The following is a 57,671-nucleotide window of genomic DNA, read 5'->3' as shown; positions in this document are numbered from 1 at the left end:
CCGCGGGTCGCCGTCGACCACAACGGCATCGGCGCGGTCCGCTTCCGCTGGCTGATCATGAGCGATCAGCTCGCCGAGGCGCGCACCACGGTGATGACGCTGCTGCGCGAGGTGCGGCGGCGCGGCATCGCCGAGAGCGAGGTGCACTACGTGCGGTTCCTCGCCGAGACCGAGCTGCGCTCCGGGCACTGCGGACGGGCCCTGGACCTGGCCCGGGAGAGCCTGCGGCTGGCGCGGGACGCCGGGATCGGCGAGGGCGCCAGCGCGATGCTCACCTCCCTCGCGGAGGCGGCGGGCGGCGACACCGAGCGGGCCCTGGCGCTGGCCCGGGAGGCGGCGGAGCGGGCGGAGGAGGACGGCGACGTCATGTACCTCTCCCGCGCCCTCGGCGCGCTCGGCCACGCCCATCTGGTGGCCGGCGACGCGGTGGAGGCCGTCCGGGCACTGCGGCGGGTACGGGAGCTGGAGATCGGTATCGGCATCACCGACCCGGCGCGGGGCCGCTGGCAGGGCGACCTCGCCGAGGCGCTGGTCCGGATCGGGGAGAGCACGGAGGCGCAGGACGTCATCGACGTGACCCGGGTGCAGGCGCTGCGGCTGGGCCGGGAGAGTGTGCTCGCCGTGCTGGACCGGGCGGAGGCGCTGGTGCGGGCGGCGCGCGGGGACCGGGAGGCGGCCCTCGCCCAGCTGACGTCGGTTCAGGACCGGCTGGCCAAGCTGGGTTACGGGCTGGAGGAGGCGCGGGCCGCGTTCGCGCTGGCCCGGCTGCGGACCGGTCGCCCCGGACCCACGTCGTACGACGAGGCGGCCCGGCTGTTCCGCCGCTGCCGGGCCCTGCCGTGGCTGCGCCAGGTGGAGGAGGCGGCGGCGACGGACCCCGCCGAGCCGCTCGCGCCGCCGGTCCTGGACGCGCTGGCGGGTCTCGCCGCGATGGAACGTCAGGTGGCGGCGCTGGTGATGGAGGGCGCGACCAACCGGGAGATCGCGGCGCGGCTGTTCATCAGCGTGAAGACGGTCGAGGCGACGCTGACCCGGGTGTACCGGAAGTTGGGGATACGGTCGCGGGTGGACATTGTGCGGCTCGCAGCGGGAGGCCGCCGGCGGTAGACCAGGGGGGTCGGTTGTTGGGTGCGGGTGAGTGGGTGGCGTTCGCGCAGTTCCCCGCGCCCCTAGGTCATGTGCGGCCCGGTGGGGATTGTTCGCGCAGTTCCCCGCGCCCCTGGGTCATGTGCGGGTCCGGTGGGGGCTGGTCGCGCAGTTCCCCGCGCCCCTAGGGGGTTGGCGCCGGCCCGAACTTCATCGCACCGGCCAACCGCAGCCCCGCACCCGACAACGAACCCGCCTGCCCCCCAAGGGGCGCGGGGAACTGCGCGAACACCCCCCACCGGACCCGCACCCAACCACCAACCGACCCACCCACCCCCCAGGGGCGCGGGGAACTGCGCGAACAACCCCCACCGGACCCGCACCCAACCAACAACCGGCACGCCCACCCCCCAAGGGGCGCGGGGAACTGCGCGAATGACCCCCACCGGGCCCGCACACAGCCGACGACCGGCACGCCCGCCTCCCAGGGGCACCGGGCCCGCGGTCGACCGGCGACCGGCACGCCCACAAGGGGCGTGGGGAACACACGACCGAGGGAAAACCCTGTTCAACTCCCTTAGGGGAGTCCCTCATTGGGGAGGGGAAAGGCGGAGCCTACGGTAGGCACCGTGCCGCTCGCCGGGCACACGGGAGCCTGTCCAAAGGCCCCGTGCTCACCCCCACCCCCCGCGCGACCCCCCACCGGCAACCTGAGGAGACCCATGTTCGGGCTCAACCGTGTCAGAAAGTCCGCCCTCGCCCTCGTGGCGTGTAGCGCCGCCGCCGCGACCGCCCTCGTCGGCGCCCCCGCGGTCGCCGCCCCCGCCCCCATCGTCGGCGGCACCACGACCACCACCACGGCGTACCCGTACGTCATGCAGATCACGGACGCCTCGCAGAGCCAGTTCTGCGGCGGCACCCTGGTCACGCCCACCAAGGTGGTCACCGCAGCGCACTGCATGGTCGGCGAGACCACCAGCAGTGTCCGGGTGGTCGGCGGACGCACCTACCTCAACGGCACGAACGGCACGGTCGCCCGGGTCAGCAAGATCTGGATCCACCCCGACTACCGCACGGTGACCAGCGGCGACGACATCGCCGTCCTGACGCTGTCGACGTCGATGCCGTACACCACGGTCCCGTACGTCTCCGCCTCGGACACCGGGGTCTACGCGACCGGCGCGACCGCGCGCGTCCTCGGCTGGGGCACCACCCGTGAGGGCGGCGCCTCCTCCAACCAGCTCCGCACGGCGACCGTCCCGACGGTCTCCGACACCAGCTGCCGTACCTCCTACGGCACCCGGTTCGTCGCCAGTGACATGGTGTGCGCCGGTCTCACCAGCGGCGGGGTGGACACCTGCCAGGGCGACAGCGGCGGGCCGTTCATCATCGGCGGGCGTCTCGCGGGCGTCACGTCCTGGGGCGACGGGTGCGCACGCCCCGGGCTCCCCGGGGTGTACACCCGGCTGACGACCTTCTCCAGCCTGGTGACGACCCAGATCAACTCCTGAGCCACGCCGGTTCCGGGCGGTGGCCCGGGTGACAGACCAGGGGGCGTTGCGGGCCTCCACGAGCGGCCCGCAGCGCCCCCTCTCCATGCCCCCCTCCATGCCCCGCGCCAGGACCTCAGCCGGGGATCACCGTGCCGAAGCGGATGTCGTACGGCGTGTCCGGGTGGACCGCCGCCAGTGTCCGCGCGGCCTCCTCCTCGACCTCCCGGCGCTGTTCCTTGGTGAGCTTCTCGAACTCCTCGACCACGACGGCGTCACCGGTCAGCGCCCAGACCCCGACGAGGAAGCCGTCCACGAGGAGCGGCGAGTAGGGCGTGTTCACCTGCCAGGTGCGGCCGTGGTGCACGGCCGGGAGGATCCGGGTCCGATCGGCGTGCGAGAGCAGCGCGTTGTCGAACTCCGGCAGGAAGCGCGGCGGCGCCGGGGTCTCGGGGTCGGGGCGGGGCCCGTCGGGCAGGTCGAACAGCTCCACCCCGTGCTGGTCGTGGAAGGTGACGAGACGGGCACGCAGGCTCTCGAACGCGTCCCGCAGCCGGGTCAGTCCGCACCAGCTCTGCATGTCCTTGACGGAGGCGGGACCGAAGGCGGCGAGATAGCGCACCACCATGTCCTGCCGGGACGCGGCGGGGAGCGCGGGCCGGTCCAGCCAGTGTTCGACGGTGGTGAGCACGACCCCCTTGCTCCGCCCCCACATCCCACGCGGAGTGATCTGCACCAGCGGCAGCAGACAGCGCGCGGCGACGGACAACGACTGCGGATCGGCGTCCGGCCAGTGCGCACCCAGCGCGTCCCGCAACTGCCGCATCGTCCGGGGCTCCGCCTCGACCAGCTCCCGGGCGACCACCGCGAGCCGCTCCAGGTCGACACCGGTCAGTCCCTTGCGGAAGATCCGCACCTCCCGGTCCAGCGCCGCCTGCGCGAACGGCCGTACGGTCAGCGCGTCGTCGGCGGTGTGCAGATGGATGGTGGAGCGCAGGGTCGCCATCCGCACCGCGGCCCGCTCACCGAGCAGCACGGACAACTGCTCCGGCGCGAACCCCTCCAGCCGGGCGGCCAGCGCGTAGTACGGCGGCTTCACCTCCTGCGCCTGGAGCCCGACGAGCCGCGTGAGCGCGTCCGACGGGGAGATCCGTGCCCGCTCCAGCAGCAACTGCCGGGCGAGGGTGGCACGGTTGAGGGCACGTGGGGTGAGGACGGGGGGCCGGGCCCGCCCCGTACCGGGTCCGCCCACAGCCTTCGGTGCCGCCGCCATGTCGTCCATCCCCGTCTCCATGCCCGTCTCCATCCCCGTCGCCATCCCCGTCGTCTGTGTCGTCCGGCGTCGCGCGCCGCCGTCCGACCAGGAAACTATCGGGCGTCGCGGACAGATACGGTCCGCGACGCCGAGGGCGTTGTCAGTGGTGGGTTCTAACGTCGTACGCATGACCACCGCCGCGAGCGTCACCGAGTCCTGGGCCCGTATCGACCGTTGGCTGGCCCGCCACGCGCCCGACACCCACGCACGGCTGCGCCCGCCCGCGTCCGACGCGGACATCGAGGAACTGGCCCGCACGATGGGCGTCACCCTCCCGGACGACCTGGTGGCCTCGCTGCGCTGCCATGACGGGGTGGAGTGGGGACAGGGGGCGCTGGAGCTGTCGTACTACGGGCCGTTGTCGAGCGTGGCGGACATGGTGCGGGCCACGAGCCGCCTGCGGCGCTTCGAGGCGGAGTTCAGCGGCCGGAACGGCGGGGAGGACGGCGAACTGACCGCCTCCTGGCAGCCGGAGTGGCTGCTGATCACCCTCGGCATCGGGGCGCAGGCGTCCGACGGCATGTTCCTGTCCTGCCGCCCGGGACCGCACTACGGGCGTCCGGGGCGCTACTTCGACGAGGACGTGCCCTCGTTCACCGAGTGGCCGACGCTCCGGGACGTGCTGGCGGAGCTGGCGGACGCGATGGAGGACCGTGGTGTGTTCCACGGCCGGGTTCCGCTGGCCGTGGAGGGGGAGTTGCTGTGGGAGGACCGTCCGACCGTCGTCGCGGACCCGGTCTCGGTGCTGGCGCTGGCGGAGCAGACGGCGGAACCGGAGGCGGGAGCGGGAGAGGACACCGGGCCGGTGGGCGTGCTGGGGGGCGGGCCGCAGCCGTCGGCCGGGTACAGTCCGGACGGCCACGGCGGTCAGTTCCGCGTCGCCTTCGTCCGTGCCGAGCCCCCGCGTCCCGATCCCCTTCCCGCCCAGCCGGACATCCTGTTCGCCGAGGGGCTCTCCCCGGACGAGCTGCTGCGCAGGCTGGGCGCGCTCCCCGCTACCGTCCGGCCGCGTACGCGCGCGACGGCCGAGCGGTCCGGGGCGTCGCTCTGGGCCGCGTACCGTCCGCTGGTCCGGGTGGGGACGGCCGGGGGCTGGGCGTACGCGGTGCAGGAGGCCGGGGAGGCGCAGTTCGGCAGGCCGGAGGTGCTGCGGACGGTGTCGGCCGGTACCCGGGCGGTGGCGCTGACCAAGGACGGCCCGCGGGTGTCGGTCACGCTCACCGAGGACGGCACGCCCCGCCCCGACGCCGGGCGGACGGTCGAGGCACCCCCCGAGAGCGGGCCCGAGCCCGCCTTCCAGACGCCTTCCCCGTATCCGCCGGTCGGCAGACCGCGGCCCCACTCCGCCGCGTACGCCCCGCTGCTGACCGGGCTGGCCGAGGAGTACGGGCTGGTCCACGATCCGGCGGCCGACGCGGACACCGAGCTGACCAGCGCACTGCTCCTCCCCCGTCCGGACGATCTCCGCAAGCCCTGGCCGCTGGACGAGGTACGCGGGTTCTACCTGGACGAACTCTTCGAGCGGACCGAGCCGGAGCGGCTGCGCGGCGCCTTCACCGCCCAGTTGGCCCGGCTCGCGGCGGAGACCGGGCTCACCGCCCATCCGGAGATCACCGCCGCCCTGGCGGGTCTCCAGGGCGGGCAGGACCTCACGATCGACCCCGACGGCCCGCTGGACCTGCGGTTGCGGACCCTCGCCGCGGAGGGCCACGCCGCTCACATGGGGCGCCGCGCGCGCCACGGTCGCACGCGTCGCCCGATCGTCCAGCCGGAAGACCAGCGGGCCTGGGCGGTGCGGGCGGCGGCCGGGCGGGCGCTGCGGGCTTTCCTGGAGCAGCCGCTGCGCATGGCCGCGGTCACGGTCCTCCAGCAGCGGATGTCGCCGTACTGGCGGGACGAGCTGGCCGCCGACCTCGACGGCCAGGGGCACGCCACGCCGGGCTGTCTGGGACTGCCGCCCGGCTTGCGCCAATACCCCTAAGGGGTATCGTCGGGCGCATGGGAGATGCCGACCTGACCTTGACGGTGACCGAGATCGACCTGTCCGACTGCTGGTGCGGGACGGAACTGGCCGAGGTGGAGCGCGATCTCGCCGCGCTGCCGGGCGTGGACTCCGCCCATCTGGACCGGACCCGCTCGGTGGCGCACGTCCGCTACGACCCGGCGCTGACCGACCGCCGCGGGATCGCCGCGACGCTGGCGGGGCGGGGGTACGGGTGTGTCTGTGTGGACTGCCCCGACTCGTGCTGCCAGCCGGGGCACCCGGCGGTGGACCCGGCGGACGCCGCCCCCGACGCCGATGGGGGTCATCAGGGTCATGAGGACCACGAAGGGCACGGCGACGCGCACGCCGGGCACGGTGCCGCCATGGTCCGGGACATGTTCCGCCGGTTCCTGGTCTGTGCCGTACTGACCGTGCCGATCGTGCTGTACTCGCCGATCGGGCACAGCGTCGGCTTCACCGCGGACCCGCCGTTCGGGCTGCCGATGGCGTGGTTCGGGCTGATCCTGGGGACGCCGGTGGTGCTCTGGGGCGGCTGGATCTTCATCTCCTCCGCCTGGCGGTCGCTGCGCCAGGGCGAGGTGACGATGATGACGCTGATCGCGACCGGCATCCTCGTCGCCTATGTCTACTCGGTGTTCGCCACCTTCGCCGGGGCCGAGGACGTGTTCTTCGAGGCCGCCGCGATGCTGACCACGCTGAGCCTGATCGGGCACTGGCTGGAGATGCGCTCGCGCTACGCCACCGGCCGGGCCGTGGAGGCGCTGCTGTCGCTGGCGCCGCCGACCGCGCGGGTGCGGCGCGACGGGACCGAGACCGAGGTGCCGCTGGAGCAGGTCGTCACCGGGGACGTGGTCGTCGTACGGCCCGGCGAGAAGGTGCCGGTGGACGGGACGGTGCTGGACGGGGCCAGCCATGTGGACGAGTCGATGATCAGCGGGGAGCCGCTGCCGGTGGCCAAGACCGCGGGCTCACCGGTGGTGGGCGGCACCATCAACACCACCGGCGCGTTCACCTTCACCGCCACCGCGGTGGGCGCGGACACCGCGCTGGCCCGGATCGTGGCGATGGTCCGCAACGCTCAGGCGTCCAAGGCCCCGGCGCAGCGGCTGGCGGACACCGCCGGGAAGTACATCGTCTATCTGGCGCTGGGCTCCGGGATCGTCACGTTCCTGGCGTGGGCGCTGATCGGTGACGAGGGTGTCGGTTTCGCGATCACGGCGGCGGTGTCGGCGGTCGTCATCGCCTGTCCGGACGCCCTCGCGCTGGCCACCCCGACCGCGATCACGGTGGGCGTCGGTCAGGGGGCGCGCGGCGGGGTGCTGTTCAAGAACGCGACGGCGCTGGAGGCGACGGCGGCCATCGACACGGTCGTCTTCGACAAGACGGGCACGCTGACCGAGGGGAAGCCGTCGGTCACGGATGTCGTGCCGGTGCCGGGGGTGGACGAGGAGACGGTGCTGCGGCTGGCGGCGCGGGCGGACCAGCCGTCGCAGCATCCGCTGGCCACGGCGATCGTGGGGGCGGCCGAGGAGCGGGGCTGGACGGTGGAGCCGCCGTCCGCGTTCGACTCCGTACCGGGCTACGGCGTGACCGCGACCGTGGACGACCGCCGGGTGCTGCTGGGCAACGCGCGCCTGCTGGAGCGGGAGGGGGTCGCGGTCCAGGCGCTGGTGGCGCAGGCCGACCGGCTGGCGGCCGACGGGAAGACCGCGATGTATGTGGCCGCCGACGGCAAGCCGCTCGGGCTGGTCGCGGTGGCGGACACGGTCCGGGCGTCCGCCCGCGCCGCCGTCGCCGAGCTGCACCACGACGGGGTCACCGCCGTGATGCTGACCGGCGACCGGGCGGCGACCGCGCGGGCGGTGGCCCGGGGCGTCGGGGTGGACGAGGTGATCTCCGACGTGCTGCCCGGGGACAAGGCGGAGCGGATCGAGACGCTCCAGCGGGGCGGCGCGAAGGTCGCGATGGTCGGCGACGGGGTCAACGACGCGCCCGCGCTGGCCCGCGCCGAGGTCGGCATCGCGATCGGGGCGGGGACGGACGTCGCCGTGGAGACCGCCGATGTGGTGCTGGTCCGCGACGACCCGGCGGACGTGGCGTACGCGCTGCGGATCGCCCGCGCGGTCCGCCGCAAGATCAAGCAGAACCTGTTCTGGGCGGCGATCTACAACCTGCTCGCCATCCCGGTCGCCGCCGGTGCCCTCTACCCGAGCCTCGGTCTGGTGCTGCGCCCGGAGTGGGCGGCGCTGCTGATGAGCGCGTCCACGATCATCGTCACGTTCAACGCGCTGCTGCTGCGCCGGATGGACCCGAGGCGGCGGGCGGCCCCGTCGGCCGCCTGACCCGGGGCGTCTTACGTCCTGGTGACATGCCCGGCAGGTCACCGGGACGGCCGCCCGCGCGGCCCTAGCGTGAGCGGTATGCGCGTACTGGTCACCGGCGGTGCCGGGTTCATCGGGTCCCATGTCGTCGACGCCCTGCGGGCGCACGGACACGATCCGGTGGTGTACGACGTCCGCCACGACCCGGCGTCCGACGTGCGGGATCCGGTGGCGCTCGCGCGGGCGCTGGCCGGGGTCGGCGCGGTGTGCCACCAGGCGGCGATGGTCGGGCTGGGCGACGGGGTCGCGGACGCCGCGGACTATGTGTCCCGCAACGACCTGGGCACCGCCGTGCTGCTCACCGCGATGGCCGAGGCGGACGTACGGCACCTGGTCCTGGCGGGCTCGATGGTGGTGTACGGCGAGGGCCGGTACGTGTGCCCGGACCATGGGGTCGTCCGGCCGGGTCCGCGGGCCGCCGCCGATCTCGCCGCGGGCCGTTTCGAGCCGCCGTGCCCGCGGTGCGGGAAGGATCTCGCGCCGGGGCTGGTCGGCGAGGACGCCCCGGCGGACCCGCGCAATGTGTACGCGGCGACCAAGCTGGCCCAGGAGCACCTGTCGGCGGCGTGGGCACGGGCGACGGGGGGTTCCGCGGTGGCGCTGCGCTACCACAACGTGTACGGGCCGCGGATGCCCCGGGACACCCCGTACGCGGGTGTGGCGTCCTTCTTCCGCTCGGCGCTCGCCCGGGGCGAGTCCCCCCGGGTCTTCGAGGACGGCGGCCAGCGGCGGGACTTCGTCCATGTCCGGGACGTGGCCGCCGCGAACGTGCTGGCCCTGGAGGGGGCGGCGGCCCCCGGCGCGCTCACCGTCTACAACACCGGCAGCGGCGAGCCGCGCACGGTCGGCGAGCTGGCCCACGCCCTGTCCGCCGCGCACGGCGGCCCGGCGCCCGTCGTCACCGGGGAGTTCCGGCTCGGGGACGTCCGCCACATCACCGCGGACTCGTCCCGGCTGCGGGGCGCGCTGGGCTGGCGCCCACGGGTCGACTTCACGACCGGGATGCGGGAGTTCGCGGCGGCGGGGATGCGGGGGTAGGGGCGGCCGGGGGGGAGGGCGCCGGGCGGCGGACGAGGTGCGGCGGCCGGGACGCGGGCGGTCGTCAAGGCGGGACGGCGTGGTCAGGGCGTGGGCAGTCATCAAGGCCGGGCGGCGGTCAGGACGCGGGCGGTCGTCAAGGCGCGGGCGGTCGTCAAGGCGCGGGCGGTCGTCAAGGCGCGGGCGGTCGTCAAGGCGCGACGGCGGGGATGCGGGGGTAGGGCACCGGTCGGCGCCGGACGGCGATCAGCGTGCCGTAGGGGATCACAGCGCGGTCGGCAGGATCACCTCGAAGCGGCAGCCGCCCGGGATGTTGTGGACCCGGGCGCGCCCCTGGTGGGCCTCCACGATGCCGCGGACGATGGCGAGGCCGAGCCCGGCGCCCGCCGGCGGGGTGCGGGCGTCGGTGCCGCGCCAGCCGGTGTCGAAGACCCGGGGCAGGTCCTCCTCGCTGATACCGCCGCAGCCGTCGGTCACGGACAGCACCACCTCGCCGTCATCGGCGCGTTCCGCGGCCACCGCGACCGTGCCGTCGGCGGGCGTCCGGCGGATCGCGTTGACCAGCAGATTGCCCAGGACCCGGCTCATCTCCTTGCCGTCCACCTCCACCGGCACCGCCTCGACCCGCGCGCCGACCAGCCGTACCCCGTGCTGCCGGGCCAGCGGGTCGGCGCCCGCGATGGCGTCGCCGATCAGGTCGTAGAGGGAGATCCGGGACGGGGTGAGGGGGAGGGTGCCCGCGTGGATGCGGGAGAGTTCGAAGAGGTCGCCGACCATGCCGTCGAGGCGTTCGACCTCGGCGCGGATACGGGTCAGATAGCGGTCGGGGTCGGTGGCGACACCGTCCTCCAGGGCCTCCGCCATGGCCCGCAGTCCGGCGAGCGGGGTCCGCAGATCGTGCGAGATCCAGGCGACGAGTTCGCGGCGGGAGGTCTCCAGGGCGCGTTCGCGTTCCCGGGACTCGGCGAGCCGGGCGCTGGTGGCGGCCAGTTCCCGGCTGAGCGCTTCGAGTTCGGCGGTGGCCGGTCCGGCGGGCGCGGCGAAGTCCCCGCCGTCACCGAAGGAGCGGGCGGCGACGGCCAGCGCCCGGCTGCGGGCGACCACCCAGCGGCCCAGCAGCAGCGCGGTGAGCAGGGAGACGGCCGCCGCCATGGCGACGACGGTGGTGACCACGGTGAGGTCGTGCGCGGACAGGAACATCGCCCAGGCCACGGCGAGGGTGCCGGTGAGCATCGCGACCACGCCGACCGCCGCGACGACGGTCAGGGACGCGGTGAGCGAGCGGCGCCGGATCACCCGCAGGACGGCGGCTCCGGCCAGCCCGGAGGCGGCGGCGCCCGCGAAGGCGTAGGCGGCGATGAGGAGGGTGTCACGCATGGTCAGCCGCCTTCGGGGGTGGGGTGGGAGCCGTCACCGGCGGGGTCGTCCGCGCCGAGGGCGTCGACAGCAGGGGCGTCGGCGGCGGGGGCGTCCGCCTCGAAGCGGTAGCCGACGCCCCACACGGTCCGGATGAGCCGGGGCCGGGCGGGGTCGTCCTCGACCTTGCCGCGCAGCCGGCGGACATGGACGGTGACGGTGGACAGATCCCCGAAGTCCCAGCCCCACACCTCCCGCATCAGGTCCTCCCGGCTGAAGGCCCGCCCGGGATGGGCGAGGAAGAACGCGAGGAGGTCGAACTCGCGCAGGGTGAGGGCGAGTTCGGTGCCGTGCTTGACAGCGCGGCGGGCGGCCGGGTCGAGGGCGAGGCCCGCCGCGCCGAGCGGCCGGGCGCCGGGTCCGGGCCGGGTCCGGCGCAGCACGGACTCCACGCGCAGCACGAGTTCGCGGGGGCTGAACGGCTTGGTGACATAGTCGTCGGCGCCGATCTCCAGGCCGAGCACCCGGTCCTCCTCGTCGCCCCGGGCGGTCAGCATGATCACCGGTACGGGTCCGTGCGCGCGCAGCCGGCGGCACACCTCCAGGCCGTCCATGCCGGGCAGCATCAGGTCCAGCACCACCAGGTCGGGCCGGTGGGCGGTGGCGCGGGCGAGCGCGGCGGGCCCGTCGGCGGCCCGGTCGACGGTGTAGCCCGCCCGGTCCAGGTATCCGGCGACGACCTCGGAGACGGTGGGGTCGTCGTCCACGACGAGGACCCTGGAGGTGCGGGCGGGAGCGGGTCCGCCCGCCGGTGCCGGACCCGGTCCTCCCGTTGTGTACGGCTGCTGCATGGGCCCAGCCTGACACCGGAGGCCGGTCACGCGGGTGCGGCGGAGGTCCGGCGGGCCTCGACGTCCGCGTTTCGTAAGGTCCGGAAGTCCGTGATGTCCGTTTCGCGTTCGTAGGGTGAGCAGTGTGACCTCTCCACCCCACGACCGCGTGGTCGCTGCACCCCCTGACGTCGATGTCGTCCTGCCCTGTCTGAACGAGGCCGCGGCGCTGCCGTGGGTGCTGGCCCGGATCCCGGACGGCTGGCGGGCGGTCGTCGTCGACAACGGCTCCACCGACGGTTCGGCACAGATCGCGCGGGCGCTCGGCGCGTCCGTGGTGCGCGAGGAGCGCCGGGGCTTCGGCGCGGCCTGCCACGCCGGGCTGTCGGCGGCGACCGCCGACATCGTCTGCTTCTGCGACTGCGACGCCTCGCTCGACCCGGCGCTCCTCGTCCCGTTCGTCGCGGAACTGCGCTCCGGCGCGGCCGATCTGGTGCTGGGGCGGCGCCGCCCGCGCGGCCGGGGCGCCTGGCCCGCGCACGCCCGCGCCGGGAACCTCGCCCTGGCCCGGCTGCTCCGCCGCCGCACCGGGCTGCGCCTGCACGACCTGGGACCGCTGCGGGCCGCCCACCGCGTCCCGCTGCTGGGGCTCGGTCTCACCGACCGGCGCAGCGGCTATCCGCTGGAGATGGTGGTGCGGGCGGCCGACGCCGGATGGCGGATCGCGGAGCACGACGTGCCGTATCTGCCGCGTACCGGGGTCTCCAAGGTGACCGGCACCTGGCGCGGCACCTGGCAGACCGTCCGGGACATGCGGCGGGTGCTGGCCCGTCCGGCGGGCGGGGCCGCGGAATGACCACCCTCGTCGTGATCGCCAAGGAGCCCCGCCCCGGCCGGGTCAAGACCCGGCTCACCCCCCGGTTCACCCCGCGGGAGGCCGCCGCCCTGGCCGAGGCCGCGCTCGCCGACACCCTGGACACGGTGGCCGCGGCGCCCGCGTCCCGGCGGCTGCTGATGCTGGACGGCGCTCCGGGACGCTGGCTGCCGCCGGGGTTCGACGTACAAGCGCAGTGCGCGGGCGGGCTGGACGAACGGCTCGCGGACGCGTTCGCGCACTGCGCCGGACCGGCCCTGCTGATCGGCATGGACACCCCGCAGATCACGCCCGCGCTGCTCACCGTGGACTTCGCGGACTGCGACGCGTACCTCGGCCCCGCCGAGGACGGCGGGTTCTGGGCGATCGGCCTCGCCGTGCCCGACCCGGCGCTGCTGCGCGGGGTCCCGATGTCCACCCCGGTGACCGGCAAGGCGCAGGGGGAGCGGCTGGCGGCGGCCGGGCTGCGGGTGCGTGAGCTGCCCCGGCTGCGGGACGTCGACACCGCCGACGACGCCCGCGCGGTCGCCGCCGAGGCGCCGCACGGCCGGTTCGCCGCGTGTCTGGCGGAGCTGACCCGGACGGGAGGCGAGCGGTGAACCGGGCCGCGCCCACCTGGTCGGGCGGCGACCCCGGGGGCCCCGGGGACCCGTACACGGCGGCGCTGCGGGCCGGACACGGGCCCCTGTTCCTGCGCCGCGAGGACGGCTGGCTGCTGCCGCTGGAGGTGGAGCGGTGGTGCGAGCGGGCCGACGCGGTGGACCGGGACGTCCTGGACCGCTGCGAGGGCACCGTCCTGGACATCGGCTGCGGTCCCGGGCGGCTGGTCGCCGAACTCGCCGCCCGGGGCCGCCCCGTCCTCGGGATCGACATCAGCGCCACCGCGGTCGCCCACACCCGGGGGCTGGGCGGTCAGGCGCTGCGCCGCTCGGTGTTCGAACCGCTGCCCGGCGAGGGCCGCTGGGACACCGTGCTGCTGATGGACGGCAACATCGGCATCGGCGGCGACCCGGACGTGCTGCTCGCCCGGACCGCCCGGCTGCTGCGCCCCGGCGGACTGCTCATCGCCGAGACCGACCCGGCCGACGTCGACGAACGCAGCCGGGTCCGGGTGGTCCCGCTCAGCGCCGCCCGCCCCACCGGCACCGCCTTCCCGTGGGCCCGGCTCGGGACCCCAGCGCTGCTGAGCCGGGCCCGGCACTGGCGGACCGCCGCCCACTGGGCGTTCGGCGGGCGCCGCTTCGTCGCCCTGCGCACCGGGACGACGTACGACCACCAGCCTGGAGCCGATGGGCCGTCAGTCCCCGTCGCGTGACCGCGTCCGCCGGCCCCGTACCGCCAGCAGCACCGCCGAGCCGCCGAACAGCACCGCCGTCACCACCAGCCAGCGGGTCAGGAGTCCCGCCGAGGACAGCCCCGTGGCGGACCGGTACCGCTCCTCCGACACCATGCCGCTGATCAGCGGGAACCACACCACGAGCAGCAGCAGCGACAGGGCCGCCGGGACGCGGACGTACATCGCCAGGTCCCGGTGGCCCAGCGCGCCGAGCCCGCCGACGAGGGCCCGGTCCGCGCCCGCGTACAGCGGCAGCAGCACCAGGTCGTGCAGCAGCGCCGCCCCCACCAGCCACAGCGCCACACCGAGCCAGTCACCGGCGAACAGCCGGACGCCCGCGTACCCGGCCAGCGCGAACGAGCAGACCAGCAGCAGGATCTGGAGCGGGCTGCCGAGCGGCAGCCGGAGGCGGCCCGGGGTCTTCTCCGCCCCGGCGCGGGTGGGGTCGTGGCCCATCACAGCTCCCCGAACGTCATCCGCGCGACCCACTTGGTGTTCAGCACACCGGGCGCGGCCGGCACGATCACCCGGGCCGGGTAGCCGTGGTCCATGGACAGGTCCTCCCCGTTGACGGTCAGCGCGAGCAGGGCGCGCGGATCGGCGACCTGGTTGGCGCGCAGCGCCGCGTGCCGGAACGCGCCGCGCCGCTGGAGCGACTCCACCAGCACGTCCGGCGGCGCCCCGCCGTGCCCGACCAGCGCGGCCAGATCGGCGAGCCGTACCCCGCGCCACCACTGGTCGGACGTCGCCCAGCCCTCCACACAGGCGATCGGCAGCGCCGCGCTGTGCTGCGGCAGCCGCGCCAGCTCGGCCCGGCTGAGCCGGACCGTGCCGCCCGGTCCGGTCAGCACCAGCCGCCAGGTGTCCGCGCCGGTCTCCGCCGGATCGATCCCCGCGTACGAGGCCGTCTTGTTGATCTGGAAGCCGTTGGGGCCGCTGCCGGGGTCGCCGCCGCCGTGCGGGGCCAGCAGGGCGGTGTTGCGCAACACCCCGTCGAAGCTGCGGCCGACGGTGGTCGCGAACAGCAGCAGCGCGCCGCCCCCGACGAACCACAGCGCCCCGCGCCGCGACACGGTCGGCTCGACGGGCCGCGGCGCGACCAGCTCGTCCGGCTGCTCCTCCTCCCCGTCGCGCATCCGGCGCAGATTCCGCAGCGCCCGCGGCGTCTTCAGCACCACATGGACCACGAACGCGGAGATGAACACCCACGCCCCGTAGAAGTGGAGCGTGTAGAAGGAGCCGGGGAAGACATAGTCGAGCTGGATGTTGAGCACCCCGGTGACGAACTCGAACAGCGCGCCGCCCACCAGGAGCAGCAGGGAGAGCCGTTCCAGGGCGTGGGCGATGGAGCGCACCGGGGGCAGGGCGAACAGCCGGGGGATCACCGACCAGAGCTTGGCCAGCAGGACCGGGATCAGGGTGACGCCGAGGGTGACATGCAGCCCCTGGGTGAACCGGTACAGCCAGTGCGGGTCGGTCGGCCAGGAGAAGAGATAGAAGCCGAGCAGGCCCTTGTCCGGCGTCTGGTCGTTGACCGGCGACAGATCGGGGTTGTAGGCGGCGTACGACACCAGACCCGTCAGGAAGAGCACGGTGATCCCGGCGAGCAGGACCAGGCCCAGGACCGAGGTGAAGCGGACCGAGCGCACGGGGCTGCGCCAGAAGCCGGGCGCTGAGGGGGAGGGGAGCGGAGGAGGAGCGTCTCGCATGTGCCGACCGTAGGCCCGTGCCACCCCGCCGAAGGGGGCGTGACCCATGACGAAACGCTGACGTCGGGCCCGTACGGCAGCATCCGGCCGCTCGCCCGGCCTAGCGTGCCGGTGTGAACCGCACCCCTCCCCCCACCGGCCCGGACACCGACGTCCCGCGCACCTCCACCGGGGACCCGGCGCGCCGCGCCGTCCGCCATGATCTGTACGCCGCCGGGATCGCCGCCCTGCTGGTGCTGGCCGCCGTGCTGATCGGCCGTCACATCCAGTCCACCTCGCACACCCTGTTCGTCAGCTGGCCCCCGCTGCTGGCCCGCTGGGGACCGCACGTGGGCCCCGGCACCCCGGCCGCCGTCCTGGTCGCCGCCGGGGTGGTGGCGTACGGTCCGCCGCTCGCGGTCCGGCTGCGCTGGCGGACGCTGCTCGTGGCGGCCTGGGCGACCTCACTGGCCTGGATCGTCTCGCTGGCCCTGATCGACGGCTGGCAGCGCGGCATCGCCGGACGGCTCACCACCCGCTATGAGTATCTCCAGGTCATCGACCGTTTCCATGACATCCCGGCGGCGCTCGCCACCTACACCGACCACATCCTGGGCGGCTCCCCCGACCACTGGCCCGCGCATGTCGCCGGGCATCCCCCGGCGGCGGTCCTCACCTTCGTGCTGCTGGACCGGGCGGGGCTGCGCGGCGGCGGCTGGGCCGGGATGTGGTGCGTGGTGCTCGGGGCGGCGGCGTGCGTGGCCGTGCTGGTCGCGGTGCGGGCGCTGGCGGGCGAGCGGCTCGCGCGGCGGGCGGCGCCGTTCCTGGTGCTGGCCCCGGCCGCGGTGTGGCTGGGCACCTCGGCCGACGCCTACTTCGCGGCGGTGGCCGCCTGGGCGGTGGCACTGCTGGCGCTGGCGCTCACCCGGGGATCGCTGTGGGCGGCCGGCGGGTCGGGGCTGCTGTTCGGGCTGACCTGCTATCTCTCGTACGGTCTGGTGCTGATGGCGGTGATCGGGGCGGCGGTGGTGCTGCTCGGGTTCCGGGGGCTGCGGGAGCGTCCGCTGCTGGTGGTGCCGTTCGCGGTGGGGCTCGCGGTCGTCCCGGCGCTGTTCACCGTCGCCGGGTTCGACTGGTGGGAGGGGTACCGCCTGCTGCTCGTCCGGTACGACCAGGGCGCGGGCGGCATCCGCCCGTACGGCTACTGGATCTGGGCCAATCTCGCCTGCACGGTGCTGATCACGGGGCTGGCGACGGCGGCGGGGCTGCGCCGGACGGGGGCGGCGGGGCTCGGCACCGGGTGGAGGGGACCGTGGGACAGGAGTGAGGCGCGGCTCGCCGTGCTGGTGGCCGGTGCGCTGCTGGCCGTGCTGATCGCGGATCTGTCCGGGATGAGCAAGGCGGAGACGGAACGCATCTGGCTGCCGTTCGCGGTGTGGCTGCTGCCGTGCTGTGCGCTGCTGCCGCGACCCCGGGCCTGGCTGGCCGCGCAGGCGGTGCTGGCACTGCTGCTCAACCATCTGCTGCGGACCGGGTGGTGAGGCGGTGGCCGCCGGTCCGGGGGTGGCGGCCCAGCCCTCGTGATCCGGTGATCGCCCCCCCCGGGCCGGGGAGGCGGCCCAGCCCTCGTGATCCGGTGATCGCCGGGCCAGGGGGCGGCTCAGCCCTCGTGAGCCGATGGCCGCCCGGCCAGGGGGGCGGCTCAATCCTCGTGATCCGGTGGCCGCCCGGCCAGGGGAGGCGGTCCAGCCCTCGTGATCCGGTGATCGCCCCCCGCCCGGGGAGGCGGCCCAGCCCTCGTGATCCGGTGATCGCCGGGCCAGGGGGCGGCTCAGCCCTCGTGAGCCGATGGCCGCCCGGCCAGGGGCAGGCGGGTCAGTCCTCCTGCTCGTTGGGCATCACCCGGGTCACCTTGCCGGTGTGGTCCGCCTCCAGATAGCCGCTCTGCCGGTAGTCGTTGGAGAGATAGACCGACATCGACTTCGGGTCGCCGAAGGTGGGGTCGTCGCCGCTGACCAGGAGATAGCGCGAGGTGATGTCCTTGACGTTGAGTTCCTTCTCGGCCCGCTCGAACATGCCGGGGACGGCGTCCCACCGGAAGTCGTCCACGTCGAAGGGGCTCTCCATGGACGTCACCGAGCCGCTGCTGATGCCCTTCTCGGCGCCCTCTCCGGGGCGGTAGGTCCAGGAGTCGTAGCGGGTCTTGCTGCCGTCGACCATGACATTGGCCGAGACATGCTCCGCGTACACGGACAGACTGCTCATCTGGTCCGTGCCGGTGGCCTCCTTGAGGGCGGCCACGGCGGTCCGGATGCCGTCCGGGGTGAGCAGATCGGACGGGGCGTCGTCCGAGCCCCCAGAACCACCCGAGTCCCCGGAGTCCGTGGGATCGGTGGAGCGGTCCGATCCCGCCGGGACGTCGGCGGCGCCGGTCTCGCCCGAGCCGCTCCCGTCGCTGGCCGTCACACCCGGCGATTCCGCCGCGTCCGCGCCGGTGCCGCCGTCGTTCGGCAGGAACGCCCACACCAGGGAGCCGATCACGACCGTGGAGACCATCGACGAGAGGATGGCGATCCTGCTGATCCGCCGCCGGGTACGGCCGTCCCGGTCACCGGACGGCGACGCCACCGGCGCGGTCGTCCCGTAGGGGTGGGGGGCGGGGGTGGCATAGGGGTTGGGGTGCGGTCCGGTGGTCTGCGGGGCGGGCGCGGCCAGCGCGTACGAGGTCACCTGGGCCGGGGGGACCGCGGCGGTGGGCGGCGGCGGTCCGAAGCCGCCCGGGACGGGGACGTCGGCCGTCTCCGCGTGCGCCAGCATCGCGTCCATGGTGGCCGCGTCCGGCCGTCGCGCCGGGTCCTTGGCGAGGGCGGCGATCAGCAGCGGGCCCAGCGCGCCCGCCCGGACCGGCGGGGGCAGTTCCTCGCGCAGGACGGCGGCGAGGGTGGCGAGGGTGGTCGCGCGGCGCAGCGGATGGTGGCCCTCGACGGCGACGTACAGCATCATCGCGAGCGACCACAGATCGGACTCGGGGCCGCCGTCGCCGCCGGATATCCGCTCCGGGGCCATGTAGTCGGGGGTGCCGATGACGGACCCGGTGGCGGTGAGGGACGTCGACTCACGGATGGCGGCGATACCGAAGTCGGTGAGGACGGGGCGGCCGTCGGGGCGCAGCAGCACGTTGGCGGGTTTCACGTCCCGGTGCTGGATGCCCACCGCGTGCGCGGCGCGCAGCGCGCCGAGGATCTCCCGGCCGAGCCGGGCGACCTCGCGGGGCGCCATGGGGCCGCGGGCGAGCGGGGCGTCGAGCGAGCCGCCGGTGACCAGTTCCATGACCAGCCAGGGGTACGGGTGCTCGGCGCCGTCGACCACATGGTGGATGGTCACCACGTTGGGGTGGTCGACCCGGGCCAGCGCGCGGGCCTCGCGCAGCACCCGTTCGCGCAGTTGCCGGGCGGCCTCGGGGTCGTACTCCGCCATCGCCGGGTCCGGGGGCCGGACCTCCTTGAGCGCGACGGCCCGGTCCAGGACGAGGTCCCGTGCCCGCCACACCGTGCCCATGCCTCCGCCGCCGAGCCGGGCCTCCAGCTCGAAGCGCTCATCGATCACCCGTCTGGCGGGCCCACCCTCGTTCATCGCCCGCAGCATACGAGAACCCACCGACACCACGGGTCCCGGGCCGGTCCGTGAAACACGGTTCACGCCGATGTCGAGATCCGGCGCCCGGCTCCGTCCCCGGTGTAGACACGACGGCACACGGGCCGTCGGCGAACGCGAGGAGACCGACCATGGCGAAGTATCTGCTGCTCAAGCACTACCGGGGCGCCCCGGCCGCGGTGAACGACGTACCGATGGACCGGTGGACGCCCGAGGAGATCTCGGCGCATGTGACGTACATGAACGATTTCGCGGCACGGCTGGAAGAGACCGGGGAATTCGTCGACGGCCAGGCGCTGGCGCCCGACGGGATGTGGGTGCGCTACGACGGGGAGGGGCGTCCGCCGGTCACCGACGGGCCGTTCGCCGAGACCAAGGATCTGATCGCGGGCTGGATGGTGATCGACGTGGACAGCCAGGAGCGGGCCGTGGAGCTGGCCGGGGAGCTGTCGGCGGCGCCGGGCAAGGACGGCCGGCCGATCCATGAGTGGCTGGAGCTGCGGCCGTTCTACGGTGTGCCGCCCACCGTCGCCGAGTGACCCCGCCGATGGACGAGGAACTGCTCAGAAGCCTGACGCCGGGTGTGCTGGGCATCCTCGTCCGGCGCGGGGCGGACTTCGCGGCGGCGGAGGACGCGGTGCAGGACGCGCTGGTGGAGGCGGTGCGGGTGTGGCCGTCCGAGCCGCCCCGGGACCCCAAGGGGTGGCTGGTGGCGGTGGCGTGGCGGCGGTTCCTGGACGCGAGCCGGGCGGACGCGGCCCGGCGCCGCCGGGAGGAGCGGTTGGAGAGGCTGGCGGCGGAGCCGCCGCCGGGTCCGGCGTCCGGTGTGGACGACACGCTGTGGCTGTACTTCCTGTGCGCGCATCCGTCGCTGAGCCCGTCGTCGGCGGTGGCGCTCACGCTGCGGGCGGTGGGCGGGCTGACGACCCGGCAGATCGCGCGGGCGTATCTGGTGCCGGAGGCGACGATGGCGCAGCGGATCAGCCGGGCCAAGCGGACGGTCGCCGGGGTGCGCCTTGACCGGCCCGGTGATGTGGCCACGGTGCTGCGGGTGCTGTACCTCGTCTTCAACGAGGGCTATTCGGGCGATGTCGACCTGGCGGCGGAGGCGATCCGGCTGACCCGGCGGCTGCGGGCGGTGATCGACCATCCGGAGGTGTCGGGGCTGCTGGCGCTGATGCTGCTGCACCAGGCCCGGCGGGCGTCGCGGACCGCGCCGGACGGGGCGCTGGTGCCGCTGGCCGAGCAGGACCGGGCCCGGTGGGACACGGCGGCGATCGCGGAGGGCATCGGGGTGCTCCAGGCGGCGTTGGCGCGGGACCGGCTCGGTGAGTTCCAGGCGCAGGCGGCCATCGCGGCGCTGCACGCGGACGCCCCGAGGGCCGAGGAGACGGACTGGCCGCAGATCGTGGAGTGGTACGACGAGTTGGTGCGGCTGACCGGGGGCAGTCCGGTCGTCCGGCTGAACCGGGCGGTGGCGGTGGGCGAGGCGGACGGTCCGCGCGCGGGGCTCGCGGCGCTGGCGGAGCTGGACGAGACACTCCCCCGGCACCGGGCGGTGGCCGCACATCTGCACGAGCGCGCCGGGAACACGGTACTGGCGGCACGCCTTTACACGGAGGCGGCGGACCGGGCAACGACATCCGCCGAACGCGACCACCTGACCCGCCGCGCGGCCCGACTCAACACCGGGGGGCGCGGGGGCGGTCCGGGTGAGAGGGGTCCACGTGACGGAGGCCCACATGAGGCCGGTTCGCATGAGACGGCTCCACATGAGACCGGTCCGCGCGACAGCCGCACGCATGGCGGCGGCCCGCACGACGACGATCCACGCGAGGCCGGTCCGCACGCGAGCGGCCCGCGCGAGGCCAATCCGTGTGACAGCGGCCCGCGCGAGACCGGTCCGCATGAGACGGCTCCACATGAGACCGGTCCGCGTGACAGCGGCACGCACGACGGCGGCCCGTGTGACGGCGGCCCGCACAGGAGCGGCCCACAGGAGAGCGGCACACATGACGGCGGCCCAGATGAGACCGGCCCACATGAGGCCGGTCCGTGCGGCGCCGGGAGCTGACCCCACCACCACCCCGCACCGCGCACCACGCTTCGACCGCATTGCCGCAGCTATGTCGATTTCGTCGCCGAAGGCCGACCCAGGGCGGTGTTTTCCGGCCGTGCCCGCGCGAACGCGCAGGTGGCGTGGGGGCGGACCGGTGGTGCGGATCGGCCGTCGGCCGACGCCCATGGGGACGACGGGCGGCCGGTCCCCCGGACGTCCCGACCGCCCCGCTCCCCCGCGCCACCTGATGAATTGACGCCGCATGAGAGCGGACGCGGCACAGCGCTCCCACAGCCATACACCTGTAGAACACAACTGAATCCGCATCAAGATTCCCAATTTCCAACGAATTTCGCACTTACCTATTGCTTGAACGACTGTTTAGATCTCGATCACCCCCCACGTCTCCGGATTTCGCACTCATGCGTGGAGGACTGGCATGTCCGGTTTCAGTGATCGTGAACTCGGTATGGGGCGGCGCATCACCCGCCGCGACTTCATCGACGGCGTGGCGGTCGGCACGGCCGCGGTCGCCGCCGCCACCGCGCTCCCCGGGATCGCCCAGGCGTCCCCGGCCACGTCCGGCGGCAACGGGAACGGCAACGGGCACGGCCATGGGAACGGCCACGGACATGGACATGGGCACGGACACGGCCCGAAGCCCCCGTACCCGCCGACCGAAACCGGCCTCAAGGGACAGGGCCAGGGCTCCTACGACGTGGCGCACGCCGTACGCGGCGGCACCTTCGACCCCGGCAAGATCGACCGCACCGGGGAGTCGTACGACCTGGTCGTGGTCGGGGCCGGACTGAGCGGGCTGGCCGCCGCCCACCTGTACCGCAAGCACGCCGGGCGGCACGCCAAGGTGCTGATCCTGGACGCCCTGGACGACTTCGGCGGCCACGCCCGCCGCAATGAGTTCCAGGTCGGCCGCAGTCTGCTGCTCTCCAACGGCGGCACCGTCAACATCGACACCCCCAGCACCTGGACCCGCGCCTCGCGCGATCTGCTCACCAAGGACCTCGGCGTCGATCTGAAGGCGCTGGAGGCCACGGTCAAGACCGACGCGTACGCCCCGTACGCGCTGCGCAGCGCCACGCTGTTCGACCGGGAGCGCTGGGGCAAGGACCAGTTGGTGATCCGGGAGTCGGGCGAGTCCTGGGCGTCGTACGTCACCAAGCTGCCGATGGGGGCGGCGAGCCGGGCGGCGCTGGTCCGGCTGTACACCACCACCGAGGACTTCTACCCGGGGCTCACCGACGCGCAGAAGAAGGAGATCCTCGCGCGCACCCCGTACGAGACGTATCTGCGGGAGAAGATCGGGCTGGACACCGACGCGCTGGAGGTGGTCAAGCGGGGCACGAACGGGCTGTGGGGCGTCAATGTCGACCGGGTCGCGGCGGCGGACGCCTGGGCGACCGGGCAGCCGGGCTTCAACGGGCTGGGCCTCACGCACAGCGCGTGGCCGGGCGCCGGGTTCACCCCGCTCATGCAGCTCAGCGAGACCGACGAGGACGGCTACTTCTACTTCCCCGAGGGCAACGCGGCCCTCGCCCGGCTGCTGGTCAGCCGGCTGATCCCGGACGCGTTCGACGAGCGGCGCCCCGACTGGCGGGAGATCGTCACCGCGAAGGCGGACTACGGACGGCTCGACCGGCCCGGCAACCAGGTCCGCATCCGGCTGGCCAGCACCGCGTACAGCGTCCGCAACGACGGGCGGCGCGGGGTCGACATCCAGTACTCCAAGGGCGGGCGCAGCTACCAGGTCCGCGCCAAGGGCGTGGTGATGGCCTGCTGGAACTCGGTCGCCTCGTACGTCATGCCGGAGCTGTCCGCCGACCAGGTCGACGCGATGCGCTACGGCGTGAAGGTGCCGCTGGTGTACGCGCGGGTGGCGCTGCGCGACTGGCAGCCGTTCGCGCGGGCCCGGGTGTCCCGGGTCAGCACACCGTCGCGGTTCTTCAGCAGCTTCGGGCTGCCCACGGTCACCGAGATCGGCGACTTCAAGATGCCGCGCCGCCCCGACCAGCCCACCGTTGTGTCCCTGTCGGCGACCCCGAACCAGCCCGGACTGATCTGCCGCGAGCAGCACAAGGCGGGGCGGCGGCAGCTGATCCGGATGCCGTTCGAGGACTTCGAGCGGGAGATCCGCGACTCGATGGCCCGCTCGCTGTCCGCGTACGGCTTCGACCCGGCCCGGGACATCACCGCGATCACCGTGAACCGGTGGGCGCACGGCTACGCCTACGAGTACAACTCCCTCGACGACCCGCACCTGTTCCGCCCCGAGGCCGAGCGCCCCTACGCCAAGGCGCGCCGCCCGGTGGGCCGGATCACCATCGCCAACTCCGACGCGGAGGGCTTCGGCTACACCCAGGCGGCGTTCGACGCGGCCCACCGGGCGGTGTCGCAGTTGCTGTGAGGGACGGGCGGGGGGAGGGTGCCGACACCGGCCGGTCATACGTCCGCTCGACGACATGGCGGCGATTTGTCGCCAGATCGATGTTCCGACCGTCTGACCGGCCGCCCGTGGGGCAGGTACCCCCCATGCCGCAGGACACCGTGTTCCACCTCCCCTTCACGGTGGAGGTCAGCCCGGACGTGGACGGGGCCCGGCGCCGCAGCCTGGACTGGGCCCGCCGCCGGGGCCTGCTCACCCACCCGGTCGACGAACGGCGCTTCCTGCGCTGGGACATCGCCGGGCTGATGGCCGCGTGGGTGCCCCGGGCGATCGGCCCGCCGCTGGATCTGGCGGTGGACGCGGTGGTGGTGGCCACCGCGCTGGACGACCAGTTCGACGGACCGCTCGCCGACCGGCCCGACCTGGTCGCGGCGGCCTGCCGGGACTTCACCACGGTGATCGCCACGGGCGGCACCCCGCCACCGCGCGCGGGAGCGCTGGTCGACGCCTTCGCCGACGTCTGGCGGCGGCTCGCCCGGGACGCGTCGCCCGCGTGGCTGACGCGCACCGGGCGCTACTGGTGGTGGTACGTGATGGCCTACGCGGAGGAGGCCGGGAACCGGGCGCGGCGCCACGCGCCCACCCGCGCCGAGTACTTCGCGCTGCGCCGCCGCTCCGGTTTCGTCCACGCGATGCTGGACGTGAGCCAGAAGGCGTACGGCTTCGAGGCCCCGGACGGGCTCTACGCGGACGCGTCCGTGCAGCGGATGCTGCTGATCACGGCGGACGTGGTGGACACCCTCAACGATGTGCACTCGGTGGAGAAGGAGGAGTCCCGGGGCGATCCGCACAATCTGGTGCTGGTGGTGGAGCGGGAGCAGGGCGGTGGCCGGGAAGCCGCGCTGGCCGAGATCCAGCGGCTGGTGCACGAGTGGTGCGCGGAGTTCGAGGCGCTGGAGCGGACCCTGCGCGGCGGCGGTCCGCCCGGCCCCGACGGTACGGCGACCGCGCTGCTGGTCGACACGCTGCGCACCGCGATGAGCGGCTATCTGCACTGGAGCCGGGCGTGTCTGCGCTATGCGCGGCCGGTGCCGGCGGGCGAGCCCGCGTTCGTCACCGATCTGCTGACCGGCCCCTGACATGGCCGCCGCCCGGCTTCTGGCGTCCCGCCGTCCCGATCGACCGGCGGGGCGGGCGCTGGTGGTGGGCGCGGGGATCGCGGGGCTGCTGGCGGCCCGGGTCCTCGCGGACGGCTACCGCAGGGTGGAGATCCTCGAACGGGACACGGTGGCGCCGGGGTCGGGGCAGCGGCCCGGGGTGCCGCAGGGCCACCATGTCCACGGGCTGACCGCGCGGGGCGCGCTGGTGATGGAGGAACTGTTCCCGGGGCTGCGGGCGGCGCTGACGGCGGCGGGGGCGCACGGTGGGGACTTCGGGGAGATCGTGGCGTTCCGCTTCCCGGACGGCTGGTCGCCGCGGACGGCGACCGGGATTGGGCTCCAGACCTTCAGCCGCCCGCTGCTGGAGACGCTGCTGCGGGACCGGGTGGCGGACCTGCCGGGCGTCACGATCACCACGGGCGTCCAGGTGACCGGTCTGACCGGCGGACCCCGCCGGGTGACCGGGGTCCGCACCCGCGGACGGGGCCCGCTCGACCCGACGCCCGACTCGACCGCGGACCCGACGTCCGACCCGACCGCAGACCCGACCGCTGACCTGGTCGTGGACGCCACCGGACGGACCTCGCGGCTGCCCGCCTGGCTGGCCGCGCTCGGGCTGCCGCCGGTCCCGGAGACGGTGGTGGACGCCCGCGTCGGCTACGCCTCACGGCTGTACGCGGCGCCCGGCCCCGACACCCCGCCGTGGGCCGCCGCGATGGAGCTGGTGCAGGCGCCGGGCGCCCGCCGGGGCTTCATGGCCACCCGGATCGAGGGGGACCGGCTGCTGGTCACCCTCCAGGGCGCCGACGGCGACCATCCACCGCACACCGCCGAGGGCTTCACCGCCTTCGCGGCGACCCTGCGCACTCCTCTCGCGGAGCTGCTGGACCAGCTCACCCCGCTGTCCGCGCCCCGCCCCTACGCGCACTGCGCCAACCGCCGTCTCCACTACGACCGGCTCCCCCACTGGCCGGACGGCCTGATCGCGCTCGGCGACGCGGTGTGCGCGTTCAACCCGCTGTACGGACAGGGCATGGGCGTGGCCGCGATGGAGGCGGAGCTGCTGCGCGCGGCGCTGCGGGCCGGGCCGGGCTTCGCGGGGGCGTTCCAGCGGCGGCTGGCGGCGCTGACCCGGCGCCCCTGGCTGATGTCCACGGCACAGGACCGGGGCTGGCAGCAGGGACCGACGCCGGGGAACCGGGCGACGGCCGCCGTCCTGACGACCGTGCAGCGCGCGATGGCCGCGGACCCGGACGTCTTCGGCCGGTTCCTCGCCGTGATGCACATGACCCGGGGCCCGGCGGCCCTGCTCCACCCGCGGACCCTGCGCACCGTCGCGGTCACGGCCCTGCGCGCCGGGAGCGGGGCGGCCCCGGACGCGGATCTGTGGTGGGGCACGGAGGGGAACACGGCCCGCGTGGACCGGGGTGACAAGCCGTAGACCGGAGTGATGTGCTCTAGACCAGGGCGAACAGATGGTCCGTCGGCAGATAGTCGATCTTCCAGTCGGCGTAGACCCCGCAGTCCCCGTCCGCGACACAGCGCAGCCCGAGGGTCACCCAGCGGACCGCTCCGTCGCCGTCGACCGAGAAGGCGACCGCGGCCTCGAACTCCTCGCCCCCGCAGGGGCATCCGGCCCGGCCGGGCTCGCCCTCCTCCTCCCAGAACTCCGGGCCCCAGTACTCCTCGCTGTCCGCGATGAACGCACGGCGGGCGCAGCCCGCGCACTCCCGCGCCGCCGCGGACTCGCCGACCAGCGCGGTGAACGTCCGGCCGCCGCATCCGGCGCAGACACAGGGGACGATCCGCACCGGGCGGGGGTCGTCGGGGTCCCGCAGCAGCGCGGCGAGCGGCGCGGGGACGCCCTCGTCGATCCGGTCATCGTCATACATGGCCGCATCCTCGCAGAGCCCTTCTACCGCAGCGAGAACACCCCGGGCTCCCCGCTCATGGACAGATGGTTCACCACCACATGGCCCTCCGTCACCGGGAGCAGTTGCGGGCGTATCGACAGCGCGGCGGTCCCGGTGTCCTGCGGCGCGACCCGGCCCTGCTCCGCTCCGTCCGTGCCCAGCAGGACGATCAGGGCGCCGCCGCCGGGCGTGGCCGCGAGGACCCCGATCCGGCCGTCCGGCTCCCGGGCGAGGGCACTGGTGGTGAGCCCCCGAGGGCGGTGCTCCCAGACCTCGCGGCCGGTGGTGAGGGAGTACGCGACCACGCAGTCCGGGACGAGCGCGGCGCGTCGGACGAGGGCGACCAGCAGGTCGCCGACCACCAGGGGCGGGCTCTCCGCGCCGGTACCGGCCCACACCCCGTCGGGTGCGACCAGTTCCCCGCCGGGTCCCGACAGCGGAACGGTCGCCGTGCGGCGGCCCCGTCCGTCGAAGCCGAGGTACGCCCGGGTGCCGCGCGGGTCCTCCTCGGACAGCGCGAGCACCGCCGGCGTCGCGGACACCACGGCGGCGGTGACCTCCGGGGTCCCGACGGGCAGCGCCCGTACCCAGCGCTGTCCGCCGGTACGGGTGTCGAGGGCGATCAGCCGGGCGCGCGTGCCGCACTGCTCCACGAGCAGGGTGCGGTCGGTGTCGGCGCCGAGCGCGCGGGGCGCGCAGTCGTCGGGGACGCCCCGCCACCAGCGCTGCGCACCGGTCTCGGCGGACCGGGCGCGCACGGCCTCGGGCTCGGCGGTCACGACGGTGGAGCCGGTGGCGCCGCCGACGGCGAGTCCGCCGGTGACCAGCCCGCCGCCGGTCAGGGTGCGGCGCCACACCTCCGTGCCGTCGGCGGCGCGGACGGCGACGAGGGTCGCGCAGGGCCGCCCGCGCCGCCCGAACGCGACCAGGCCGACGCCCTGGACGACACCGGGGCTCATGGCGCAGACCGTGGCGTGCCGGGGCGGCGTCACGGTCCACAGGACGGCGCCGTCCCCGGCGGCGTACGCGAAGAGTCCGTCGCGCCTGCCCTGCACCACCGTGTCGCCGACGCCCCAGGCGCCGGGGCCCTCGTCGTAGCGCCCTCCGGTGGCGGCCACCTGCCAGCCGACGACCGGCCGGGCGGTCGGGCCGGGTGCCGTGGCGGGGGTGTGCGGGCCGTCCGGCCACCACGCCCAGAGCCCGGCGAGCAGCGCCAGGCACAGCGCGGGGACGGCCACCCGGACCCACTGCCACCGCCCGGCCCCGCCGTCGCCGTGGTACGACGGCTCCGCGCCCGTACGTACGCCCATCCCCACCCCCGCAGGACCCCCGCACGGCACACCCTGCGCACCGCCGGGACGGAATCTACCGCCGTCCTACCCGCGTCCCGGGACCGGATGCGGCGACGGCCCGGGGTCGGGATGCGCGCCACCGTACGAGAGGGCGCACGCACCACCCCACACCCCCGCCACGCCCGGTGGGGGCCGTTCTCACTCCCTTGTCACTCCTTCCGGTCCTGGACCTTCCTCCGGTACAGCCACAGCAGGACCGCCACCGCCAGGACCCCCACCGCGATGGCGAGTTCCTTGAAGCCGCCGTAGCCCGTGATGGAGAAGCCCGTCGCGCCGACGACCAGGATCAGGGTCAGCAGGGCCGTCAGGAACCAGGACAGGGGCACGAAGAAGCCCGGCAGGCGGATGGGGCGCGGCGCGTCGGGGCGGTCGCGGCGCAGCAGGGCGAAGCCGGAGATGGCGAGGATGTGGACCAGGATGTACCCGAGGTTGCCGGTGACGATGATCGCGAGCGGGGTCTTCAGGACCGTCAGGACGACGATGTTCAGGAGCAGGGCGACCATCAGCGCGCGGGCGGGCACGCCCCGCCGGTTCAGGACGCCGACCTGGCGCACGGTGTGCCCCTGGCGGCCCATCTCGTAGAGCACACGGGAGCCGTCGGCGAGGCCGGTGATCATGATGAGCAGCAGGGACGCGATGAGGAAGACGACCATCAGGTCGGCCGCTCCGCCCACCAGGTCCTGGAACGCGCCGACGTAGAACGTGGTGGGGTCGGCGGCGATGGCCGACTCGCCGACGTAGCCGGACAGGGCCAGCGGCAGCAGGATGAACACGCCCAGGCAGAACAGGACTCCGGCGCGCAGGGCGCGTGAGGTGTCGCGGACGGTGTCCTTGTACTCGGGGGCGAAGGTCGCGCAGACCTCGACGCCGAACGACGTCCAGGCCATGACGTACAGCCAGACCAGGGCCTCGCGGACGCCGCCCATGCCGTCGGGCAGGCTCCAGTGCAGTCCGCCCGCGCTCCAGTCGCCGCTGAAGAACGGCAGCACGATGAAGACGGCCAGCGGGATCAGCAGCGCGCCGCCGGTGACGTACACCAGCCACATCGCGACATGCAGGCCGAACATGGTGGCGGCGAAGAGCAGCAGGATCACCGCGAGGCCGACCACGATCGGGAAGCTGAGTTCGGCGGGGCCGAGGGTGACCGACCAGTCCTGGCCGGGGAACCACTGGGCCTGGACGAACGAGCCGATGATGCCCGCGTAGACGGCGAGCGCGGTGGTCCAGGGGAACCAGTAGCCGATGCTCGCGATCGGGCCGACGACGGGGGCGCGGGAGCGCCAGCCCTCCGCCGCGTAGGCCGCGATGCCGCCCGAGGAGTTCGGGAACATCGCGGCGAGTTCGGTGTAGATCCAGTTGGTGGCGGTGGCCAGGACCATGGAGGCCGCCCACAGGGCGATGGCTCCCCAGGCCCCGAGGCCGCCGATGGAGGCGCCCAGGGAGGCGATCAGGGCCGCGGGCATGGTCAGCGACATCGCGAAGCCGTCGTACCAGCGGATCTTCTTGGCGAGGCCCGGCTCGGCCGCCGTCGTGGCGGTGGCGTCGGGGCCGCTACTGCTCTGTGCGGAGGTGCTCATGCCGATTCTTATAAGTCCAGCGAAAATTTCCCGTCAAGATGCACGCATGAGCAATCAGAAAGGTTTTGCTTTGCTGATCCGTGAGTCTTGACGTGAGAAACCTGCCGATGAATCATCAGCCGCAGACGACGCCGGAACGGACGGTCGGAACGGACAGCCGGTACGGACAACGGACAACGGACCACGGACCACGGACCACGGATCGGACCGAGGAGCACTCACCTCATGACCACCGCAGAGCAGCAGCTCTTCATCAACGGCAGCTTCACCGACGGCGCCGGTTCCCAGACCGCCGACGTGATCAGCCCCGCCACCGGCGAGCGCGTCGGCTCGTTCCCGCTGCCCGTCGCGGCCGACCTGGACGCCGCGGTCGAGGCCGCGCACCGGGCGCAGCGCGCATGGGCCGGGGTCAATGTGTGGGACCGGGCCGCGGCCTGTCACCGCATCGCCGACGAGATCGACCGGCGCCGCGACGAACTGGCCCGTCTCCAGACCCTGGAGCAGGGCAAGCCGCTCGCCGAATCGGTCGCGGACGTCACCGAGACCGCCCAGCTCTTCCGGCTGCACGCCGAGGACGCGGTGCGGCTCAACGGCGAGACGCTGCTGTCCCGGGACAACTCCAAGAAGATGTTCACCTTCCACCGGCCGGTCGGCACCTGGGCGATCATCACGCCGTGGAACTTCCCGCTGCTGATGTTCGCGGAGTTCGCCGCCCCGGGTCTCGCCACCGGCAACGCCCTGATCGTCAAGCCCCCGGCCAACACCCCGCTGACCGTGCTGAAGGCCATGGAGGCGGTCGCCGCCGCCGGGCTCCCGGAGGGCCTGGTCAACATCCTGCCGGGCGACGGCCCGTTCGGTGACGCCCTGGTGCGCCACCCCGGCATCCACGCCATCGGCTTCATCGGCTCCTCCGCGACCGGCGCGAAGATCACCGCCGCCGCCGGGCTCAAGCGCTCCCTGATGGAGTGCTCCGGCAACGGCCCCCTCGTCGTCCTCGCCGACGCCGACCTCGACGCCGCCGCGAAGGCCGCCGTCGACGGCGCCTACCCGTGCGCCGGACAGGTCTGCTGCGCCACCGAGCGGGTCGTGGTGCACACCGACGTCCATGACGCGTTCGTCGCCGCCGTGCTGCGCGAGTCGGAGCGGGTGCTGCTCGGCGACCCGCTGGACGACAAGACCGTCCTCGGCCCGCTCAACAACGAGGGCGTCGCCGCCAAGATGGACCGCCACATGGCCGACGCCCGGGAGCGCGGCGCCGAGATCCTGCTCGGCGGGGGTCGCCGCAGCGGGATGCCGACCGATCTGTACTACGAGTTCACCGTGGTCGACCGGGTGCCCGAGGACAGTCTGCTGTCCCGTGAGGAGTCCTTCGGCCCGGTCGTCCCGATCATCACCGGCCGCGACGAGGACGACCTGCTGCGGATCGCCAACGACGACGCCCTCGGCCTCCAGGGCGCGGTCTTCACCAGCTCCATGAAGTCCGCGTTCCGGTTCATGGAGGAGATGGAGGTCGGCCAGGTGATCGTGAACGAGTCCAACAACTGGTGGGACATCAACATGCCGTTCGGCGGCGCGGGCGCCCGCGGCACCGGCTGGGGCCGGATCGGCGGCAAGTGGACGCTGATGGACATGACCGACACCCGCACGGGCGTCATCAGCCTCTGACGGACACCGGGGGCGCGCCGACACCGGCGCGCCCCCTCCCCCCATCCCCCCTGCGCAGTGAGGAGCCCATGACCTCCGCCCCCGAGACCCCGCACCCGGCCGACCCCCGCACCCGGCTGCGCCGCGCGGCGCCCGTGCCGTACTGGCTGGACCGGCCCGGGAGTCCCGGGGCGGCGCCCCGGCTGACCGAGGACACGCGCTGCGATCTGGCCGTGGTCGGCGGCGGGTACACCGGGCTGTGGACCGCGCTGCTCGCCAAGCGCCGCTTCCCCAAGCTGGACGTCCTGCTGCTGGAGCAGCGGACCTGCGGCCACGCCGCCAGCGGACGCAACGGCGGTTTCTGCTCCCCCTCCCTCACCCATGGCCTGGCCAACGGCGTCACCCGCTGGCCCCGCGAGATCGGGCTCCTCCAGCGCCTGGGCGCCGCCAACTTCGACGCCTTCGCGCGCGACCTGGAGACCTACGGCATCGACTGCGGCTTCGCCCGCACCGGCAAGGTCACCGTCGCCGCCACCGACTGGCAGGCCCGCGCCCTCGCCGACGCCGCCCGCCTCGCCCACGCCCACGGCGAACCCGCGACCCTCCTGGACCGGGACGCCCTGCGCGACTACGTCGACTCCCCGCTGTGGTCGGCCGGACTGTGGAGCCCGGACTACGCCCTGCTCGACCCGGCCCGTCTGGTGTGGGGCCTGCGCCGGGCCTGTCTCGACCAGGGCGTGCGGATCGCCGAACACACCGAGGTCCAGGCCCTGGACACCCGCCCGCGCGGCCCGGTCCGGCTGCGCACCCCGTACGCCGAGGTCCGGGCGGGCCGGGTCGCCCTCGCCACCAACATCTACCGCCCGCTGCTGCGCCGGCTGTCCCTGAGCATGGTCCCGGTCTACGACTACGCCCTGGTCACCGAGCCCCTCACCGACGCACAGCTCGCAGCGGTCGGCTGGACCGGCGCGCACGGCATCACCGACGCCGGGAACCAGTTCCACTATCTGCGCAAGACCGACGACGGACGCGTCCTGTGGGGCGGCTACGACGCCATCTACCACTACGGCAGCCGCACCGACGACGCGCTCACCCAGCGCGCCGCCACCTTCGAGACCCTCGCCGGACAGTTCGCCGACGCCTTCCCCGCCCTCGCGGACGTGTCGTTCAGCCACGCCTGGGGCGGGATCATCGACTCCACCACCCGGTTCTGCATGTTCGCCGGTACGGCGGCCAGGGGCCGGGTCTCCTACGCGCTCGGCTTCACCGGCCTCGGCGTCGGCGCCACCCGCTACGGCGCCACCGTGATGCTGGACCTGCTCGCGGGTCGTCGTACCGAGGCGACCAGCCCGGCGATGATCCGCCGCCCGCCCGTCCCGTTCCCGCCGGAGCCGGTGCGCTGGCTCGGCATCCAGGCCACCCGCGCCTCGCTGGCCCGCGAGGACGAAGTGGGCGTACGCAACACGTGGTTGCGGACGCTGGACCGGCTGGGCCTCGGCTTCGACTCATGAGCCGGGCGAGGAATGATGGGGCCATGGGTTCCACGGCACAGCAGGGCGGCCATCCGCTCGACGACATCGACCGGCGCATCATCGCCATCCTCCAGGCCGACGGGCGGCGCGCGTACAGCCAGATCGCGGAGGATCTCGGCATCCCGGCGTCCTCGGTCCGCTACCGGGTGCAGCGGCTGGAGGAGAACGGCGTCCTCCAGATCGTCGGTATCGCCAATCCGCTGACCATCGGCTTCGACCGGTTCGCGATGATCGGCCTCAAGGTCCGCCCGGGGATGACCCGCGAGGTCTGCCGCCGGTTGCGCGAACTCCCCGAGACCTCGTACGTGATCATGACGGCGGGTCAGTACGACGTGATGGCCGAGGTCATCTGCCGGGACACCGACCACTTCACGGATCTGGTGAACGAGCGGATGCATCTGATGGAGGGCGTCATCTCCACCGAGTCGTTCTTCGTGCTGGAGGTGCACAAGATGGCGTACGGGTGGGGCGTGGGCGAGGTGGAGACGCTGCTGCTGGACTCGGGCGGCCAGAAGGACGACGGCTGACCGCCCGGCAGTCGCTCACACCGTCCCGCCGGGCTCCTTCCCCGTCTCCTTCCCCGTCTCCTTCAGGGCGTCGAAGGCCAGTCCGCTCGCGCCCTCCCCCCGCCCCGTCCCGCGCCGGGCGGCCAGCCACACCGCGACCCGGCCGTCCCGCCAGCGGGCCCGGTGGTAGGCGAGGGACAGCCGGGTACCGGTCTGCGGGACCTCCTCCTCGTGCACGAAGTACGCCTGCCGCTGGTCGAGCCCGGGGCGCAGCAGCGAGGTGCGGGGCGGCACCGGCAGCCCGTCGACGGGGCTGGGCAGCCCGGCCCGCTGGAGCCGTACCGCCCGGTTCTCCCCGGGCGCGTGCACGGGGATGAACGGGATCCAGTGCGCGGGCACGGAGTTCATCGCCTGGTAGGCGACCGGCGCGGCCGGTTCCGGTGGCTCGGGCGGCGGGGTCAGCCGCAGCCGGTGGGCGAGTTCCTCGGCGGAGACCTCGGTGCCGCGCCGGGGCGTGCCGGTGGCGGTGGGGACGGTCGCCTCCACGCCCCAGACCAGATTGGCGTTCTCGTCCCGGGCGAGGACCACCTCCTCCAGCGGCGGCCCATGGGCGATCCGTACCGCCCCGGGGGCGAGCAGCAGCCCGGGGTCGGCGGGCGCGTCGTCCACTCCGGCGGTGTCCAGGGAGAACATCGACCAGCGCGGCCGGCCGGGGCCCTCGCCGGACCCGGCCGGGGTGATCCACAGCTGTTCCCCGAAGACATCGGTGACGGCGAGGCCGCCGACGCGGGCGTGGCTCCCGGCGGGCAGCGCGCACGGCACCTGGTACCAGTCGTTGCCGTAGACGAGGGCGAACTCCAGGAAGATCAGCCGGGCGAGGTCGGTGCTGTCGGGGGTGACGGCGGCGAAGTTGGTGCGCCCGTCCTCCACGGCCCACCAGCGGGGCAGCGGCATCCCGGAGAAGCGGACGGGCGCCGGGAACACCGTGCGGTGGTAGGTGGTGGGGGTCGCTCCGGTGCCGCCGAGGGGGTGGGCGGGGTCGAGGGAGAAGTCGGGCCAGTCCAGGCTGCCGCCCGGGTAGGCGGCCGCGGTCAGGGTGCGTTCGGGTCCGCCGGTGCCGGGCTCGGGGTCGGGCGCGGCGACGGAGAAGCGGTGTTCGAGCCGGGCGGCGTCCCAGGCGTCGTCGGGGGCGCCGCTGCCGGGGCGGGCGCCGGGCTGGTCGATGAGCCGGTCGAACCAGGCGACCAGCCGGGCGCCGAGCGCGCGCAGGGTCCGCCGATGCAGTCCGAGGAGCCCGCTGATGCCCTCGGCGGCGTCTCCGCCGCCCTTGAGGTGCCGGTACAGGGCGTAGCCGTCCATCCGGCGTCCGGCGACGGCCTGCGTCTCGGCCCACACCTCGGGATGGGCGACGCGCGAGGTGTCGGCGGGGTCCTCGGGGTTCGGCAGGGTGAGCGGATAGCGGGCGATGTACTTCTGCCGCACGCCGAGCGCGACCACGTTGAGCAGGGTGTCGGCGCCGACCAGCTTCAGCCAGCGGCGGCCGATGGCGAGCCGCAGATCGAGCGCGAGGGGCTCGGTCCCGGCGGTGAACGGCACCGGGCGCCGCTCGGCGAGCGCCTCCAGCGGCCGGTCGTCGGGCAGGTCCCGGACGACGGCGTCCGGCGCGGCGGCCCGGTACCGGTCGGGGCGGGTGGCGGCCACCGCGTAGGTGACGGTGACGGGTGAGCCGCCGTCGGTGCCGTGGAACTCGCCCATCTGCCACTGCCGGGTCAGCATCCACAGCGGGTCGCGGACCTCGGCGCGCAGCGCCCGGTCGAAGTCGGTGGCGCGGGGGCGGCCCTCCAGCCGGTTCCACAGGCCGACGGCGGGTGCGGCCCGCTCGTCCAGGGCGCGGCGCAGATCCTCGATACGCGGTTCAGGCACGGTCGGCTCCTTCGCCCGCCGCGGGGGCCTTCCCGCGCAGGTTGGCCAGGGCGAGGTCGGTGGCGGGCGTGATGGGCTGCCGGGTCGCGGACAGCAGGGTGGCGGGCAGGAGGTGGGCGTAGGGCGTGTCGTCCAGGTGGTGCGGTTCGACGCCCCTGATCCGGGCGAGGGCGAAGGTCTCGGTGACGGCGGCGAGCAGGTCGTCGCGGCGCCACAGCCCGTCGGGGCGGCGCTCGGGCGGGACGACGAGGAGCAGCGCCTGCGGGGGTTCGGCGGCGGGTCCGTCGTAGTGGACGGCGATCCCGGTGGTCTCCTGGGCGGCCGGGATCACCTCGGTCCACTCGTCCAGGAGCAGTCCGCACCAGCGGCCGTCGCCGAGCAGCGGCTGTCCGGCGTAGTGCGCGGTGAACAGCAGCCGGTCCTGGTCGATCTCGGTGCCGGGCGCGAACTCCAGGCCGAGCCAGGTGTCGTCCTCGCGGTGCGGGAACTGGACGGGGGTGAGACGGGGTTCCTCCCAGCCGTCGGCGTCGCCGAGGAGTCCGCCGGGGCCGCGCAGGGCGTCCGCGAGGTGGACCGTCTTCTCCCACAGCCGTGGCTTCTCCCGGACCCGGGCCAGTTGGTGCACCCAGTCGTCCAGCGGGTGGTCGTGGGCGGCGGTGAGATGCGCGGTCAGCCGGGCGCTGTCGCCGCGCGCCGCCCGCCACTCGTCGGCGAGCGCGTCGGACGGGGTGAACTCCGGGACGACGAGGGCGTCCGGGCCGAGCAGCGCGGTCAGCGCGTCCCGGGCCGCCGTCGCCCGGTCGGGGCCGGTGACGGCCTGGTCGTGGGCGGTGAGCGCCAGGTCGGCGGCGGTGAGCCGGTCGGCGGTCTCGGCGCGCAGGGTCCGGGCGCGGGCCAGCAGATCGCGCAGGAAGGCGACGGACCGGTCCTGGTAGGGGGTGATGTCCAGGCCGATCGGGTCGAGGTCGGTCAGCGGCAGCAGCGCGCCGACCTCCGCGAGCAGCCCGGAGAGGGTGGACTCCCGGGTGTCGGCGACCGAGTCGAGTCCGTCGAGACGGCGGTCGAACGCCAGCCGGTGCAGGGCGACGGTGGTCCGCAGCCGGGTGGGAGTGTCGGGGCGGGGGCTGGCCGGGGTGGTGGTGAGGAGCTGGTCGGCGGCCTCCAGCAGGCTGAACCGCTGTGCGTCGGGGGTGCCCGGGGGCAGGTCGTCGTAGGTCTCGATGAGGGCGTCGGCGCGGGCGAGGGACTCGGTCATACGGGCGGCGGCGACGGCGACGGCGGCGAGGAGTTCGGCGCTCACCGCGCGCCGCCACTCGACGGCCTCGGTCCAGCCGCTGCGGACCATCCCGAAGCCGCTCGCGCTGGCGGCGAGTCCGGCGTGCCGGGCGAGGAAGTCGTCCAGGTCGGTGAGGAGTGCGGCGCGGTCGGGGTCGGCGGGCGGGTCGGGGAGCAGCGGCGCGAGGCCGGCGATGAGGTCGTCGGTGTCCTCGGCGAGGGCGCCCAGGGCGTCCCGGACGGCTTCGGGGCGTTCTCGGGGGACGGAGACGGCGTCGTCGGCGGCGGCGTCGACCGGGACGGGGCCCGCCGGGGCGGCGAGGTCGGTGGGGCGCAGCGGGCGGGCGGTGGTGAGGAGTGTGCGCAGGGTGTCGACCAGCGCGGACACCTCGAACAGGGTGGTCCTGCCGGGGACGCGTTCGGTGTGCCGGATGGTCAGGGCGGTGTCGGGGCGGGGCCGGTCGCGGGCGACGACCTGGCCGGTGATCCGGTCGTCCAGGTCGGCGAGAGTGCCGCTGCCCGCCGGGCGCAGCGCCCACAGCAGGTCGACGGGGCGCAGTCCGAGGTCCCGCTGGGTGACGACCCGGTCGCGGGGGCGGCCGTCGGCGGGGTCGGTCCAGGTGACCCGGACGGCGATGTCCTGGGGGCGGGGCAGCAGGGCGGCCAGCCAGGCGTCGACGGCGGGTTCGGCCTGGGCGCGGGGCGTGGCGGTGGTGGCGGAGCCGGGACGCAGTCCCGGGGTGAGGAGCAGTCCGAGGCGGTGGGTGAGGGTGACGCCGCCGCGCGGGGTGCGCACCACGGCGGGGTCGGGCGGGAAGCCGTCCTTGGCGTAGGCGTCGAGGGTGGCGGAGGCACGTTCGGGGTTGCCGAGCAGGGCCTGGTGGGTGCCCTCGGCGACGGCGAGGTCGGCGAGCGCGTCATGCAGATCGAGCAGGCGCCCCACCTCCTGGTCCATGGCGGCCCGTTCGTCGGGCGAGGCGTCCGGCAGTCCGGGGGCGCCGTAGGGGTACTGGGGGGCGGGGTCGGGGCCCCGGGTGGCGCGGCGGACGAGGGCGAGTCCGTCGACGACGTTGCGGGCCTCCACCAGGTCGGTGCCGTCCGGGGTGGGCGCGCCGGAGAGTTTTCCGGCGCGCAGCGGGAACGCGCCGCGCAGGGCGGGCAGGAAGCGGTCGAGTTCGGTGCCGGGGTGGTCCTCGTGGAGTCCGCGTTCGAAGCGGTAGCCGAGCAGGGCGCCCAGGGACTGGCCCTGGCGGAGCCCGTCGAGCAGGGCGAGCGCGCGGCGCACCCGTTCGGAGCTGAGGTCGACGGCGAACGTCTCGCCCTGCTCGCCCGCCCCGTCGGCGAGGTATCCGGCGCGCAGCACGGCGGCGGTGCGGGCGTGCGCCGGGGAGGGGGCGTGGATCCAGCCGCCGTTGGCGGTGTCGTGCGGGAGGGCGGTGGCGTCGAACAGGCCGGTGAGCGCCTCGGGTACGGCGGCCTCGGTGCGGGTGGCGGTGGCCTGCCGGGGCCGGAGCCGCTCCAGCCAGCCGTAGGCGCCCAGATGGAGTCCGGGGCGGGTGGGGGCGGTGCCGTCGGGGCCGTGGCGCAGGGTGGTGAGGAGTTCGTTCGCCTGGGCGAGGCGCCAGGCGTCGAGGCGGTGCCCGGCGCAGTCGAGGTGCTCGGCGAGGACCCGTTCGAGGCGGGCGGTGGGCAGGTCGGCCAGCAGGGCGACGGCGTCGGCCTGTTCGGCGAGCGCGGCCGTCTCGGGTCGGCTGCCGAGGACTCCGGGGATGTACTGGTGGACCAGGGTGTCCGGGGAGCCGGTGATCTGCGGGTCGGGCGCGTAGAGCTGGCGCCAGCGGCTCTCGCTGGGCGGGGCGGGCTCGCCCTGGCGGGGCAGCCGGACATGGACGAACGGCGGGTCGACGGGCGGGGCGGGGTCGCGTCCGGCGGTGACGGCGAGCCGGCGTCCGGCGTCCTCCCAGCCGAGCACCAGGGCGTGCCGCAGCAGCAGGTACAGCACGGCGGCGGGCGGGCGGCCGTCGAGGAAGCCGTCCTCCAGGCGCAGGGCGTCCAGGTCGCGGCGGGCGGTGTCGGCCAGCCAGTGCAGATAGTTGAGCCCGTCGGGGCCGGGCAGGTAGGGCCGGACCGGGTCGGTCTCGGACAGCGGGCGGTCGTCCACCAGCGGCCCGAGCAGGGGGTAGGGGGTGGCGGAGAACAGCCGGCGGATCAGTTCCGGGCCGTGCAGCAGGGGGTCGCCGGGGATGGCGTGGCCGAGGCGGGCGAGGAGGTCGGCGAGCGGGCCGGGGTGACCGAGTCCGTCGCGGAGCAGGGCGAGGGCGTCGGGTCCGGCGGCGGCGAGGTTCTCCCGGTTGTAGTAGTCCTCGACGCCGAGGGCGTAGCGCTGGTGGTACTCGACGGAGGACGGGTGCAGGGCGAGGACGTCCAGGAGGCGCTGGTGGGGGTCGTAGCCGGGCGGTGGGGTCTCGTCGGGGGCGAGCACCCGGGCGACCCGGGCGGTGGCGTCCCGCCAGGTCTCCTCGGCCACGTCCAGCACCCGCGCGAGGGCCCGCCGCCACGGGTCGGCGGGCTCGGGCAGGCGGGAGAACGCGGTGGTGGGCAGGATGCCGTAGGGCTGACGGCCGACGCGTACGGCGGGCAGGGGGCCGCGTCCGGAGACGTACCGGACGAAGTGGTCGCGGGTGGCGGCGATCTGCCCGGCGTCCAGCAGCGGGTGCAGGGCGTCGCCGAGGTAGGCGCCCCAGGTGGCGGGCCACAGCGCGGTCTGGGCGGCGCGGGCGTCACGCTGGTCGGTTCCGTCGGCGCCGGGCAGGCCGCGCAGCACGGCGGGGTCCAGGCCGAGGAGGTCGGCGAAGCACTGTCCGTCGGTGCGGGTGCGCCAGTCGCCGGGCGCGGCGGAGAAGGGGTGGCGCAGGGCGCGCAGTCCGGCGTCGGCGAGGGCGGGTTCGTCGGGTCCCGCTGGCGCCTGTGAGGTGTTGTTGGTGGGGGTGCCCTGGGGCAGCAGCGCGAACCCGGCGGGGCTGCGCAGCTGACGGGTGATCAGCTCGGCGTAGTCGCGGGCCCCTTCGGCGGCGGTGGAGTCCTCCCGCAGTCCGAGCACCACCAGCCGGTCCAGGCCGCCCCGGGTGCGGGCGTCCAGGGGGATGCGCTGGCCCATGCCGATCGTGACCGCCGCGTCGAAGTCGACCAGCCACTTCAGGGCGTCCGGCACCGTCAGCACGCCGGTGTCCTCGTCCAGCCGGAGCTGGTCGTCCCCGGCGCCGGGGTCGGGGCCGACCGCGAGTTCCCGGTCGGTCAGCGGATGGTCGAAGGGGACGGTGAGGACGAGTTCGTCACCGAGGTAGCCGTAGGCGGTGAAGCGGTCGGGGAGCAGGACCGCCTTCGCCGGGGTGGTCCAGGAGTCGGCGGCGGTCTCGGGCGGCCGGGGCACCACCAGGAAGGCGACCACGACCCCGTCGTACGGGGTGACCGGGGCGGCCTCCACGCCGGACGGCGGGCGGGCCCGGATCGCGGCGGCGCGGGTGGCGCCGACGGCGGCGAGCAGGGCGGTGTCGGCGGCCCGCAGCCGTACCCGGTCGCCGTGGGCCCGCCACACCGCGCTCCAGTGGGCGACGGTGGGCGCCCGGTCCTCCGCCGGGAGCGCGCTGTCGGAGACCACGACCAGCACGGCGGTCTCGTCGGGCACCCCGGTGGGCCGGTCCCCGGGGTCGGCGGGCGGGAAGGTGTCCACCAGCCAGGCCGCGCGGCCGACCGCGACCCGGCCGGTCAGCTCCTGCCAGGCCGCCCGTTCGGCGGCGGGCCGTCCGGCGGCCCGCCACAGGGCGGTCCAGTACGCGGTGAGCGCCGCGAACTCGGCGTCCCCCGGCAGGGTCTCCTCGGTGCGGACGCACCATTCGTCGGGGAACACCCGCAGCAGCAGGTCGCCCCCACGGAACCGGGTCTCCAGCCGGAGCGGTCCCAGCAGCACCGGGCAGTCGTCAGTCAGCGGCATCGAGCAGCATCTCCTGTGCGTGGACGGCGATCAGTACGGGCGCCTGGAAGAGGATGTAGGCCACGTCGGCGGCGCCGAGACGCTCGTCCCACGGCGGCAGCGCGTCGTCCTCGCGGCGCTGCTCGGCCTTCTCCTGGTCGTCCTCGGACCCGTCGAACGGGGCCAGCGGGCGGCGCACCGCCGGGTCGAAGGTGATGAGCCGGGTGCCCGCCGGGTCGATGTCGTTCCAGGACAGGTCGTTCCACACCTCGACCGCGTCGGTGCCCTGGCCCTCCTCGTCGGCGCCGAACCGGGGCTCCCCGGGCCGCTCCTGGATGACGAAGAACCAGCCCGGGTCGTCCGGGACCCGCCCGCGCGCGGCGGTCGCGGTGAGGTCGAAGCCGAGCAGGGTGATGTCCGGCTCGACACGGGCCTCGTACAGCGGCAGCCGCACCTTGTCGGGCGGGGGATGCTCGGAGTCGGGGAACACGGCGAGCACCCGCTCCCGTTCGGGACGCGGGGTGCCGTCGTCGTCGCGGTCCCAGTCGGCGGCGTGCGCGTAGATCGCCGCGTTGGGGTACTTCTTCAGCAGTTCGCCCCGGATGACGAGGACGAGTTCCTGTTCCTGGGCGCCGGCGGGGTCGCGGTTGTCGTGGCCGCCGAGCGGGGAGCCCGGGGTCCAGCCGGCGATCGGGGTGAGGTCGTAGAGCCGTTCGCGGCGGTCGGCCGGGGTCTCGCCGGGCAGCGGGAGCGCCGGGCTGGGGTCCCAGAACTGGCGGAACGGCGTGCCCCGCTGGTCCGTCGGGTACTCCCGCCACAGCAGTTCGCGGGCCATCTCGTGGTTGAGGCCGACCATGAACGCCTCGATGAACTCCTGGTCGGTCTCCAGCAGGGTGATCGTGTTCGGCGGGACCAGACCGAGGTTCGGCACGAAGGTGTCCACCGACCGTTCCAGGAGCGTGCGGAACATCGGCGGGTCGAGCACCGGGTACGCCATCACCTCCAGGAACCGTTCCGCGAAGCTGTGCAGCCGCTCCGGGACCCGGGCCGCGGCGAGCAGGTCGCGGGGCACGGTGAGGTCGGCGCTGAGCCCGGTGAGCAGGTGCGCGGCGGCCGAGTCCACCCCGAGCGGACCGCGCGGCGGACTCGCGGCCCCCGCGACGGCGTCGGCACGGGCCCGGTACAGGTCGCGCAGGGCGTCCTTGAAGCGGGCCGCCTCAAGGCTGTCGGGCCCACCGGTCGGCGGGACCACCCCGTCGAGGGGGCGGGTGAGGAAGAAGGCGGAACTGGTCGCGAGCCGCCGGATCTCCTCGGGGTCGGGGTCGGGCTCGGGGTCGGGCTCGGGGTCGACCTCGGGGGCGGGGTCGGAGGCGGGGGCTGGATCGGACTCGCGGGCAGGCTCAGGGGCAGGGTTGACCTCGGAGGCGGGGTCGGGCTCGGGGTCGGGCTCGGGGGCAGGGTCGACCCCGGAGGCGGGGTCGGAGGCGGGCCCGGAGTCCGCGGGCGGTGCGGCCGTCCCCCGCCGGGCGGCGAGCAGCGCCTCCCACTGCTCCACCGTGACCAGACCCCGGGGTGTGCCCTTCGGTGGGGCGGCGGTCACCGGGTCGGTGTCGCGGTCCATCTTCGCCACCAGGTCGTCCGGGGACTGGTCGCCGAAGGCGAGGGAGCGCATCAGCCGGGACGCGGGGCGCATCACGCGGCGGGCGGCCGGGGAGACCGGGGCGGCGCCGACCCGGCTGGCGGAGAGCTGATAGCCGACGGCGGGCTGCTCCCCGGCCGGGACGAGAGCGGCGCCGGGCGGCGGGGGCGGGGTGACGCGGGGGCCCGCCGGGGCGGTCAGCCGCAGGGCGCGGCCCGCGCCGACGGAGGGCGCCAGGGCCGGCCCGGTGGGCAGGGGCGCCGGGTCGAGGTGCTTGGTGTGCAGGGCGTGGCCGACCTCACGGGCCAACTGGGCGGCCCGGATACGCCGGTTGGCCTCCAGCACCTCACCGATCTGCTCCCAGGCCGCCGCCATGTACTCCTCCTGGTGGGCCTGGACGACCTCGGTGCCGAACCCGGCGGCGAGCCGGAAGCGGGGGTCCAGATTGAGCCGGTGCACCCAGTCCCGGGTGGCCGCCTCGGGCAGCGGAGCGCCGTCCTGGCCGATGAGCAGCCGGGCGGTCCCGGCGGGCCAACGGCCGTACAGGGGCGGGGTGACGACGGGGTCGACCTGGTCGGCGAGCAGCCGCACCCCGGGCACACCGGGGACCAGCGGGTGGAGGGTGGCTTCGGGCGTGTCGGCGGCCAGCCGGGCGTGCGCGGCGGCGGGCGGCGTGTCGAGATAGGCGTCGGCGAGGTTCACCAGCCCGGCCAGGGCCCGCTGGAAGTCGGTGGGCCGGACCGGCGGCGGGGGCTCGGCGGGGTCCTGCGGCGGGAACCAGCCGTCCCAGTTGTCCCACACGTCCCGGGGCCGGTCCGGCACCCGCAGCGCGCCGCCCAGCTTCAGCACCCCGCCCAGCGCGGCGGGCCCGGTGATCGGCGGGAGCCCCGCGCCGGGCGGCTGCCGTACGTCGACATCGCGCCGGGCGACCCGCGGGTCGGGGCGCTCGGGCACCAGTTGCCGCACCAGGTACTCGAAGTCGCCGGACGCGCCGGTGGCGAAGGACCAGCGGTGGTAGTAGGGCAGTTGGCCGGGCAGCGGCTGGTCGGGGTAGCCGCGCGACCAGGCGGGGTGGTCGGCCCGCAGGTCGGGGGGCAGGGCGGGCGCGAGGCCGAGTCCGGCGAGACGGCCGGTCTCGAACGCCGGGACCAGGAAGGCGTGGTAGGGCCGGTCGGGAAGGAGGTGGCGGGGGCAGAGCAGACGGCAGCAGGCGCGGTCGGGGGTGTCCTTCAGGACCGTGCGCAGGGCGTCCAGCACACCCGGCATCCGGGGCGGGTCGGAGACGACGGTGGAGTCGAGGTCGCCGTCGACATGGACGTGCGCCCACGCGCCGAGCTGCTCGGGGTGCGGCAGGACCCGGTCGGGGTCGGCGACGGTGAGGAAGGGCAGCGGCCGGTCGGGCGGGGCGGCCTCGGTGAACTCGCCGGGCGCGCCGTCGGGTCCGGGGCCCTCCAGGACGACCAGGGCCAGCCAGGGCCGCAGCCGTCCGGTGTCCTCGGGGGCGGCGGGGCTGTAGCGCCAGAGGAAGTCCTCCTCGTAGAACTCGATGTGGGCGAGGTAGTTGGGCTCGACGCTGGTGGTCCAGGGCGCCGGTTCGGTGCGGGAGACCGCCCTCGGGTCGACGCCGATCACATCGCCGGGCCCGTAGAGCTGGACGTCCCGGGGGATCGTGCGCCGGACGGGGCCCGGTCCCTCCAGGGGGTCGGCGGAGGCGGTGACACGGACCGGGACGGTGGCCCGGGTGGAGGGCGTGGCGGGCGGACCGGTGACCTTGGTGGCGATCCCGGCGCGCAGCCAGGGCAGGAAGGTGTAGGCGCCGCCGCTCATGAGCCGTCCCCGGCGAGGTCGAACACCTCGGTGGTGCGGGTCAGTTCGGCGGTGTCGGGGTCGGGCGCGGCGACGCCGGAGGCGAGGGTGCCGCCGGTGACGAGGACCCGTCCGGCGCCGAGGACGGCGGCGGCGCACCCCCAGCGGCCCTCGGCGGTTCCGGCCGCGCGGCTCCAGGCGCCCGGCCCGGCGTCGTCGTAGACCAGGGCGCTGCGGTAGCCGAGGCCGTGGTCGTCGTGGGTGGTGCCGCCGACGACCAGGAAGCGGGTCCCGCCGAGCGGCAGCACCCGGTGGTGGGCCCGGCCGCCGTCGGTGGCGGGGCGCGCGGTCCAGGTGGCGGCGGCCAGGTCGTAGCGCTCCACACCGAGGACGGCGTACGGGTCGCGGCTGCCCGGGGTGGCACCGCCGACGACCAGCGCGGTGGTGGGACCGGTGAGGACCGTGCGGTGTCCGGCGCGGGGCGCGGCGAGCGGGGCGGCGGGGGTCCAGGCGCCCGCCGGGCCGGAGGAGGGGTCGAAGAGTTCGCAGAAGGCGAGGGCGGTGTCACGGTCCGGGGAGATGGGCGCGGTGCCCCCGGTGACCAGGACCCGGCCGCCCTTGAAGAGGACGGCGCCGTGCCCGGAGCGGGCGTCCAGCATCGGCGGGGCGGCCGTCCAGGCGCCCTTCACCGGGTCGTCGGGGTCGCCGTCGGGGTCGAAGACCTCCGCCGAGGCCAGGGCCCGCGCGGAGGTGCCGTCGCGGGTGGTGCGCCCGCCGGTGACGAGCACCTTCCCGCCGTCCAGGAGCACCGCCGTATGGCCCCAGCGGGCCTCCCCCAGGGCGGCCACGGTGGTCCAGGTGCCGTCGGCCGGGTCGTACAGCTCCGCCGAGGCTAGTCCGGCGGGGTGCGTCCCGGTACCGCCGGTGCCGCCGGTGACCAGGACCCGGCCGTCGGCGAGGAGGGTCGTGGTGTGCAGCCGCCGGGGGGTGCTCAGGGGGCGGCCCGCCGTCCAGGTGCGGGCGCCGGGGTCGTAGCGCGCGGTCCGCGCGGTGGCGGCTCCGGCCGGGTCGGCGCCGCCCGCGACCAGGACGCCCTTGCCGTCCGTCAGAAGGACGGCGCCGTCGTCCTGGCCGTGCCAGGCGGTGGCGGCCGGGAGGTCTCCGGTGGTGGTCCAGTCGCCGGTGGCGGCCGGGGTGGGACTCGTCATCGCGGGTGCGCCCTTCGCGGGGTGGGGGGGTGGAGGGGGCGTGGGGTCTCAGGGCGTGGCGGGGGCTTGGGGGGTGTCGTGACGTGGGGGGGCAGGTCGGGTGGACTCAGGGCGTGTAGATCTCCGTGGCGGCCGTGACGGTGTCCGTGCCGTCCGGGGTGGCCGGTCCGGCGGCGGTCAGGCCGCCGGTGACCAGGACCCGGCCGTCGCCGAGTTCGGTCACGGCCGCGTCCGACCGGCCGGTGGCCGTGCCGCCGGTGCTGGTCCAGGCGCGCGCGGCGGGGTCGTAGCGCGGGCAGCCGCGCAGGCCGGGGGCGGCCGGGTCGTGGGGGAAGGTGCCGCCGAGGACGAGGAGTTGCCCGGTGCGCAGGGCGACGGCCCGGTGCCCGACGCGTCCGGGGCCCGGCTGAGCGGGGACGGCGGCCCAGTCGCCGCTGTCGGGCCGGTACTGCTCCACGGCCGCCGTGCCGCCGCCGGTCACCAGCACGGTCCCGTCGGCGAGCGGGGTCGCCGTGTGTCCGGCGCGGGGTACGGCGAGGCTGGGCGCCGGGGTCCAGGCGCGGGTGGCGGGGTCGTAGACCTCGCAGTACGCGAGGGCGGCGGTGTGTCCGGCGCCGGTGTGCAGGGCGCCGCCGACGACCAGGACCCGTCCCTGCGTGCCGGGCAGCCGTACCGCGCGGTGCCCGGTGCGGGCGTCCCCCATCGGCGCGGGCCGCCGCGCCGCCGGGGCCCAGGTGCCGGTGCGCGGCTCGAACACCTCGGCGGACGCCAGCGAGCCGTCCTCCCCGGTCCCGCCCCGGGGTCCGGCGCCCCCGGCGATCAGCACCGTGCCGTCGGCGAGCGCCGTCGCCGTATGCCCGTGGCGGGCGTCCGGCAGCGCGGGGACCGTCCGCCAGCGCCGCCCGACCGGGTCGTACAGTTCGGCGGAGTCCAGGACCCGCCCCGTGCCGTCCCGGCCGCCCGCCACCAGGACGGTCCCGTCGCCGAGCAGGGTCGCCGAGTGCCCGGACCGCGCGGCCGTCATGTCCGGGAGGGGTTCCCAGGCGCCGCCGATCGGGTCGAACAGGGCGGCCGACGCCAGCGCCCGGCCGTCGCCGTCCCGGCCGCCGGTCAGCAGGACCTGCCCGCCGCCGAGCCGTACCGCCTCGCCGCCGGCCGCCGCGAACGGGGCGGGCGCGACGGAGGTCCAGGTGCCGGGCGTGGCGAGCGGGGCGGCGACCTCCGACTCCCGGACCACGTGCAGGGCCCCGGCGAGGGACGGTTCGGCGGCGACCCACGCGGTCAGCGCGTCCTGGGCGGTGGCCAGCGAGCGGAAGGTGGCGGCGCCGGAGCCGGTGCGGGCGGCGGCCGGGGGCAGCGCCTGGACGTTGGTGCGGACATAGGCGACGACGAACCGCGCTCCGGTGACCTGGACGGTGTCCTCGGCGGCGAACGGCTGCCGACGGTCGGCCTCGGTGCGGGACAGCGGGGAGCGGCTGGTGCTGCTGCCGGTGAGCAACTGCCGGAAGACGGCGGCGGGGACGTCCTGGTAGCGGCGGGTACGGCCGGTGCCGGGCGGGGCGAGGACGGCGGTCCGGCGGGCGGCGGACGGGGCCGGGGTGGTGCCGGGGCGGGTGTGGGGGCGGCGGGTGTCGAAGACATGGGTCTCGTAGCGGGCGCTGCGCCGCACGGCCCGGGGGGAGTCCAGGGCGTCGCGCCGGGCGCCGAGTTCCAGCCCGCAGTCCTGGTCCTCGTAGGCGGGCCGGGAGAGTTTGGCGGCGTCGTCCATGTCCTGGAACTGGGCCATGGGGAACTTGTCGTCGGGTGTGGAGAGTTCGGTGAGGCCGCTGTCGGGGTCGACGGCGAGGGTGAACCGGTCGCCGTCGGCGGCGCGCTGGGCGCCGATCCGGTCGACCCGCACCCCGAGCGGTACGGTCCGCTGGCGGACGAAGAGGGTGCCGAGCGGATGCAGGACGAGGTCGTCGGTCTCCGGCAGCGGACGCAGGGTGACCAGATGGCGGGTGGTGCCGGAGGGCAGCCGGGTCTCCCAGCCCTCCTTCTTGCCGAGTTCGGCGGCGAGCAGTTCCAGGACCTGCACGGGCGGCAGGGTGGTCTGCTGTTCGTCGCCCCAGGTGATGTCGAAGTCGGCGGAGATCTCGAAGAACAGCAGGGAGATCGAGCCCCGGCCGTGCGCCCGCCAGGGGGCGGGTCCTTCGAGCTGGAAGCGGAGGTCGATGCCGAAGATGCCGACGCCGAACGCCTTCAGGCTGACGCTGGCGGAGACCCCGATGACGAACGCGAACGGGGAGAACCGGAACAGCGCGTCGAAGGTGACATGGCCCTCGATGCCGAAGTCGGAGAAGCCGAGCCGCAGCAGCGCCTCCGCGCCAAACTGGACGGTGTTGGAGGTGATGGCGAAGTAGCCGGAGACCCGGATGAGCCGTCCGGGGCCGTTGAGGATGTCGACGCTGATCCGGTCGGGCACCGGGAAGGGCAGCTGGGGCGGGTGGTAGGAGGGGTGGAAGCCGCCGACGGAGAGCACGAAGTCGGGGTTCTCGCCCCAGGAGACGTACAGGCCCATACCGCCGTCGATGGTCATCCACAGGATGCGGGACTCGAAGAGCCGGGCGTAGAACCAGAGGCGGGAGGTGTCGAACTCGATGGCGCCGATGAACTGCACCTGGAGCACCAGCAGCGGAAGCTGCTCGGTGGGCAGGGCGGCCTTGAGGACACCGAGGACGGCGAGGTTGCCGGGGATCTCCACGATCAGCCCGAGGGAGACGCTGACCAGGGTCGGGGTGCCCCAGCCGAGCTTCGCCATCGGGCCGACGAGGAACGTGCCCTCCTCGGGCGGGAAGTACTGGCGCAGATCGCTGATGATCCGGGGCGCGTTGGCGACGACGTCCTTGGGGAACATCACCGATTCGATGCGGCCGGTGTGCACGCCCTCGGTGAGTGCCCGCAGGTTCATGGCCCGGTTGAGGCCGATGATCCCGCCGACGGCGAGCAGGGTGAAGCCGTAGCCGAGCTGGATGCCGGTGCCGAACTCGGCGGTGACGACGACCAGCAGGGAGAAGCCGGAGGAGCCGTCGGGCAGCCGGGTGGAGATCAGCCCGATCGCCTTGAGGTCGAGGAACCCGGCGAACTCCAGCTCCAGGGCGCCCGCGTACTCGCCCCGGTCGGGGTCGGCGTAGAGGTAGCCGCCGCCGGTGACGATCCCGGCGTCGACGGTGAGACCGATGCCGCTCGGGGGTTTGAAGCCCAGGTCGAGCTGGAGCGGGCCGAGGTTGCCGCCGCCGGGCGGCAGGGACAGCGCGGCGACGACGCCCATCCGCTCGACGGTGGCGGTGACCGGGCCGAGGGCGACGGTGAAACCGGCGGAGAGTTCGACGGGCACGGTGCCGCCGCCGACACGGGCGGCGATGTACACGGTCTGGAGGAGGACGGGGCCCAGTGCGATGTGGACCGGGATCTGCGCCTCCAGGCCGCCGCTGCCGCCGACCTTCAGTCCGTGCTGGGTGTCGAAGGACAGATCGAGGTCGAAGGCGGCCTCCAGGCGTCCGCCGCCCAGGACGGTGGTGAGGAAGCCGTCGCCCTGGGAGGCGTCCAGGACCAGCCGCAGATCCTTCACATGCGCGCCGAACACCAGGGCGCCGACGGCGTGTCCGGCCTGGGCGTCCCAGCCGAGGCGCAGTCCGATCCGGCCGCCGACCGATCCGGCGCTCAGTCTGCTCCCGGCCGGGTCGCCGAAGAGCAGGAAGGGCGGACCGTCCGCGCCGGGCGCGGTGATCTCCACATCGAGTTCGCCGTCGATCACCCCGCCGGGCGGCGGGACGACGGTCACCTGGTCGTCGGCCTGGAGCAGCACGCTGGTGCCGACGGGCAGCGGCAGCGCGAGGGCGAGCTTGGCGGCCCAGGTCCCGGCGTCGAACTCGGTGAGGGTGATCTCGGGCAGCGGGTAGAGGACGGTCAACGCCAGCCCGGAGGGCGTGACATCACCGCGCGGGACGATCTCCAGGAACACCGCGTCGAGCAGGGGCGCGCCGGGACCGCCGGCGTCGACCACGCCGACGCCCATCCGGCGCAGCAGCCGGGCGAGGGTGGCCAGCAGCAGGACGCCGGTGTAGCCGGGGGCGCCCCACTCGTAGCGGTCGCGCAGATGGGCGCCGGGGCCGCCGAGGAACGACAGCAGCTGCTCGGGGTGGAGCGCCCGGCGGACGTGGGCGGGATGGGCGGCGTCCCCGGCGGGCACCGGGGTGCTCTCCACGGCGCCGGTGAAGTCCAGCAGTTCGTACACCCCGGGCAGGCCCTCGACGGCGGTCACGATCAGCGCGTCCCGGACGAGGGTGCCGAATCCGGCGGCGAACGCGTCGATCTCGGGCTGCGGGATGCCGCTGCCCTCGCGGGTGGCGGTGCGGAAGGCGGGGCCGACCGCGTCGACGGCGTCGGCGGCGAGCCCGATCGCGGCGGCCAGCCGGGCGGCCCGTAGCACCACGGCGGCGGTGTCGTCCCGCTCGGCGGCGTCCACGAGATCCGCCACCAGCGGCGGTACGGCGGCGAGTTGCAGCGCGGCGCGTCCGGAGGTCTCCAGGATCGCCGGGTCGGTGTCGATGTACGCGGGGAACGCGAGCCCCAGTTCCCGGGCGAGCGCGCGGGGCCCGCCGGGTCCGAAGCTGTACTGGAGGCCGTCCAGCAGCCGGGCGAGGGCGAGGGCGGCGGCTCCGAGGGTGCCGACCTGACTGGCCATCAGCCCTCCCGCGCGGTGAGCTGGACATCGGGGTGCTTGCAGCCTTCGCCGGGGTCGGCGTACGGGACGACGGTGTCCAGGAGCCCGGTGAGGCTGTCGCTGCCGATCAGGGCGGTGACCAGGGTCTCGTCCAGGGCGGCGAGATCGGCGCGCAGGGCGTCGCTGCCGCGGTCGGCGAGGGCGGCGCGCAGGGTGTGCACGGCCTGGCGGCGGGTGACTCCGGCGATCTCGGCGGGGACGCGGTAGCCGGGGCTGCGGGCGCTGCGGGTGAACGCGGCCAGCCAGGAGGGTCCCTGGGCGCGGTGCCAGGCGACGGTGACCCGCCGGTCGTGGTTGGCGAGCCGGACGGCCTCCCAGGCGTGCGCGGTGATCCGGTCGAGGAGTTCCCGCCCGGCGGGAGTGGCGGCGAGCCGGTCGCGGACGAGGGTCAGGGGGTCGGGTGGACCGGCCTGCGCGGTGGCGGCGGTGGTGGGGACGTCGACCGGGTCGGAGGCGTCCGAGTCGGGGCCGAGGGGGAAGTCGATGCCGAGGGCGTTCATGACATGGGTGATGTGGTTGGCGTAGGTGAGGAGGGTGGGGGGCGGCGGGGCGTGCGGGTCCTCGGGGATCTGCCCGCCGAACAGCAGGCCGACGACCTTTCCGCTGAGCTGGTCCACGATGACCGCGCCGGAGTCCCCGGGCTGCGCGAACCGCCGGGGGACGGGCGGGTCGCCGGGCAGGAAGCCCTGGATGGTCATCTGCTGCCGGTACTGCCAGTCCTCGGTCTCCCCCGGCGTCCGCCAGGGCAGGTCACCGCTGGCGACGACGACCTTGCCCAGCACGCGTTCCCGGTCCATCGCCCCGATCTTGTAGACCCACATCCCGCCGGTGGGTTCGGCGACCCCGGTGACGGGTCCGGGTGCGCCGCCGTCCTTGAGGAGCCGGATCAGCCGGGTGTACTTGGTGCCGCAGTTGCAGCACCAGGAGATACAGGTGTCCACGGTGGCGATGGCGGCGTCGACCAGGTCGGTGCGCTTGGCGGCGACCACGGACGCCACCCGTTTGCGGGAGTTCACCGGGGACTTGGGGTAGGGGTCGGCGGGCGCGTAGTCGGTGGGCTCCGGCAGCGGCTGGAACAGCGGGCCCTTGGTCTCCTGGGCGCCCCCCGAGACGACCACGTGCCGGTTGGTCAGGGCCACGGGGAGCTGGTCGGAGCGGCGGGTGGCGACCATGCCGAGGGTGCCGGGATACACGAAGTCCGACTCGCCCGCCTCGCCGCGCTCCAGCCGCCCGTTGGTGATGACCGTGCCGCCCAGCAGCGGCGTCCCGACCGGTACCGGGACCGGTCCCTCGGGGTCGGCGAGGGGCGCCGGGCCGGTGAGCGGGCCCGCGGTGCGCACCACGCACACATCGGTGGCGACGCCCGCCACGACCGGCGGCACCAGCCGGTCCGCGGTGAGCCGGTCGGCGGGCAGCTTCTCGGCCACGTACACCTTGATCACGAACTCGTCGACGGCCACCTCGGCGCGCTCGCGCAGGCCCACCGTGACGTGCACGACGTCCGGCAGGGCGAGCAGCCGGTCCCGGACCCCGGAGTCCAGCAGGGCGCGGTGCCGGGCCTCGACGGCGTACAGCTCGTCCAGGGAGTACGGCGGGTGCGGGGGGTGCGGCGATGTCATGCGGGGCCTCCGACCTCGTCGAGGAGGGCGCGGGTCGTGTGGCCGCGGGTGAACGCGGCGAGCAGCGGCGGGTACCAGTGCGCGAGATCGGCGCGCAGGGCCGGGCTGCCGTACTGGTCGAGCGCGTCCCGCAGCCGGGTCAGGGCCTCGGCGCGGGTGATGCCGTCGATCCGGTCGGGGAGCCGGTAGCCGGGGTGGCGGGCGCCGCGCAGCAAAGCGGCGGCCCAGGCGGGGCCCTGGGCGCGGTGCCAGGCGACGGTGACCCGGCGTTCGCCGCGGATCAGGGCCTGGATCTCCTCCCGGTGTGCGGTGGCGGCGGCGGTGAGCCGCTGTCCGGCGGGGGTGGCGCGCAGCCGGGCGGCGAACTGGTCGAACTGGTCCGGGGAGAGGTCGGGGGTGTCGTCGGTGAGGGAGCGTTCGCCGCCCTCGATGGTGATGCCGAGTTTGGCCGTGACGTCGGCGATGTGGTTGGCGAGCCCGAACACCGGGCCGGTCCCCGAGAGCGGGGCCATCCGCGCGAACAGCAGGCCGACGACCTTGCGCTGCCGGTCGACCACCACCGCGCCCGAGTCGCCCCGCTCGGAGAAGATCTCGCCGACGCCCTCGATCTGGATCTGTCCGGTGAAGGTACGGGGGACGCCGAACCGGGGGACGGTGAAGCTCGGGTAGTCGAGGGTGACCACCTTGCCCTGGGTGCGGCCGGAGATCCGGCCCACCTTCCACACCGGGTCGGTGGGGCGCAGCGCGGTGGAGACGCCCTCCACGGTGTCGCCGTCCAGGTCGAGTCCGAGGATGCGGTTGCGGAAGCCGACGCCGAAGTTGAAGCAGAGAACATGGCAGCTGCACACCTCGACGATGGCGGCGTCCACGCGTTCGCTGATCTCGCAGTCGAGGATGGGGCCGATGCGGTGCGCGGTGCTGGTGGGCTTCTTGGGGTAGAGGTCGTCGAAGTGCGCCACGTCCAGGTCGGCGCCCGGCTGGTACAGCAGGGCGCCCTTGTCGGCGTAGTTCGAGAACGCCACGTGCCAGCAGGTCAGCAGGACCTTCTTGCCGTCCTTGACCCGGGTGCCGAAGCAGCCGAGGGTGCCGCCGCCGGGCGGGAGGAGTGCCCCGTTGTCGTCGATGTTGCGATAGCCGTTGCTGATCTGGACGCCGCCGAGGAGAGGGCGGTGATGGGTCCGGTAGCGGAGGGTCTGGTCGCGGGGCTCGGTGAACTCGATCGGCGGCACCTCGCTGACGTCCGTGGCGGCACCGGCGAGGACGCGCGGGACGAGGGCGCCCGGCGGGACGTCCTTGGGGGCGGCCTTGGCGTGGACCCAGGTCTTCAGACACAGCTCGTCGGTGGCCCGTCCGGCGACCTCCCGCAGTCCGACCGCGGTGTGGAAGACGCCGGGGACGGCGAGAAGGCGGTCCCGGACACCGGCGTCCAGCAGTTCCGTGAGGCGCCGGTATTCGGATTCGAGTGGCGAACCAGGGTCCACGACGCTTCCCCCTGAAAGGGCAGGGTGAAATTCACCGGGCGGCTGAATGGGGAGACGCACGCCTGTACCCATTCAGCCGTGCGTCGATTTCCGCGGGGATTCTCAGAGTCCCCGGAGATTCTGAGCGCCGAGCGTAATGGCGTGCGAAGACACCCGTCAATCAGCCGGTCGGTAACACATCGGGAAACACCGTGGGCGGCTCGCTGTTCAGCGGTGCCTGAAATTCATCCGGCGCTTTTGAATTCCGGCGGACTTTATCCGGCCGCACTGACCGGAAAGGAATGCCTCGTTCGAGCGAAAGGAAGCAATGGCCCGGTCAAATTCCGGGAGCCCGGTGGCGGAGGTGCCCTATCCTGCCGTCTTCGCGTGGGCGAGCGCGCTCGCGGTGGCGCGGCCGACGATCGCCGGGGCCTGGCGGACGAGCGAGTCGTCGGTGAGGGCGGCCACCATGAACAGGGCGAAGTCGACGCGCCGGGTCATGTCGCTGGCCAGCAGCGGATCTCCCACATGCTCAGCCCACACCGGCAGCCCCTGGCTCTCGCCCTCCTCCAGCGAGCTGCCGCGGACCACGGTCCAGCGGGTGTCGCTCGCGAAGATCCGGCGGCACGCCTCCACCTGGTCGTCGATCTCGGCGAACCGCACCAGCTTGCCGATCACGGTGGCGACCTTGAGTCCGACGGTGAACAGCCGTGAGTAGCGGTCCTTGCCGTCCCGGGTGATGTGCCAGCCGCAGGAGAAGACCAGCCGGGCGCCGGGCCGGGCGAAGTCCAGCACGGCCTGCGCGGTGCCCGAGGAGTACTGCCGCACGCCCCACGGCACCAGCACGGTCAGCACCCCGTCGCAGCCCTCGACCGCCCGCCGGATCACCTCGCGGTCGTCGGTGTCCCCGGGCAGGACGGTGATCTTCCCCTCGAACCGGGCCAGCTTGGGCACACTGCGCTCCCGGCAGACCCCGACCACCTCGTACCCACGGTCCAGCGCGTGCTGGACCATGTACTGCCCGAGCTTGCCGGACGCGCCGACGATACAGACCTTCTTCATCCGCTCCCGCTCCCCGCTCATACCGAGATCCCTTCCTCCACCTGGGAACCTTATCCTGTAAGGCAAGGTAACCTTATGCAGTAAGGCAGTCAAGCGAGGGTGTGCGGAAGGAGCGCGGATGCCAGCGGGAGGACCCGAGAGGGCGAGGACCCGGCGCGGCACGGCGGGACGCACCCCGCTCAGCCGCGAGCGGGTGATCCGTACGGCGGTGGCGGTGGCGGACGAGAAGGGGTCGGCGTCGCTCACCATGCGGGCGGTCGCCGCACCGCTGGGCGTCGAGGCGATGTCGCTCTACCACCATGTGGCGGGCCGGGAGGACATCCTCGACGGCATGGTGGACACGGTGTTCGGGGAGATCGAACTCCCCTCGCTCGACCCGCCCGCCGACGGGGCCACCGACGGCGTCTCCGGCTGGCGGGAGGCGATGGCGCGGCGCGCGCACTCCGCCCGCGCCGCCCTGCTGCGCCACCCGTGGGCGATCGGGCTGATGGACTCCCGCTCCCGGCCCGGCCCGGCGACCCTGCGCCACCACGACACGGTGATCGGCGCGCTGCGCGCGGCCGGTTTCTCGGTGCCGATGGCGGCCCACGCCGTCTCACTGATCGACAGCTATCTGTACGGGTTCGTGCTCCAGGAGGTCAGCCTGCCGTTCCGGGGCGCGCCGGAGCTGGACGAGGTGGCGGGCGAGATCCTCAGCCGGATGCCCGCCGACTCCTACCCGCATCTCGCCGAACTGGCCACGGCGCATGTGATGCGGCCGGGGTACGACTACGCCGACGAGTTCCGCTTCGGCCTGACACTGATCCTGGACGGACTGGCCCCCGACGAACCGCCGGACGGCGCCTGATCCGGGACTTCAGTACCGGTCCAGAAGGTTGGCCCGCGCCCGCCGTCGGGGGACAAGGACGGCGGGCGCGGGCCGGGCGGTGCTACGGGGTGCGGTCAGGCGTCACGGCAGTGGTCGCCGTACTCCTTGCCCCCGTGCTCCTTGTCTCCGTAGTCCTTGCCGTGCTCCTTGCCGTGGTCCTTGCCGTGCTCCTTGCCGTGCTCCTTGCCGTGGTCCTTGTCGTCATGGTCCTTGTCGCCGTAGTCCTTGCCGTGCTCCTTGTGGCCGTAGCCGTCGTCGCCGTAGCCCGGCTTGCAGGGCTCGGGCTGTTCGCCCTCGGGGGTGTTGTCGAGGCGGGCCGTGACGGTCTCGCCGTCGGTGTCCAGGACGTACGGGCCGCTGATCGGGTTGTCGGGCAGGACATAGCCGTCGGGTACGTCGGTCTCCAGCAGGTAGTAGGTGCCCTGCGGGAGTTCACCGAAGGTGCAGCGGCCGTCGGCGTCGGTGGTGCACAGGCCGTCGACATGGGTGTCGGGGTCGGCACCGGTGGTCTGGAGACCGGGGACGCCGTTGGTCTCCTGCCACAGCTGGAAGGTGGCTCCGGCCAGCGGGTCGCCGGTGTCGGAGTCGGTCTTGAGGATCTGCACCGAGCCGTTGTCCTGCGGGGACGTGGTGGGACGGTTGGCGGCGGTCACCGAGATCCCCTCGGCGGCGTTCTGCGCGGTGAGCACCAGCGGGCCGAAGACGGCGGGCTCGGGCAGCTCGTACCCGGCGGGGGCGGCCGTCTCCTGCCAGTAGTAGATGCCGGTCTGGACCGTCTGGGCGCACCGGCCGTCGGTGCCGGTGACGCAGGGGGCGCCGACCTGGGTGTCGGCGTCGGTGCCGGTGGTCTGGAGGCCGGGGATGTTGTTGGTCTCGCGCCAGAGCTGGAAGGTGGCGCCCTCCAGCGGGTCCTGGGTCCCGGCGTCGACCTTCTCCACGCTCACCACTCCGGTGCGCGGGATGGGGGTGCCGCCGCAGTCGGGCAGGTCGCCGTTGAACGGGTAGGCGTGGAACTCCTGGCCGCCGCCCCCGGACGCGGCCGAGGTGTGGGTGAGGGAGCCGGTGGTGAAGAAGCGGCCGTTGATGCCGGGCAGGGTGACGGTGGTCGCGGACCCCTGGTTGCCGATCAGGAAGCTGCCCTGGAACTGTCCGGTGCCGGCCAGGTCGACCGTCGCGGCGTCGGGGAAGTTCCACAGCAGCCGCTCGCGGTAGGCGTTGAGCGGGTCGGTGGCGTCGTCGATGCCGCCGCTGTAGGTGTTGATGGTGCGGTCGGCGCCCACGATGTTGACCAGGATCGTCGCGTCGTCCGGGATGCCTGCGAAGGTGACGCCCTGCTGGCCGCCGTTGGCGGAGGCGATGTCGAAGTCGACGTTGAAGACCTGGAGGGCGGAGGTGCCGTCACCGGTGAACAGGGTCTGGAAGCCCTGGTTGACGGCGGTGCCGGTGGGGGTGCGCGGGGCGCCGTCCACCCGGGCGTAGCACTGGCTGGCGTCGGTCAGTTCGTCCCGCAGGTCCACATAGGGGTCGGTGGCGTCCGGGTCCTGCACCAGGTCGGCCAGCACGGTGCCGGTGACGGTGCCCGCGTGCCGGACCACTCCGGCCTCGGCCAGCAGCCGCTGCCCGCTCGCCACGGTGATGTTCCCGCCGGTGGTGAGCCAGTCGGCGCCGACGGGAGGCGGGACACGGGAGCCGACCCCGGCCTCGCCGAGGTTGTAGATCTGGCTGACCCCGGCGCTCTTGTTCATGTCGAAGGAGTCCAGGACGACGACCCGGCCCTCGGCCTCGGACGCGGCGCCCCGCACATTGAAATCGCTGCCGACGAAGATGTTGATGCCGTTGTCACGGCCCGCGATGGGGCCGTTGTTCACACCGGGGTAGGGGTCGGGACAGTCCCCGGGGACACAGGGACCGAGCCCACCGGGCAGGGGCGCGGCGGACGCGGGGGACGCCCCGGGACCGAGGACCAGGACGGGTACGGCCGTGAGAGCCACGGCGCAGGAGAGCCCCGCGGACTTCGCGCGGCGGCGAAGGCGCGCGGCGGGGCGGGGGGTGAGGTTGCTCATGCCCGGAGTCTCGATTCGTCCGGCACCGCCCACCACCCGGGTCCCCCGGGATTGGGCCGGTCAGGGCGGTGACTCACCGGCAGGCGTGAACGCAGGGGTCCGGCAGGAGTACACGGAGGGGAGGGGCAGGGTCATCCCCGAGCCCGCCGCCCTGCGACCCGCTGACGTACCGGCAGGTCGCCGTGTCACATGCCGGCGCCGATCACCGCGACACCGCTCTCGCCCCGCTCGAACCGGGCGATCAGCTCCGCCGGGGTGACCGCTCCCCCGACGTGGTCCAGCAGCAGCACGGGCCGGTGCTCGCCGTCCTCGCTCCGCGGCACCAGGTCGGTGACCGTCTCCCGGCGCAGCAGGACCGCCCGTTCGGGGTCCCGGTCGTCGGGCGGGAGGGCGGCGGCGCGTGCGGTGAGGTCGCCGTCGGGGTCGCGCAGCGCGTGGGCGAGGACGGACCGGTGGGCGAGCAGGGTCACCGACAGCCGGTCTCCGGTGCGCTCGTAACGGGCCGACAGATCCTCGGGGAGCAGATAGAAGACGCCCTCCTCGCCCTCGTGGCCCCGGTCGAGGAGCGCGCAGACCATGCGTTCGGCCGGGGCGGCGGAGGTGTGGTCGAGCCCGAGGAACACCTCACGGCCGTCCGGGTCGAGGGAGGGGAGGGTGCCGATCCAGATGCGGGTGCCGCCGCTGTCGTCGTCCATGCGGCGATCCAAGCACAGGGGTACGACAGCGACGGGGGGCCGGGGACGGGGGGGCCGGGGGTCCGGGGTCCCGGGGATCCGGGGTCCCGGGGATCCGGGGTCCCGGGGATCCGGGGTCCCG

The 57,671-nt window shown here is 74.5% G+C and carries 36 protein-coding genes and 1 pseudogene (1 of these 37 running past the window's edge); 18 read left to right on the top strand and 19 right to left on the bottom strand.

The features are described 5' to 3' along the window. Positions 1-1,107 carry the final stretch of an AAA family ATPase gene (locus AB0D49_RS36475; RefSeq protein ID WP_362766676.1) on the top strand. 1,698 nt of this gene lie to the left of the window's left edge, so the window shows 1,107 of its 2,805 coding nt (coding positions 1,699-2,805); the start codon falls outside the window, past its left edge; the stop codon is at positions 1,105-1,107. 701 nt (positions 1,108-1,808) lie between these two features. Further along, entirely contained in the window at positions 1,809-2,597 is a 789-nt protein-coding gene (locus AB0D49_RS36470) for a serine protease (protein ID WP_362766673.1), read from the top strand. A gap of 115 nt (positions 2,598-2,712) precedes the next feature. On the opposite strand, the gene AB0D49_RS36465 is transcribed toward AB0D49_RS36470, so the two are convergent. After that, entirely contained in the window at positions 2,713-3,849 is a 1,137-nt protein-coding gene (locus AB0D49_RS36465; RefSeq protein ID WP_362766801.1) for a winged helix DNA-binding domain-containing protein, read from the bottom strand. A 169-nt stretch (positions 3,850-4,018) separates the two neighbouring features. On the opposite strand from AB0D49_RS36465, the gene AB0D49_RS36460 reads away from it, so the two are divergent. From AB0D49_RS36460 to AB0D49_RS36450, 3 genes are all read left to right on the top strand, one after another. After that, on the top strand, positions 4,019-5,872 hold the full coding sequence (locus AB0D49_RS36460) for an SMI1/KNR4 family protein (RefSeq protein WP_362766671.1): 1,854 nt from the start codon (positions 4,019-4,021) through the stop codon (positions 5,870-5,872). 17 nt (positions 5,873-5,889) lie between these two features. Continuing rightward, the gene (locus AB0D49_RS36455) at positions 5,890-8,238 is read left to right on the top strand and encodes a copper-translocating P-type ATPase (protein WP_362766668.1); all 2,349 of its coding nucleotides are present in this window, start codon (positions 5,890-5,892) and stop codon (positions 8,236-8,238) included. A 78-nt stretch (positions 8,239-8,316) separates the two neighbouring features. Beyond that, on the top strand, positions 8,317-9,315 hold the full coding sequence (locus AB0D49_RS36450) for an NAD-dependent epimerase/dehydratase family protein (protein WP_362766665.1): 999 nt from the start codon (positions 8,317-8,319) through the stop codon (positions 9,313-9,315). A gap of 264 nt (positions 9,316-9,579) precedes the next feature. Here the strand turns inward: AB0D49_RS36450 and AB0D49_RS36445 are convergent, their stop codons facing one another. Both AB0D49_RS36445 and AB0D49_RS36440 read right to left on the bottom strand, forming a co-directional pair. Next, positions 9,580-10,692 (bottom strand): HAMP domain-containing sensor histidine kinase, encoded by a 1,113-nt coding sequence (locus AB0D49_RS36445; RefSeq protein ID WP_362766662.1) that lies wholly within the window; start codon positions 10,690-10,692, stop codon positions 9,580-9,582. Between the two features lie 2 nt (positions 10,693-10,694). Then, the gene (locus tag AB0D49_RS36440; RefSeq protein WP_362766659.1) at positions 10,695-11,522 is read right to left on the bottom strand and encodes a response regulator transcription factor; all 828 of its coding nucleotides are present in this window, start codon (positions 11,520-11,522) and stop codon (positions 10,695-10,697) included. Between the two features lie 115 nt (positions 11,523-11,637). Between AB0D49_RS36440 and AB0D49_RS36435 the strand changes: the two genes are divergently transcribed. From AB0D49_RS36435 to AB0D49_RS36425, 3 genes are read left to right on the top strand one after another with little or no spacing between them, the layout of a single operon-like run. Next, positions 11,638-12,357 (top strand): glycosyltransferase family 2 protein, encoded by a 720-nt coding sequence (locus tag AB0D49_RS36435; protein ID WP_362766656.1) that lies wholly within the window; start codon positions 11,638-11,640, stop codon positions 12,355-12,357. After that, positions 12,354-12,974, top strand: coding sequence for a DUF2064 domain-containing protein (locus AB0D49_RS36430; protein ID WP_362766653.1), 621 nt, complete (start codon positions 12,354-12,356; stop codon positions 12,972-12,974). The genes AB0D49_RS36435 and AB0D49_RS36430 overlap by 4 nt, the downstream gene beginning before the upstream one ends. Continuing rightward, on the top strand, positions 12,971-13,690 hold the full coding sequence (locus tag AB0D49_RS36425) for a methyltransferase domain-containing protein (RefSeq protein WP_362766650.1): 720 nt from the start codon (positions 12,971-12,973) through the stop codon (positions 13,688-13,690). Before AB0D49_RS36430 ends, AB0D49_RS36425 begins: the two co-directional genes overlap by 4 nt. On the opposite strand, the gene AB0D49_RS36420 is transcribed toward AB0D49_RS36425, so the two are convergent. Then, positions 13,673-14,167, bottom strand: a complete 495-nt coding sequence (locus AB0D49_RS36420) for a hypothetical protein (protein WP_362766647.1) — start codon at positions 14,165-14,167, stop codon at positions 13,673-13,675. The genes AB0D49_RS36425 and AB0D49_RS36420 overlap by 18 nt on opposite strands. Further along, a complete protein-coding gene (locus AB0D49_RS36415; protein WP_362766644.1) occupies positions 14,167-15,420 on the bottom strand; it encodes a molybdopterin-dependent oxidoreductase in 1,254 nt (417 codons plus the stop codon). The genes AB0D49_RS36420 and AB0D49_RS36415 overlap by 1 nt, the downstream gene beginning before the upstream one ends. Before the next feature lie 203 nt (positions 15,421-15,623). Between AB0D49_RS36415 and AB0D49_RS36410 the strand changes: the two genes are divergently transcribed. Continuing rightward, positions 15,624-16,940 carry a hypothetical protein gene (locus AB0D49_RS36410; protein ID WP_362766798.1) on the top strand — a complete coding sequence of 439 codons (1,317 nt, stop codon included), beginning with the start codon at positions 15,624-15,626 and terminating at the stop codon, positions 16,938-16,940. A gap of 334 nt (positions 16,941-17,274) precedes the next feature. On the opposite strand, the gene AB0D49_RS36405 is transcribed toward AB0D49_RS36410, so the two are convergent. Further along, positions 17,275-19,032: a serine/threonine-protein kinase gene (locus AB0D49_RS36405; RefSeq protein WP_362766641.1), complete on the bottom strand. Its 1,758-nt coding sequence runs from the start codon at positions 19,030-19,032 to the stop codon at positions 17,275-17,277. Positions 19,033-19,184: 152 nt separating this feature from the next. Here AB0D49_RS36405 and AB0D49_RS36400 point away from each other — a divergent pair, with 152 nt between their 5' ends. From AB0D49_RS36400 to AB0D49_RS36380, 5 genes and pseudogenes are all read left to right on the top strand, one after another. Continuing rightward, a complete protein-coding gene (locus AB0D49_RS36400; RefSeq protein ID WP_362766639.1) occupies positions 19,185-19,592 on the top strand; it encodes a YciI family protein in 408 nt (135 codons plus the stop codon). 8 nt (positions 19,593-19,600) lie between these two features. Next, positions 19,601-20,752 (top strand): annotated as a pseudogene (locus AB0D49_RS36395) (DUF6596 domain-containing protein); the annotation flags it as partial. Positions 20,753-21,551: 799 nt separating this feature from the next. Then, complete coding sequence (locus AB0D49_RS36390) at positions 21,552-23,534, top strand: FAD/NAD(P)-binding protein (RefSeq protein ID WP_362766636.1); 1,983 nt, start codon at positions 21,552-21,554, stop codon at positions 23,532-23,534. A 125-nt stretch (positions 23,535-23,659) separates the two neighbouring features. Then, positions 23,660-24,652: a hypothetical protein gene (locus AB0D49_RS36385; RefSeq protein WP_362766633.1), complete on the top strand. Its 993-nt coding sequence runs from the start codon at positions 23,660-23,662 to the stop codon at positions 24,650-24,652. Between the two features lies 1 nt (position 24,653). Further along, entirely contained in the window at positions 24,654-26,114 is a 1,461-nt protein-coding gene (locus tag AB0D49_RS36380) for an NAD(P)-binding protein (protein WP_362766631.1), read from the top strand. 16 nt (positions 26,115-26,130) lie between these two features. Here AB0D49_RS36380 and AB0D49_RS36375 read toward each other — a convergent pair whose 3' ends face one another. The 3 genes from AB0D49_RS36375 to AB0D49_RS36365 form a co-directional block, all read right to left on the bottom strand. Further along, the gene (locus AB0D49_RS36375) at positions 26,131-26,565 is read right to left on the bottom strand and encodes a hypothetical protein (RefSeq protein ID WP_362766628.1); all 435 of its coding nucleotides are present in this window, start codon (positions 26,563-26,565) and stop codon (positions 26,131-26,133) included. A 23-nt stretch (positions 26,566-26,588) separates the two neighbouring features. Then, a complete protein-coding gene (locus tag AB0D49_RS36370; RefSeq protein ID WP_362766626.1) occupies positions 26,589-27,896 on the bottom strand; it encodes a PQQ-binding-like beta-propeller repeat protein in 1,308 nt (435 codons plus the stop codon). A 191-nt stretch (positions 27,897-28,087) separates the two neighbouring features. Beyond that, positions 28,088-29,515 carry an APC family permease gene (locus tag AB0D49_RS36365; RefSeq protein WP_362766623.1) on the bottom strand — a complete coding sequence of 476 codons (1,428 nt, stop codon included), beginning with the start codon at positions 29,513-29,515 and terminating at the stop codon, positions 28,088-28,090. 225 nt (positions 29,516-29,740) lie between these two features. Here AB0D49_RS36365 and AB0D49_RS36360 point away from each other — a divergent pair, with 225 nt between their 5' ends. The 3 genes from AB0D49_RS36360 (at position 29,741) to AB0D49_RS36350 (ending at position 33,218) form a co-directional block, all read left to right on the top strand. Further along, on the top strand, positions 29,741-31,180 hold the full coding sequence (locus AB0D49_RS36360; protein ID WP_362766620.1) for an aldehyde dehydrogenase family protein: 1,440 nt from the start codon (positions 29,741-29,743) through the stop codon (positions 31,178-31,180). Positions 31,181-31,248: 68 nt separating this feature from the next. Then, positions 31,249-32,670: an FAD-dependent oxidoreductase gene (locus tag AB0D49_RS36355; RefSeq protein ID WP_362766617.1), complete on the top strand. Its 1,422-nt coding sequence runs from the start codon at positions 31,249-31,251 to the stop codon at positions 32,668-32,670. Positions 32,671-32,693: 23 nt separating this feature from the next. Continuing rightward, the gene (locus AB0D49_RS36350) at positions 32,694-33,218 is read left to right on the top strand and encodes an Lrp/AsnC family transcriptional regulator (protein WP_362766614.1); all 525 of its coding nucleotides are present in this window, start codon (positions 32,694-32,696) and stop codon (positions 33,216-33,218) included. 15 nt (positions 33,219-33,233) lie between these two features. Here AB0D49_RS36350 and AB0D49_RS36345 read toward each other — a convergent pair whose 3' ends face one another. From AB0D49_RS36345 to AB0D49_RS36310, 8 genes are all read right to left on the bottom strand, one after another. Then, positions 33,234-35,120, bottom strand: a complete 1,887-nt coding sequence (locus AB0D49_RS36345) for a hypothetical protein (protein ID WP_362766611.1) — start codon at positions 35,118-35,120, stop codon at positions 33,234-33,236. Then, positions 35,113-40,386, bottom strand: a complete 5,274-nt coding sequence (locus AB0D49_RS36340; RefSeq protein WP_362766608.1) for a hypothetical protein — start codon at positions 40,384-40,386, stop codon at positions 35,113-35,115. The genes AB0D49_RS36345 and AB0D49_RS36340 overlap by 8 nt, the downstream gene beginning before the upstream one ends. Continuing rightward, positions 40,373-43,831 carry a hypothetical protein gene (locus tag AB0D49_RS36335; RefSeq protein WP_362766605.1) on the bottom strand — a complete coding sequence of 1,153 codons (3,459 nt, stop codon included), beginning with the start codon at positions 43,829-43,831 and terminating at the stop codon, positions 40,373-40,375. The genes AB0D49_RS36340 and AB0D49_RS36335 overlap by 14 nt, the downstream gene beginning before the upstream one ends. Beyond that, positions 43,828-45,018, bottom strand: a complete 1,191-nt coding sequence (locus tag AB0D49_RS36330) for a kelch repeat-containing protein (protein ID WP_362766603.1) — start codon at positions 45,016-45,018, stop codon at positions 43,828-43,830. Before AB0D49_RS36330 ends, AB0D49_RS36335 begins: the two co-directional genes overlap by 4 nt. Before the next feature lie 106 nt (positions 45,019-45,124). Continuing rightward, a complete protein-coding gene (locus tag AB0D49_RS36325) occupies positions 45,125-49,744 on the bottom strand; it encodes a DUF6603 domain-containing protein (protein WP_362766600.1) in 4,620 nt (1,539 codons plus the stop codon). Continuing rightward, positions 49,744-51,402 (bottom strand): hypothetical protein, encoded by a 1,659-nt coding sequence (locus AB0D49_RS36320; protein ID WP_362766597.1) that lies wholly within the window; start codon positions 51,400-51,402, stop codon positions 49,744-49,746. Before AB0D49_RS36320 ends, AB0D49_RS36325 begins: the two co-directional genes overlap by 1 nt. Then, positions 51,399-52,883 (bottom strand): hypothetical protein, encoded by a 1,485-nt coding sequence (locus tag AB0D49_RS36315; RefSeq protein WP_362766594.1) that lies wholly within the window; start codon positions 52,881-52,883, stop codon positions 51,399-51,401. The genes AB0D49_RS36320 and AB0D49_RS36315 overlap by 4 nt, the downstream gene beginning before the upstream one ends. Positions 52,884-53,231: 348 nt before the next feature. Next, positions 53,232-53,945, bottom strand: coding sequence for an NAD(P)H-binding protein (locus AB0D49_RS36310; RefSeq protein ID WP_362766592.1), 714 nt, complete (start codon positions 53,943-53,945; stop codon positions 53,232-53,234). Positions 53,946-54,042: 97 nt separating this feature from the next. Here AB0D49_RS36310 and AB0D49_RS36305 point away from each other — a divergent pair, with 97 nt between their 5' ends. Further along, positions 54,043-54,771, top strand: coding sequence for a TetR/AcrR family transcriptional regulator (locus AB0D49_RS36305; RefSeq protein WP_362766589.1), 729 nt, complete (start codon positions 54,043-54,045; stop codon positions 54,769-54,771). 95 nt (positions 54,772-54,866) lie between these two features. On the opposite strand, the gene AB0D49_RS36300 is transcribed toward AB0D49_RS36305, so the two are convergent. Together AB0D49_RS36300 and AB0D49_RS36295 are read right to left on the bottom strand one after the other, a co-directional pair. Next, complete coding sequence (locus tag AB0D49_RS36300; RefSeq protein ID WP_362766587.1) at positions 54,867-56,855, bottom strand: choice-of-anchor A family protein; 1,989 nt, start codon at positions 56,853-56,855, stop codon at positions 54,867-54,869. A gap of 185 nt (positions 56,856-57,040) precedes the next feature. After that, positions 57,041-57,550 carry a hypothetical protein gene (locus AB0D49_RS36295; protein WP_362766585.1) on the bottom strand — a complete coding sequence of 170 codons (510 nt, stop codon included), beginning with the start codon at positions 57,548-57,550 and terminating at the stop codon, positions 57,041-57,043. Positions 57,551-57,671: the final 121 nt, after the last annotated feature.

Origin of the sequence: Streptomyces sp. NPDC048290, assembly GCF_040652095.1 — a bacterium.
In the GTDB taxonomy this organism is placed as follows: Bacteria; Actinomycetota; Actinomycetes; order Streptomycetales; family Streptomycetaceae; genus Streptomyces.
This window is presented reverse-complemented; position numbering and strand designations above follow the sequence as displayed.

Coding starts and splice junctions, on each gene's coding strand:
- AB0D49_RS36470 (WP_362766673.1), top strand. CDS start 1,809: ATGTTCGGGCTCAACCGTGTCAGAAAGTCCGCCCTCGCCCTCGTGGCG.
- AB0D49_RS36465 (WP_362766801.1), bottom strand. CDS start 3,849: ATGGCGGCGGCACCGAAGGCTGTGGGCGGACCCGGTACGGGGCGGGCC.
- AB0D49_RS36460 (WP_362766671.1), top strand. CDS start 4,019: ATGACCACCGCCGCGAGCGTCACCGAGTCCTGGGCCCGTATCGACCGT.
- AB0D49_RS36455 (WP_362766668.1), top strand. CDS start 5,890: ATGGGAGATGCCGACCTGACCTTGACGGTGACCGAGATCGACCTGTCC.
- AB0D49_RS36450 (WP_362766665.1), top strand. CDS start 8,317: ATGCGCGTACTGGTCACCGGCGGTGCCGGGTTCATCGGGTCCCATGTC.
- AB0D49_RS36445 (WP_362766662.1), bottom strand. CDS start 10,692: ATGCGTGACACCCTCCTCATCGCCGCCTACGCCTTCGCGGGCGCCGCC.
- AB0D49_RS36440 (WP_362766659.1), bottom strand. CDS start 11,522: ATGCAGCAGCCGTACACAACGGGAGGACCGGGTCCGGCACCGGCGGGC.
- AB0D49_RS36430 (WP_362766653.1), top strand. CDS start 12,354: ATGACCACCCTCGTCGTGATCGCCAAGGAGCCCCGCCCCGGCCGGGTC.
- AB0D49_RS36420 (WP_362766647.1), bottom strand. CDS start 14,167: ATGGGCCACGACCCCACCCGCGCCGGGGCGGAGAAGACCCCGGGCCGC.
- AB0D49_RS36415 (WP_362766644.1), bottom strand. CDS start 15,420: ATGCGAGACGCTCCTCCTCCGCTCCCCTCCCCCTCAGCGCCCGGCTTC.
- AB0D49_RS36405 (WP_362766641.1), bottom strand. CDS start 19,032: ATGAACGAGGGTGGGCCCGCCAGACGGGTGATCGATGAGCGCTTCGAG.
- AB0D49_RS36400 (WP_362766639.1), top strand. CDS start 19,185: ATGGCGAAGTATCTGCTGCTCAAGCACTACCGGGGCGCCCCGGCCGCG.
- AB0D49_RS36390 (WP_362766636.1), top strand. CDS start 21,552: ATGTCCGGTTTCAGTGATCGTGAACTCGGTATGGGGCGGCGCATCACC.
- AB0D49_RS36385 (WP_362766633.1), top strand. CDS start 23,660: ATGCCGCAGGACACCGTGTTCCACCTCCCCTTCACGGTGGAGGTCAGC.
- AB0D49_RS36380 (WP_362766631.1), top strand. CDS start 24,654: ATGGCCGCCGCCCGGCTTCTGGCGTCCCGCCGTCCCGATCGACCGGCG.
- AB0D49_RS36375 (WP_362766628.1), bottom strand. CDS start 26,565: ATGTATGACGATGACCGGATCGACGAGGGCGTCCCCGCGCCGCTCGCC.
- AB0D49_RS36370 (WP_362766626.1), bottom strand. CDS start 27,896: ATGGGCGTACGTACGGGCGCGGAGCCGTCGTACCACGGCGACGGCGGG.
- AB0D49_RS36365 (WP_362766623.1), bottom strand. CDS start 29,515: ATGAGCACCTCCGCACAGAGCAGTAGCGGCCCCGACGCCACCGCCACG.
- AB0D49_RS36360 (WP_362766620.1), top strand. CDS start 29,741: ATGACCACCGCAGAGCAGCAGCTCTTCATCAACGGCAGCTTCACCGAC.
- AB0D49_RS36355 (WP_362766617.1), top strand. CDS start 31,249: ATGACCTCCGCCCCCGAGACCCCGCACCCGGCCGACCCCCGCACCCGG.
- AB0D49_RS36350 (WP_362766614.1), top strand. CDS start 32,694: ATGGGTTCCACGGCACAGCAGGGCGGCCATCCGCTCGACGACATCGAC.
- AB0D49_RS36340 (WP_362766608.1), bottom strand. CDS start 40,386: ATGCCGCTGACTGACGACTGCCCGGTGCTGCTGGGACCGCTCCGGCTG.
- AB0D49_RS36335 (WP_362766605.1), bottom strand. CDS start 43,831: ATGAGCGGCGGCGCCTACACCTTCCTGCCCTGGCTGCGCGCCGGGATC.
- AB0D49_RS36330 (WP_362766603.1), bottom strand. CDS start 45,018: ATGACGAGTCCCACCCCGGCCGCCACCGGCGACTGGACCACCACCGGA.
- AB0D49_RS36325 (WP_362766600.1), bottom strand. CDS start 49,744: ATGGCCAGTCAGGTCGGCACCCTCGGAGCCGCCGCCCTCGCCCTCGCC.
- AB0D49_RS36320 (WP_362766597.1), bottom strand. CDS start 51,402: ATGACATCGCCGCACCCCCCGCACCCGCCGTACTCCCTGGACGAGCTG.
- AB0D49_RS36310 (WP_362766592.1), bottom strand. CDS start 53,945: ATGAGCGGGGAGCGGGAGCGGATGAAGAAGGTCTGTATCGTCGGCGCG.
- AB0D49_RS36305 (WP_362766589.1), top strand. CDS start 54,043: ATGCCAGCGGGAGGACCCGAGAGGGCGAGGACCCGGCGCGGCACGGCG.
- AB0D49_RS36300 (WP_362766587.1), bottom strand. CDS start 56,855: ATGAGCAACCTCACCCCCCGCCCCGCCGCGCGCCTTCGCCGCCGCGCG.
- AB0D49_RS36295 (WP_362766585.1), bottom strand. CDS start 57,550: ATGGACGACGACAGCGGCGGCACCCGCATCTGGATCGGCACCCTCCCC.